This is a genomic window from Nocardioides litoris, from assembly GCF_006346315.1.
Lineage (GTDB): Bacteria > Actinomycetota > Actinomycetes > Propionibacteriales > Nocardioidaceae > Nocardioides > Nocardioides litoris.
Map to the genome: position 1 here is coordinate 396,816 of NZ_VDMR01000001.1, position 55,844 is coordinate 452,659.

The window sequence follows — 55,844 nt, forward strand, 5'->3', positions numbered from 1 at the left end:
GCGACGGTGCCACCCTGCACCGCCGCGACTGCTCCCTCATCGCCCACCGCGACGACCTGCACCCCGCCGGCGCCCGGACGGGGTTGCAGGCGTGCCGGGTCTGCAGGCCTGCTGTCTGACCGGTCCGGGCGGGGTGGGCTGCGCGCGGTGGCTGGCGGTGTCGCCCGGATCCGCCCGAGCGCCGGGGAGCGTGCTGGTGCTGCAACTCCGTGTTCGGTGCACTACCCCTGCGGTAGACCGCAGGGGTAGTGCACTGGACACGGAGTTACAGCCCGGGGTCGGGCCCCACGCGTCACAGCAGCCCCACGCGCCGAGTCAGCGGCCGTCGAGGTCCGCGTCGGCCAGGTCGTCGTCGAGGGCCGTGACGACGGCGGACTCCTCGGGCTTGCGGGGGAGCTGGGTGTCGACGTAGTCGCGGGCGGCGTCGTGGATGGGGACCTCGTGGCCGGCGCGCTCGGAGAGGTACCAGCGGTGCACCAGCACCTCGTGGAACATCTCCGCCGCCTCCAGCTTGCCGCGGGCCTCGGGCGGGACCATCGCGGTGATGGGCTCGTAGATCTCGGTGAGCCAGCGGTGGGCGACGAGGGTGCGGTCCTCCCGACCCAGGTCGTGGTGGGCGGTGAAGGAGGCGAGGTCGTTGAGCAGGCGCCGGGCCTGGCCGTCCTCGACGTTGAGCCCGGTCAGCGCCTGCAGCTCGCGGCAGTGGTGGCCGAGCTCGACCACCTTGGGCTGGATGTGCACGGTGTCGCCGTCGATGTCGGTGACGATCTCGAGCTCCTCGACGTCGAACCCGAGGTCGTTGAGCCGCTCGATGCGCTGCTCGATGCGCCAGATCTCGTCGGCGTCGAACTCCTCGACCCCGGTGAGCTCGCCCCACAGCGCCTCGTAGCGCTCCTCGAGCAGCTCCACGATCTCGTGGGCGGCGACCTGGTGGTCCAGGGACTCGCTGGCCTGGAGGTCGAGCAGCTCGGCGAAGACGTTCTCGGTGGCGATGGTGACGTCGTGGCGGCGCATGCCCTCAGACAGCTCGGGCCGCAGCTCACCGGTCTCGGCGTCGACGAGGTAGGCCGCGAACCCGCCCGCGTTGCGGCGGAACAGCACGTTGGACAGCGACACGTCGCCCCAGAAGAAGCCGGCCAGGTGCAGGCGCACCAGCAGCACCACGATCGCGTCGACCAGCGACGGCAGGTTCTCGGCGCTCATGCCGTGGGCGAAGAGGCTGCGGTAGGGCAGGGAGAACTGCAGGTGCTCGGTCAGCAGGGTGCTGGGCAGCGGCTGTCCCGACCGGTCGGTGCGCCCGGTGACCACCCCCTGCGGCACCACCGCGGGGAGGCCGAGGCGCTGCAGGTCGCGCAGGAGGCGGTACTCGCGGAACGCGATCTCCTCGACCGTCTCCTTGACGGCGTACACCCGGTCGCGCAGGCGCACGATGCGCACCACGTGGCGCGACAGGCCCCGGGGGAGCGGGATGACGTGCTCGGTCCACTCCTCCAGCGGCTGCGCCCACGGCAGGGTGAGCAGCGCGGGGTCGGGCCGGTTGGCGACCACCTTGAGGGCCATGGCGTCAGGGTTCCAGCAGGACGGCGCCGGGTCCACGCCCGGCGAGCTCGTCGCCCGGGTTGGTCAGCGCGCAGGCCGTGAGGCTGAGGCAGCCGCAGCCGATGCAGCCGTCCAGGTCGTCGCGCAGCCGCTCGATGCGGCGGATCTGGTCGTCGAGCCGCGGGCGCCAGGTGCGGCTCAGGCGCTGCCAGTCGGCCCGCGTCGGCGTACGGCGCGCGGGCAGCTCGTCGAGCGCGCTGCGGATCTCCTCCAGCGTGAGCCCCACCCGCTGCGCCGTGCGCACGAAGGCCACCCGCCGCAGCGTGGCCTGGGCGTAGCGGCGCTGGTTGCCGGTGGTGCGCTCGGAGGTGATCAGGCCCCGCTCCTCGTAGAACCGCAACGCGCTGTGGGCCACCCCGGAGCGCTCGGCCAGCTGCCCGATGGTCAGCGTCATGGGGTCAGTCTCACCCCGGTCCGGGCAGCCGTCGAGCGCGCGCGGCGCAGGCCCCCTACGATGGCCGCGCCACCTCGCCGGTGTAGCTCAGTTGGTAGAGCGCCTTACTTGTAATAAGGATGTCGCGGGTTCGACTCCTGTCACCGGCTCCGTACGCCGACCGCCGACCTCACAGCGGCCGCGCCACGAACCGCGGCGGCGGGTCGGCGATCGCGTCCTGCGCGGCGACCAGCGCGATCTCTCGGGTGCCGGCGGCGATCGTGGCCTCGAGGACGGCGTACACCGCGGAGGTGGTGAGCTCGAGCGCGCGCGCCGGGGAGCCGGTCGTGCGCAGGTGGGCGAGGTAGAGCGCGGCGGTGACGTCGCCGCAGCCGTTGGGGTTGATCGGCAGCAGCGGGGTGGTGACGGCCCACGCGCCGGCGTCGGAGACGGCGACGACGTCGAGGGTGCCGGGCTCGGAGCCGTCGTGCAGCACCGAGGTGACCAGCACGTCGCGGGGGCCGGTGGCGCGCACGACCTCGACCGCCTCCAGCACCTCGGCCAGCGTGGTCGACCGCCGCCCGGACAGGAAGTCGAGCTCGAAGTGGTTGGGCGTGACCACGTCGGCGGCGGGCACGACCTGGTCGCGCATGAACTCCGGGATGCCGGGCTTGACGAACATCCCGCGGCCGACGTCGCCCATCACCGGGTCGCAGCAGTAGACGGCGCCGGGGTTGAGCTCCTTGACCCGGGCGACGGTGTCGAGCACGACGGCACCGACGGCCGGGTCGCCCTGGTAGCCCGAGAGCACGGCGTCGGCCTCCCCGAGCACGCCCCGGTCGTCGATGCCGGCGATCACCTCGCGCACGTCGGCCGGGTCGAGGAGCGGGCCGCGCCACGCGCCGTACCCGGTGTGGTTGGAGAAGTGCACCGTCAGCACCGGCCAGACCTCGTGCCCGAGGCGCTGCAACGGGAAGACGGCGGCGGAGTTGCCGACGTGCCCGTAGGCGACGGAGGACTGGATCGACAGGATCTTCACGACAGCCATCCTCGCGCCGACGAACCCGTGACGGGAAAACTAGAACGCGTTACAGTTGCCGCCGACCGGGCACCAGCGAGCGAGGGCAGGCGGGCACATGGCGGGCAGGGCTGGCAGCAAGAGGCCGCAGTACGACGACGAGGCCGACTACGTGGTCGTGGGCTCGGGCAGCGCGGGGGCGGCCGTCGCCGGTCGGCTCGCCGAGGCCGGCGCCAGCGTGATCCTCGTCGAGGCGGGCAAGAGCGACGAGCAGTTCCTGACCAGGAAGCCCGGGATGATCGGCCCGATGCACGCCGTCCCCGAGATCAAGCGGCTGGTCGACTGGGGCTACTACTCCGTGCCGCAGAAGCACATGCTCGACCGGAAGATGCCCGTCCCGCGCGGCAAGGTCGTCGGCGGGTCGAGCTCGATCAACGGCATGGTCTACGTCCGCGGCAACCGCGCCAACTTCGACTCCTGGGCCGCCGAGGGCAACACCGGCTGGGACGCCGACAGCGTCAACGCGGCCTACAAGCGCATGGAGGACTACGAGGGCGGGGAGGACGCCTTCCGCGGCGAGGGCGGACCCATCCGGATCACCCGCAACAAGATGCCGCAGGAGGGGTCGCTGCAGTTCCTGCAGGCCACCGCCGACGTCACCGGCTGCGAGGTGCTCGACGACTACAACGGCGCCACGCAGGAGGGCGTCAGCCGGATGCAGCAGAACGCCGCCGACGGCCTGCGCTACAGCGCCTCCCGCGGCTACCTGCACCACCTGCTCGCCGGCCGACCCCACCACCTGCAGCTGCGCAGCCAGGCGCTGGCCACCAGGGTCGTCATCGAGGGTGGTCGGGCCACCGGCGTCGAGATCCGCGACCTGAGCCGACGCGGGCGTGGCGAGCGCACGGTCCTGCGGGCGGGCAAGGAGGTCGTGCTGGCCGCCGGGTTCGTCGGCTCGGCCCAGCTGCTGATGCTCTCGGGCGTCGGCCACGCCCAGCACCTCAAGGACCACGGCATCAAGGTCGTGGCCGACCTGCCGGTGGGCGACAACCTGCACGACCACCTCTTCCACGCGCTGACCTTCCACGTCACGACGTCGAGGATGCGGGGCAACGCCCGCTTCTTCGCCCAGGGCGTGGCCAAGGAGGTCGCCCGGCCGGGCTCGACGTTCCTGGCCAACTCGGTCTTCGAGGTGCTGGCCTTCCTCAAGACCTCCCAGGCCGCCGACGTCCCCGACCTGCAGCTGCACCTGCTGCCGTGGTCCTACGTCTCGCCCAACCAGGACGCCCCGATCCGCCACGACGTCGACCCGCGGGCCGCGCTGACGGTGCTGACCACGCTGATCTACCCCAAGAGCCGCGGCACCCTGCGCCTGGCCTCGGCCGACCCGACGGCCACGCCGCTCATCGACCCCGGCTACCTCGCCGAGCCGTCCGACCTCGAGGTGCTCGCCGAGGGCAGCGAGCTGGTGCGCGAGATCATGGGCGCCCCGGCCTTCGGCGGGGCGGTCAAGGAGGAGATCCACCCGGGCGCCGGCGTACGCGGCCAGGAGCTGCGCGACGCGATCCTCGACCGGGCCACGTCGGTCTACCATGGCGTCGGCACCTGCCGGATGGGCGTCGACGAGCTCGCCGTGGTCGACCCTCAGCTGCGGGTGCGCGGCGTCGAGGGCCTGCGCGTGTGCGACGCCTCGATCATGCCGTCGATCACCGGCGGCAACACCAACGCGCCCGCGATCATGATCGGCGAGCGCGGCGCCGACCTGTTGCTCGGGAGGGCCTGAGATGACCGCCACCGACCACACCGCCCGTACGACGGCGCCGCGGCGCCCCGCATCGGTGACCGACGCGCTGCTCGACCGCCTCGTGGCCCGGGTGCCCTCGACGGCCGGCGGCACGTGGAAGCTGACCGAGGTCTACACCGGCGAGGTGCTCGTCGAGCTGCCGCAGTCGACGCCGGCCGACATCGAGCGGGCCTTCGTGGAGGCCCGCCGTGCCCAGGCCGAGTGGTCGCAGTGGCCGCTGGCCAAGCGGCTGAAGGTGATGAAGAAGGCGCACGCGCTCTTCGTCCGCAACGCCCAGCTCACCGCCGACCTGATCCAGGTCGAGAGCGGCAAGAACCGGCGGATGGCCATCGAGGAGACCTGCGACCCGCCGATGGTGCTCAGCCACTACATCAAGCACGCCCCGCGGCTGCTGGCGCCGGTGAAGAAGGGCGGACCGGTCCCGTTCCTGACCACCTCCACCGCGATCCGGCAGCCGAAGGGCGTCGTCGGCGTCATCGCGCCGTGGAACTTCCCCTTCGCCACCGGCATCTCCGACGCCGTCACCGCCCTCATCGCCGGCAACGCGGTGGTCCTCAAGCCCGACAACAAGACGGCGCTCTCGCCGCTGTGGGGCATCGAGATGCTGGAGGAGGCGGGGCTGCCCAAGGGCCTGTTCCAGGTCGTCTGCGGCGAGGGCCCCGACGTCGGGCCGACGCTGATCGACAACGCCAACTACGTCATGTTCACCGGCTCGACCGCCACCGGCCGGGTCATCGGGGAGCGCGCCGGGCGCAACCTCATCGGCTGCTGCCTCGAGCTCGGCGGCAAGAACCCCATGGTCGTGCTCGAGGACGCCGACCTCGACGAGGTCGTCGAGGGGGCCGTGTTCGGGGTCTTCGGCAACACCGGCCAGATCTGCATGCACATCGAGCGGATCTACCTGCCCGAGTCGCGCTACGACGAGTTCCGCGACAAGTTCGTCGCCCGGGCGCAGGGGCTCGACGTGCGCGCGGCGTACGACTTCGGGCCGGAGATGGGCTCGCTCGTCTCGCCCGACCACATGGAGCGGGTGCGCGCCCACGTCGAGGACGCGGTGGCGCAGGGCGCCATCGTGCTCGCCGGCGGTCGGCCCCGCCCCGACCTCGGGCCGGCGTTCTTCGAGCCGACGATCCTCGAGGGCGTCACCAAGGACATGCTGTGCGGCGCGACCGAGACCTTCGGACCGGTCGTCGCGCTGCACCGCTACCGCAGCGTCGACGAGGCCGTCGACCTGGCCAACGACACCGACTACGGCCTCAACGCCTCGGTCTGGGGCACCGACGTCGCCGCCGCCGAGGCCGTCGCCCGCCGCATCCAGGCCGGCAACGTCAACGTCAACGACATCCTGGCCACGGCCTTCGCCTCCAAGGGCACGCCCTCGGGCGGGGTCAAGCAGTCGGGCGTCGGCGCCCGCCACGGCGACCAGGGCCTGACCAAGTACACCGACGTGCAGAACCTCGCGGTGCTGAAGAAGCAGGTCATGGGACCACGGCCCGGCCAGTCCTACGAGGAGTACGTCAAGGGCATGCTCGCGGGGCTCACCATGATGCGGAGGACGCGCATCCGCTGACCCTGTCGACGGCCCGCGGGCCGACCTAGGGTGGCGACATGTCGCTGCCGCTGCACCGGCCCTACCCGCCCGACCGCTACCGCGGCTCCACCGGTGAGGTCTCGGCGTGGCTGCGCCGCGACGACGTGCCCGCCGAACTCTCCTTCCGCGCGGGCGGCACCTGTGAGTACCTCGCCACCGGCGACCGCACCGACGGCAAGCTCGGGGTCTACCGCTGGACCTTCGGCGAGGACGAGTCGGGTCCCGACGCGCACTTCCACCGGGCGATCTCCGAGCAGTTCTACGTGCTCTCCGGCGAGGTCAGCCTGTACGACGGCCGCGCGTGGGTCACCGCGCGGCCCGGTGACTTCCTCTACGTCCCCGAGGGCGGCCTGCACGGCTTCCGCGGCGGCGGTGGAGCCTCGATGCTGCTGACCTTCGCTCCCGGCGGCCCGCGCGAGGACTACTTCGAGACCCTCGCCCGCGGCGAGGAGATGAGCGAGGAGCAGCGGGCGGAGTTCATGGTGCGGCACGACACCTACTGGGTCTGACCCTGGCCGGTCCCTACGCCTCGAACGCCGTGCGCACGGCGGCCATGTCGGCCGCGCCGTGCCCGGCCTCGGAGGCCCGGTCGAACGCGCCGCGCACGGCCCGCAGCAGCTCGTCGGGGAAGCCCGCGCCGCCGGCCGCCTCGACCATGAGACCAAGGTCCTTGCGGACGCCGTCGAGGGCGAAGGAGACCGGGCCGTCGACGTCGTCGCCGCCGAGCATGGCCGCGCCCTTCAGGTGGGCGTACGGCGTGTCGACGGCGCCGCCCCCGATCGCGTCGAGGAAGAGGCCGGGGTCGACGCCGAGGGCGCGGGCCAGGCCGAGGGCCTGGGCGGTGCCGGCGGTGAGGAGCGCGACCCAGGAGTTGCAGGCGAGCTTGAGGGCGCTGGCCTGGCCCACGTCGGGGCCGGCGTCGACGACCCGGGAACCCATGGCGTCGAGGGCGGGACCGGCGGCGTCGACCAGCGCCGACGGGCCGGAGGCCAGCACGACGAGCGCGCCGTCCTCCGCGGGCTTGCGGGTGCCCAGCACCGGCGCGTCGACGAGCCGGTCGGACCGCTCGCCGATGCGGCGCGCGCCGTCGGGGCCGACGGTGGTGGCCTGCAGCCAGACCGCCCCCGGGTCGAGCGCCCCGACGAGCTCGTCGGCGACCTCGAGCACGCTGTCGGCGTCGTACAGCATGGTGACGACGACCTCGGCACCCTCGACGGCCTCGGCCACCGACGCCGCTGCGCGTACGCCGCCGGGCTGGTCGGCCAGGTCGGCGGCGAGGGCCTCGGCCTTGGTGGCGGTGCGGTTCCACACCGCGACGTCGTGGCCCTCCCGGGCGAGCGAACGCGCCATGCCGGCGCCCATGATCCCGGTCCCGAGCACTGCTGTCCTCATGCGGCCAGCCTGCCAGCGGCCGACGGGCCGGACCCCCGCCCGAGGGGTGGTCAGGCCACCTGGAGCGACCGCTTGGACAGGCCCATCCAGAACCCGTCGATCACCTGCTCGCCCGGAGCGGCGGGGTCGGTGGCCGCCCCGAGGGTGACGAAGAGCGGCGAGTAGTGCTCGACGGTCGGGTGGGCGTAGGGCATGCCGGGCGCCCGGTGCCGGATGTCGGCGAGGGCGTCGACGTCGCCGCGGGCCAGGGCCTCGGCGGCCCAGGCGTCGAAGTCGACCGACCAGCCCGGCGGGGTCGCGTCGATGCGGAACTCGGTGAGGAACGGCAGGCCGTGGGTCAGGAAGCCCGACCCGATGATGAGCACGCCCTCGTCACGCAGGCCGCGCAGCCGGGCGCCGAGGGCGAGCAGCCGCTCGGGGTCGTGGGTGGGCAGCGACATCTGCAGCACCGGGACGTCGCCCGCGGGGTACATGATCCGCAGCGGCACCCAGGCGCCGTGGTCGAGCCCGCGCTCGGTGTGCTGGTGCACCGGCTCGGAGGCCGGCATCATCGCCGTGACCCGGTCGGCCAGCCAGGTGGCGTCGGGGGTCTCGTAGGTCATCTCGTAGTACTTGCGGTCGAAGCCGCCGAAGTCGTAGACGAGCGGGGCGCGGCTCGCCGACAGCGACACCGGGGCGGACTCCCAGTGCGCGCTGACGATGAGGATCGCGCGCGGGCGCGGGAGGTCGCGGGCCCACCCGGCCAGCTGGGCGGACCACACCGGGTCGTCGAGCAGGGGCGGTGCGCCGTGGCCGAGGTAGAGGGCGGGCATGCGGTCGGTCATGTCCACCACAATAGTTGAAACTTGAATTTCATTCCTCGGGTCGGCCGATCGCGGCCCAGTCGATCGGATCGGCGCCCTGCTCGAGCAGCAGCCCGTCGACCGTCGAGAAGGGCCGGGTGCCGAAGAACCCGCCCCGGTTGGCCGACAGCGGCGAGGGGTGCCCCGAGACCACGCACGGCACCGGCGCGAGCCACGGCTCGAGCCGGCGGGCGTCGGCGCCCCAGAGCACCGCGGCCATCGGCTGCCCGGCGGCCGCCCGCGCCGCCAGGACGCGCACCGCGTGCTCGGTCACCGGCTCCCAGCCCCGCCGCCGGTGCGACCCGGCCTCCCCGGCCCGGACCGTCAGGACCCGGTTGAGGAGCATGACGCCCTGCGCGGCCCAGGCCGTGAGGTCCCCGTGCTCGGGTGGCGTCACGCCGAGGTCGGAGGACAGCTCGCGGTAGACGTTGCGCAGGCTCGCCGGCAGCGGACGCACGTGCCGCTCGACGGCGAAGCTGAGGCCGATCGGGTGTCCCGGCGTCGGGTAGGGGTCCTGGCCGACCAGCAGCACGCGGACGCCGGCCAGCGGTGCCCGGAACGCGCGCAGCACGAGGTCGTCGGCCGGCAGGACGGTCCGTCCCGCCGCCGCCTCCTCGCGCACGAGGGCCAGCGCCGCCGCCAGCTGCTCGTCGACCGGCGCCAGGGCCTCGGCCCAGTCGGGGGCGACCAGGCCCCGGTCGACGAGGTCGGCGAGGGCGCTCATGCCGGTGACGGTAGCGGGGCTCGTCGGCCGGCCCGGGGCACTCCCTCACCGCCCGGTGCTCTTCCCCGCCCGCATTCGGGCGGAGAAGAGGTGCGGACGGTGAGTTGCCTGTCGGCCGACACCCCTGGGGGCATGCGACCGGGTCAGCGTCGCAGGACGAAGCGCGCGGAGCGCGGCAGGTGGGGCGGGCGGCCGCGCTCGCCGACCTCGACGGAGAGGATCGCCTGGTGGGCGTCGTTGCCGGCGATGGCCGACTGGTTGGCCACGAGCACGCGGGTGCCGAGGAAGGTGGCGTTGCTCGGGGTGTCGAACGGGACGGGCGAGCCGTTGTCGCCGGTCAGCGGCACGTCGGGGAAGCGGCGCAGCTCCTGGCCGGTGGGGGAGAGCACGACCAGCTGCGCGGTGAGGCCGGCGTTGGCGACGTACAGGCGGCCCGAGCGTCCGACGCCGAAGCCGTCGGGCAGGTCCGTCGGCCGGGAGGTCCACAGCGGCGTGAGCCGGCCGGGGCGACCGCGGCGCACGGGGAGGGAGTAGAGCAGCCCCTGGGTCGTGGTGCGGGCGGTCGTCTGCTGGGTGAGGAGGAAGGCGCCGCGGCGCCGGTCGTAGACGATGCCGGTCGTGCCGAACCCGGCGATCCCCTCCAGCCCGGCCGAGCGGAACCACGGCTCCACCCGACCGTTGCGGCGGACCCGGTAGACGACGCCGGCGGCGTAGTCGGTGACGAACAGGTGCCTCGGGCCCCAGGTGGCGTAGTTGGGGGACGCGCCGGCGGGGAACCTGGCCACCCGCTCGAACCGGCCGGTGCGCACGTCGAGCGTCAGCACCGCGGGGATGGAGGTCTCGAGCAGCACGAGCCTGCCGTCGCGGGTCTCGTTGGCGACCTGCACGCCGTGCTCGACGCCGAGCCGCTGCCCGGGCACGGTCCAGGACCGCAGCAGCGTGCCGTCGGCGGTCCACTCGTGGACCCTCGAGCGCCGGCTGCCCTCGTCGGCGTAGGTGCCGGCGTAGACGCGGCCGTTGCGGGCCACGTGCACGTACGCCGCCCGCCCCGGCCCGGGGACGAGCGAGAAGACCCGCGTCGTGAAGGTGGGGTCGGCCTGGGCGGCCTGGGCGGCCCGGGCGGCCTGGGCTGGGGCCGCGGTCGGCACGGCGGTCAGCGCGGCGACGAGGACCAGCAGCACCGGCAGCAGCAGCCGCCTCACCGCAGCTTCTCCAGGACCTCGAGCGCGGCCCGCTCGCCGGAGCGGACGGCGCCGTCCATGTAGCCGCTCCAGTAGGTCGCGGTCTCGGTGCCGGCCCAGTGCACCCGGCCGAAGGGCCGCCGGATCGCCGGGCCGAGCGTGCTGAACGACCGGTCGGCGGCGTGGATCGCGGTCGGGCCGCCGCCGGTCCAGCGCTCCTTGGTCCAGTCGTGCTCGGTGTACTCGACCGGGCGCAGCGCCTCGGGCCCGAACATGGCCGCGAACCCCTGCAGCACCGCCTGCCGGCGCTCGGCGAGCGGCAGGCGCCCGTAGCGGCGCCAGGTGTCGCCGCCGACGAAGGCGAGCAGCACGCCGGGGCTGCCGGCCGGCGGGCAGTTGTCGAAGACGACGCGGGCGGCGCCGGTGTCGTTGATGCCGAACCCGCTCAGGCCGTCGGCGCGCCAGAACGGCGTGCGGTAGACGGCGTCGCACTTCATCAGCTTGCCCATGTGGGCGTGCTCGAGCAGCCGGCGGCGGCTCGGGGGCAGGCGGGGGAACCAGTCCATGCCGAGCACGGTGGGCGGGGGAGCGGCCACGATGACCCGCCGTGCGGTGACCACGCCGCGGGCGGTGTGCACCCGCACCCGGCCGTCGCGCTGCACGATCTTGCGCACCGGCGCCCGGAGCGCGACGACGTCGCCGAGCCGGCGGGCCAGCCGGATCGGCACCAGCTGGGAGCCGCCGACGAACCGCCGCTCCTGCGCGCCGCCGACGGTGTCGGAGTTGCGGGAGAAGGTGCCGACCGTGCGCTCGTTGCCCGAGCACGCGACGTACCAGAGGACGAAGAGGAACGACAGCTCGCGCGGGTCGGCGCCGAACCCCGGCTGGGTCCAGGACTCGATCAGGTGGGAGACGCCGGCGGGGTTGAGCAGCGAGCTGCGGCGGATGAACTGGTCGAGGGTCATCGAGTCCCACTCGCGGGCCCGCGGGTGCGACCACGGGGCGTCGACGGCGATCTCGGCGGCACAGGAGTCGATCTTCTGCAGCAGCAGCGCGGCGTCGGGGAGGATCGTCGGGTCGGGCGGCACCGTGCCGGAGTACTCCAGGCGCCCCGTGAGCGAGGAGACGTAGACGCTGTTGCCGGCCGCGTGCTCGCGGAACGTGGGTACGCCGAGCTCGCGGGCCAGCCGGGCGATGTGGTCCTGCGTGGGCCCGATGAACGCGCCGCCCGCCTCGACCACGGCGCCCTTGGTCTCCAGCTCGTGGTTGAGCAGGCGACCGCCGACGCGGGGGCGGGCCTCGACCAGCAGCACCGAGCGGCCACCGCGGGCGACACGGCGGGCCGCGACGAGCCCGGCCAGGCCGCCCCCGACGACCACCACGTCGACCGTGCGGGGCAGCGGGCCCCGCAGTGCGGTGCCCCCGGCGGCCTCGGCCTCGACGTCGGCGAGCGCGCCGACGGCCATCGGGACGCCGGCGGTGAGCGCGGCCGCGCCGAGGAGCGTGCGCCGGGAGAGGTCGACGTCGGTCATCGCTGGCTCCAAACCTGAACGTGTGTCATATTTCGGTCTCGTACCCTACGGTCTCCCGGTCAACGAGGGAAGAGGTCCATGGCAACGGCCCAGACGGCCCAGACGGCCCCGCAGTCGGCGCGCCGCGCCCCGGTGCAGGAGCGCAGTCGTCGTCGGGTGGAGGCGATCCTCGAGGCCACCGCCGACCTCGTCCTGGACCGCGGGGTCGAGGCGATCACCACGCGCGAGATCGCCGAGGCCGCCGGGGTGCCGGTGGCCTCGCTCTACCAGTACTTCGCCGACAAGGAGGGCGTGCTGCTCGCCCTGGCCGAGCGCGACATGGCCGAGATGGACGAGCAGGTCGTCGCCGACGTGGCCCGGGTCGCGCCGACCTCGGTGGCGGTGCTGGTGGAGACGGTGATGCGCTCCTTCACCACGGTCTACGCCCGGCGCCCGGCGTTCGTGGAGATCTACCTGCGTGGACGCACCAACACCGCGGTGCACGCCTTCGGCCGCGCCCACAACGGCCGCATCGCCCGCACGCTGCGCGAGGTCGCGGTCGACGGCGGCCTGGCCCGGGCCGACCTCCCGGAGGCCGCCGCGGTGCTCGCGGTCGAGGTGGGCGACAGGGTCTTCCAGCTGGCCTACGAGCACGACCGGACCGGCGACACCGCGCTGGTCGAGGAGGGCATCGTGATGATGACGGCCTACCTCGAGCGGTACGCCGAGGAGCCGGCGTGAGCGCCCGCGACGAGGTCGCCGCCGCGGCCCGGCGGCTGGCCGCCGAGGGGCTGCTGGTCGGCACCGCCGGCAACGTCAGCGTCCGCGTGCGCGACCTGGTGGCCGTCACCGCCACCGGGGTCGTGCTCGCCGAGTGCCGCGCCCGCGACGTGGTGGTCGTCGACCACGACGGCCGGCTCGTCGAGGGCGGCCTGCGCCCGACCTCCGAGCTCGAGCTCCACCTCGGGGTGTACGCCGACCAGCCGACCACCACCGCCGTCGTGCACACCCACGCGCCGTGGTCGACCGCCGTGGCCTGCGTGCTCGACGAGCTGCCGGTGCTGCACTACCAGCAGCTGCTCCTCGGTGGGGCCGTCCGGGTCGCGCCCCACGCCACCTTCGGCTCCCCCGAGCTCGCCGCCGGCGTCCGCGCCGCGCTCGCGGGCCGCCAGGCCGCCCTGATGGGCAACCACGGCTCCGTGGCCGTCGGCACCACCCTCGACCAGGCCGTCGAGCACGCCCTGCTGCTGGAGTGGCTGGCCGCCCTCCACCACCGGGCCAGCACCCTCGGCACGCCCCGCCCGCTCACCCACGCCGAGCAGGAGGCCGTCGTGCTGGCCGCCCTGTCCCGCGGCTACGGATCCACCCAGCCCGCCCCGCCGTCACTCCCCCGGGAGGCCCAGCCATGAAGGTCGCCTGCGTCGGCGTCCACGTCCTCGACACCCACGTCGTCGGCATCGAGTCGATCCCGGCCGGGTCCGACGGCCAGCTCGTCGAGACGATCCGGGCCTCGGCGGCCGGCACCGCCGGCGGCACGGCGGTGGTCCTCGCCCGCCTCGGCGCCGACGTGGCGTCGTACGGCGCGGTGGGCGACGACCCGCTGGGCGACCTGCTCCTCGTCCTGCTGGCCCGCGAGGGCGTCGACACCACCGGACTGGTCCGCAAGGCCGACCACCAGACCTCCGCCTCGGTCATCCCCGTACGTCCGGGCGGCGAGCGGCCGGCGTGGCACTGCATCGGCGCCAACGGCGCGTTCACCCTCGACGACCTCGACCGGGCGGCGCTCGCGGGCACGACCCACCTGCACCTGGGTGGCCCGGAGTTCCTCGGGGGCCCCGCGGCCGGCGAGCTGCTGGCCTGGGCGCAGGCGCAGGGCATGACCACCTCGGTCGACGTGCTCGCCCCGGGCGACCCCGACCTCCTGGCCTGGATCGCCGACGCCCTCCCGCACGCCGACGTCCTGCTGCCCAACGACGAGCAGGTCCGCGGCTTCACCGGCGAGGACGACCTGGCGGCCGGGGCCCGGGCGCTCGTGGCGGCGGGCGCCGGGTGCGTGGCCGTGACCCAGGGCGCCCGGGGCGCGCTCGTGGTGACCGCCGAGGACGTCGTCGAGGTGCCGGCGTACGCGATCCCCGACGGCGAGCTGGTCGACACCACCGGCTGTGGCGACGCGTTCAGCGCGGGCTATCTGCGCGGCCTCGCCCTGGGGCGGGCGCCGGCCGACGCGGCCCGGCTCGGGTGCGCCACGGCGGGCCAGGTCGCCCGCGGCCTCGGCTCCGACGCCGGGGCCTACTCCCTGGCCTCGGTGGAGGCGGTCGTCGCGGGGTCCTGACCGGTCCGCACCGGCCGCACCGGCCGCACCGGCCGTACCGGCCGCACCAGCCGGTCGAGGTGCACCCCGAGGAGCGCCTCGCGCACCCCGGGCCGCGCGGCGGCGAGCAGCAGGTTGGTCTCCGCCCGCGCCCCCGGGTGCTCCGGGACGACCGCGTCGAGCGTGGCCGCGGCGTCGAGCAGCAGGTGGGCGGAGTGGTCGCGCACGTCGTCGGGATCGAGGTGGTCCAGCAGCCGCTCGAGGGTCGCGTCGACCTGGGCCGGGCCGCGCTCGCGCGCCTCCTCGACCGCCTCGGCCAGCGCCTCCAGCAGCCCGTCGACGACCGGGCGGACCGCGGCGGTCACCGGCACCCGCAGCAGCGGCGGGCCCGACTCCGGCAGCACGGGGTGCGTCGTCCAGCCGCGCCGGTGCAGGGCATCGGCCAGCGTCAGCACGTCGCAGGTCGCGTCGGTGCGCAGCGAGACCACCGTGGCCGCGGGGCGGGCCACCAGCCGGACCCCGTCGAGGGCCGCGACGCCGGCCACGAACGCCGCCGTCGCGGCGAGAGCGTCGTCCACCAGCGCCGCGCACCCGTCGTGGCCGATCTCCCGCAGGGTCTCGACCACGTCGCCGAGCAGGCCACCGGGCCGCGACCACGTCGCCGGCAGGTCGAGCGGTCCGCGGCGGCGTACGGCGGTGGGGGCGGCGGCGCGGGCGCCGGCGGAGTCGCGGTGCAGCAGCACGGCCAGGTCGGCCGCCCCACCACCCTCGGGGCCGACGGACAGGGCGACGGAGGTGACGCCGGTGGCCGCGAAGCCCCAGCCCGGCCCGACCCGGCCGGCGCGCTCGGCGTGGGCCACGGCCCAGCCTCCGCCGGTCGCGTCGACGTGCAGCGGCAGCCCGCGCACCGCGGCCGCCGCGGCCAGCCAGGCGACGGGGTCGACCACGCCGTGGGTGTACGACGGCGCGGAGGCGACGACGAGCACGGTGTCCTCGCGCAGCAGCCGGGTGGTCGCGCCCACCGAGGCCCGGCCGTCAGCGTCGAGCGGGGCGACGAGGGGGAGCAGTCCGAGGGTGGCGGCCGCGGCGAAGTAGGCGGGGTGGGCCGAGGCCGGCAGCACGACGGTCGCGACCCGCAGGCCGGGCCGGCTGTCGCGGGCGCCGCGCAGCACGGCCAGCGCGGCCTCCTCCGGGCCGGCGACCACGCGGCCCGAGGCACCGTCGGGGGCGTCGAGCAGGTCGGCGACGAACCCGACGAGCAGGCCCTCCGCCTCGTGCCGCGAGGGCACCGGCGTGTCGCGGCGGTGGGTGGCGCGGTGGGCGAGCCGGCCGTCGTCGGGTCCGGTGGCCACCACGGGCGCGAGGGCAGGCTCGGGCGGCCCGTCGTCGGCCGCGCCGACGGCGGTGCTGGCCTGCTCGATCAGCTGCAGGCGCGCTCGGCCGCGCTCCATGTGGGTCTCCCGGTGGTCCGCCACCACGGCCCCGGCGGCGGGCGGCGTCGTCCGAGCCTAGGGACGACCGGCGCCGCGCGGCACCCCGCGAACGGTCCCCCCTGCTGGTCCCCAGTGACTAGGCGGCGGGGCCGCTCGACCCCGTGCCGCCGCGCACCGGCCGCTGCAGGCGGTCGAGGAACGAGACCAGCACCGCCTCGCGCAGGGCGGGTGCGGCCAGGTCGAGGAGGGCGTTGACCTCGGCCATCCGGGTCGGCAGGTCGAGCCCGCCCCCGTCGGACGGGCCGCCCAGGCCGGCCGCGTCGAGGAGGCCGTCGAAGTCGGCGTCGGTCAGGGCGGCGGGGTCGAGGGCGCCGACGTACGCCGCGACGCCGGGGTCGACCTGCACCGGCCCCGCGGCCTGCGCCGCCGCGACCGACGCGGCCAGGGCCGTGACCAGCTCGGGCACGTGCGGCCGGGTCGCGGCGCTGACCGAGAGGTGCACGGTCGGCGGGTGGCCGGCGAACGACATCTGGGGCTGGACGTACCACCCGCGCGCGGCCATCTCGTCGCACACCGTGAAGGCGTCGCACGTCTCGTCGGTGGCCAGCGCGACCAGGCTCGAGTCGGGCGGCACGACCACGCGCAAGCCCGGGATGTCGGTGGCCGCGGCCACGATGGCGTCGACGGCGGCGAGCACGTCACGGACGAGGAGGTCGTAGCCCGTGTCCCCGATCGAGCGCACCACGGCCCAGGCGCCGGCCAGGGGCCCGCCCGAGCGCGTCGACTGCAGGGTCGGGTTGAGCATCGTGTAGCCCGGCCACGCAGCGCTGGCGAAGAGCTGCGGCCGACGCAGGGCCGCGGTGCGGTGCAGCAGCACCGAGGTGCCCTTGGGCGCGTAGGCGTACTTGTGCAGGTCGACCGAGATCGAGGTGACCCCCTCCACGGCGAAGGTCCACGGCGGCACGGCGCGGCCCTGGCGGGCGGCCCAGGGGAGCACCCACCCGCCGATGCAGGCGTCGACGTGGCAGCGCACGCCGCGGGCGGCGGCGAGCGCGGCCAGCTCGGTCACCGGGTCCACCACCCCGTGGGCGTACGACGGCGCGCTGGCCACCACGAGCGCGGCCCGGTCGCCGAGCAGGTCGAGCGCGGCGGCGGTCGCCTCGACGTCGGCCCGCCAGCCGGTGCGCTCGCCGGTCGGCACGAGCACGGCCTCCACACCGAAGTAGTGCGCGGCCTTGTGGAAGGCCGCGTGCGCGGTGTCGGGCAGCACCATCGCCGGCGCGGGTCGGTCAGGCCCCGGGTGGCGCACGGCGTGGGCGTCGCGCGCGCCCTGCACGGCCAACAGCACCGACTCGGTGCCGCCGGAGGTCACGTTGCCGACGCAGCCCTCGGGGCCGTCGAGCAGGTCGGCGGCCGTGCCGACCAGGTCGTTCTCCATGGCCAGCAGGCTCGGGAAGGCCGTCGGGTCGAGCCCGTTGCTGCCGGCGTACGCCGCCACGGCCTCGCGCCCGACCCGGTCGACCTCGGCCAGCCCGGAGTCGTAGACGTAGGCCAGGGTGCGGCCGCCGTGCACGGGCAGGTCGCGGGCCTGCAGGGCGCGCAGCTGCGCGAGCAGGTCGTCGGCGGGCGGGGCGGGCTCGGTCATGCGGCCATCTTGTCGCGAGCGGCGTCGTCGAGGCGGTAGCGGGCCAGCCACCACAGGCTGGCCACGACGAGCAGCGCCGGCAGCACCGAGAAGCCGAGGGTGATCGCGGTCAGCGCGCTGTCGGGCTGCACGAGGTCGCCGGTGGTGCTCGACCGGTAGGACCCGAGCGCCAGCACGAGTGCGAACAGCCCGGGCCCCAGAGCCAGGCCCAGGGTCTCGCCCGCGGTCCAGACGCCGGTGTAGACGCCCGTGCGGTTCTCGCCGGTGGCCGCGGCGTCGGCGGCCGCGACGTCGGGCAGCATCGCGAGCGGGAAGACCTGGCAGCCGGCGTACCCGATGCCGACGAGGGCCACGGCGGCGACCACGACCCCGGTCGGTGCGACCCGGGCGGTCGCGGCGAGCACGGCGCCCGCGGCCAGCACGACCGAGGCGGCGGCGTACCCCCGGCGCTTGCCGACGCGGTCGCCCAGCCGGGCCCACACGGGCGTGAGCAGCAGCGCCGGCCCCACGAAGCAGGCGAACAGGATCGTCGCGGCGCCGTCGCGGCCGAGCACGTCGCCGGCGAGGTAGTCGACGCCCGCGAGCATGCACCCGGTGGCCAGCGCCTGCAGCACCCAGGTGACGAGCAGGGCCCGGAACGCCGGTGCACCCGCCACGACGCGCAGCTGGTCGCGCAGGCCGCCCGGCCCCGGCTCGACGGTGCCGACGGGCGCGTCCCGGGTGCCGAGGTAGGCCCCGAGCACGCCGACGAGGATGACGAGCGCGACGACGAACCCCATCAGCCGGTAGCCGTCGCGACCGCCCACCGCGTCGCGGATCGCCGGGGCGGTCGCCCCGACGAGCAGGATGGTCAGGGCCAGCACCGCGACCCGCCAGGTCATGAGCCGGGTGCGCTCGGCGTACCCGTCGGTCATCTCGGCCGGCATGGCCACGAACGGCACCTGGAAGAACGCGTACGCCGACGCGCAGGCCAGGAACACCACCAGCACCCACGCCGTACCGGCCGCCGCCGAGCCCAGGTCGGGCGCGGCGAAGAGCAGCGCGAAGGTGATCGCCAGCGCGACGCCGGCCCGCAGCAGCCACGGCCGCCGCGGACCGCGCGGGTCGGTGGTGCGGTCGGAGATGCGCCCGGCGACCGGGTTGAGCACGACGTCCCAGGCCTTGGGCAGCACGACCACGACGCCGGCCACCAGGGCCGCGACCCCGAGGGTGTCGGTGAGGTAGGGCAGCAGCATCAGGCCCGGCACGGTGCCGAAGGCGCCGGTGGCGACCGAGCCGACGCCGTACCCGACCCGGACCCGACGGGGGAGCGGGGTTGGGTCGGGCGAGCGGGCGGCGGTCACCCGCCGAGGTTAGAGCTCCTGGTCGCCGCGCCGAGGGAGACGCTGCAGCTCGGCGCGCTCCAGGTGCGCCCGGCGCGCACGTCGACGTGCACGTGGTCGTCGTGGCCGGGGTAGCCGGGCCCGAAGATGCCGCCGAAGCCGGTGTAGCGGGCGTTCTGGGCCAGGCCGCAGAACGACGCCCCCACGAGGTCGATCGCCGTGCCGTAGGTGTGCTGGCCGGTGCCGCTGCCGCCGACCTGGCGGTCGCAGGACTGGGAGCGGAAGCCGGAGGTCACGGTCAGCGGCACACCGCCCATCCGCTCGCGCAGGGCCTCGGCCCGCCACATCGCGCGCAGCAGGTTCTGCCGCACGGTGGCCTCGCCGACCGACCCGCCGGCGTACCCGCCCTGGCCGCAGCCGCCGTCGACCTCGCCCCAGGAGAAGTGGGCGGGCGTGCAGTCGGCGTCCTGCAGCGCGTAGATCGCGGCGTACGTCGCCGGGCCGGCCACGCCGTCGGCGCTGAGCCCGTGCGCGGCCTGGAACCCCCGGACGGCCTGGGACGTCTGCGCACCGAAGCTGCCGTCGACGGCCATGTTGACGGCGTACCCGGCCCACCCGGCCACCCGGACCTGCAGCTCGGCCACGTCGGCCCCGGTCGCGCCCGCGGACAGGGTGCGCGGCCAGGTGTAGCACTCGTCGGCGTGGGCCGGCGGGCTCGCGGCGGTGCCGACGCCGACGAGGCCGGCGACCAGGACGGCGAGGGTGGCGAGCAGGGCGCGCAGTCGGGGCATGCGCCCAGCGTCGCGGCCGGCGGGCCGGCCCGAAACGGGGACAACCCTTGCGCCGCGCGGGCTCGCCTCCGCCGCCCTAGCGGGAGAGCGCCCGCGAGGCCCCGGAGCCGTGGCGGCGGCGGCCCGTGCCGATGGGCGCCTCGCCGTCGTCGCCCTCGTCGTCACCGTCGCCCTCGTCGTCACCGGTGACGGCGCCGGAGCCGCCGTCGCCGTCGGCCGAGGACCACTGGTCGATCCACTCGTCGAGCACCACCCAGGTGGTGCTGCGCGCGGCGCGTCCGGTGAGCATCCCGAGGTGCCCGCCGGGGACGATCTCGAACTGCACCTCCGGCGAGCCCGCGAGCAGCGGCACGACGGCCTTGACCGCCCCGACCGGCGCGATGCCGTCGGTCGCGCCGGCGAAGACCAGCACGGGCACGTCGATGTCGGCGAAGGACACGGTGCGCCCGGTGGCGCCGCCGTCGCCGGTCACGACGCCGAGGTCGAAGGTGCCCGCGACGAGCGCGTTGCCGCGCACGAAGCGGTGGTAGAGCTGGCCGAACGTGCGGCCGGGGTAGGCGGTCATGTTGGCGGTGAACCGGTCGACGGCCTCCATCTGGGCCAGGAACTCGGTGTCGTCGTAGTGCGCGGCCTTGGCGACCGGCTTGGTCACCAGCTTCTGGAACGACGAGAGCTGGAAGGCCCACCGCACCAGCGGCGTCGGGGCGCCGCCGAGGGTCTGGTAGGCCTTGGTGATCGGCCCGCGGCCCCCGGCGAGGTTGAGCAGCGGGCGCAGCGGCGCGACCAGCGGCACCTGCTTGACGTCGACGGGGGAGCCGACGATCGTCAGCGACGCGATCGGCAGGTCGGTGTCGGCCGCGGCGGCGAGCAGGGCGAAGATGCCGCCGAGGCTCCAGCCGACCACGTGCACCGGCCGGTCGCCGGCGTGTCGGGACGCCTCGCGGATCGCGGTCGGCACCACCTCCTCGACCCAGTGCTCCATGCCGAGGTTGCGGTCGCGGAAGGAGACCTGGCCGTACTCCACCAGGTAGGTCGGCCGGCCCTCGGCCACGAAGTGCTCGACGAGGGAGCAGCCGCGGCGCAGGTCGTAGCAGATCGCGGGCGCGGCCAGCGGGGTCACGAGCAGGACCGGGTCACCGGTCTCCTGCACCTTGGCCGCGGGCCGGTAGTGGTAGACCTCGCGCAGGACGCCCTCGTCGATGAGGGTGCGCGGCATCGGCCGGAGGTCGGCGAGCCCGCCGTAGAACACCTGGTGGGCCAGGTTGCTGGCGGCCGAGACCAGCTGGTCGGGCTTGGGGATCAGGTCCACGGGGGGAACGTACCTCCCGGCGCGCCACGCGTCCCCGCCTCGCTGGAGGGGAGACACGCGTCACGGGACCGTCGGGGGAGCCTCAGAAGCGGAAAGCCAGGGCGCCCCGGATGTCGAGGTTGCCGTTGTCGCGGTAGCTCTGGATGACGCCGTCGGGCACCGAGTCGTCGGCGGTGACGACGGTCAGCACGATGAACTGACCGACCGACGAGGCCGTCCAGTAGCCCCGGTCGCTGATGACGCCGACGGGCCGCACCTTCCAGTCGGCCTGGGTGATCTGCTCGCCCTCGATGACCGCCTTGGCGCTGTTGGGGTCCTTCATCGTCATCACGATGTGCGTCATGGCCAGCCGGCCGCCGCGCGCCCGGTAGGTCCACTCGGCTGCCGCCTGGCACCCCAGCGCGGTCAGCGCGCCCTTGTTCTCGACCGGCCCGCAGGTGTCGTGGTCGACGCCGCTCTCGAACTCCGCCTTGAGCCGCACGTCGCCGAGCTTGAAGTCCCAGTCGCCGTCGTACTCCTTGTAGCTGACCGGGGAGTCGCTGAGGCGGGGCTCGGTGGTCTCCGAGGGGGTCGGCTCGGGCAGCGTCGGCTCGGAGGAGGGGGCCGGGGTCGGCTCGGTCGGCGTCGTCGGCTCGGGCGCCGCCTCGGTGCTCGGGTCCTCGGTCTCGGCCTCCGTCGACGGCGAGCTGCTCGGGGCGGGGTCCTTCGCGGTGGGCTCGTCGTCGCCGCCGGCCCAGACGGCGGCACCGACGCCGCCCCCCAGCAGCAGGAGCACGACCACCACGGCCGCGACGACCAGGCCGGTGCGGCCCTTCCGCGACGGGGGCGGCCCCGACGGCCCGCCCTGGCCGTACGGCGCGCCGTGGGGCGACCCGTACGGCGACCCGCCCGGCGACCCGTACGGCGAGGGACCCCAGCCGGGCGGGCCCTGCGGCGGGACGCCGCCGGGGGCCGTCGGCGGCTGCCCGCCCGGCACCCAGGTCGGCGGACCGGACGGCGGGGGACCGGACGGCGGGCCGCCGTGGGGCTGGCCGGAGGTCCGGGTCGGCTCGGCGGGCGGGGTGCCGCCGCCGAGGGTCGGGCCCCAGGAGTCGCCCCAGCCGCTGGACCCGCCCTGCTGACCGCCGGCCTTGCCGAGGTCGGGGCGGTCGCCCGGGTCGGGACCGGAGGGCGGCGGGGGCGGCGGTGGGGCGTCAGCCATGCGGACCTTCCTACCCTGCGGGCCGCCGGCCACACCCCACCCGGGTCGCGACGGGACTCAGGGCGACTGGACGGGACCCAGCTCCGCGTGCGGCGCGCCGGTGACCCACGCCCAGTAGCGGTCTCCCCACGACCAGTGCCACCACTCGGTCGGGTAGTTGACCAGCCCGGCGGCGCTCATCGCCTTCACGAGCGCGCGGCGCAGCGCGAGCGCCTCGCCCGCGACGTCGGGGTGGTCGGTGTAGCACCGGCCACCGGAGTCCTCGGGGGAGGCGTCGAGGGGGCACCCGACGTCGAGCACCTCGCCCTCGGGGGAGAGCAGCACCACGTCGACGGCCGCGCCCGCGGTGTGCGGCGCGACCTCGGGCGGGGAGATGAAGCGGCTGGCCAGGCGGTGCACCTCGGCTGCGGCGAGGTCGGGCCGCGCGGCGGCGAGCCGGTCGCGGTAGCGGTCGAAGTAGGAGCGCTGGAGGGCCGGCGGCCGGTAGCCCTCGTTGAGCGCGAGCACCAGGTCGGCCGGCAGGGCGGCCGCCGCGTCGAGCAGCCGGTCGAGCACCGGCCGGCGCAGGCGCCGCGCCTCGTCGGTCTCCCCGGTGAAGGGGACGGCGCCGGCGGTGTCGACCAGCGGGCTGCCGTCGTCGACGACCGCGATCGAGGTGACCCGGGGGTCGCTCATGAGCACGACGTCGTCCCAGCCCGGCCGACCGGCCGGGCGGCGTACGTCGGTCACGAGCGCTTGGCGGGGCGCACGGCCTTGGCGTGCGTGCTGTGGGAGACGGTGGCGAGCTCGGCCATGAAGGCGTCGGCCCAGGCCGCGACGTCGTGCAGGCGGATGGTCTTGCGCATGGCCTTCATCCGCCGGGTCAGCTCCTTGGGCTCGGCGCGGTAGGCCTCGAGGAGGGCGGACTTCATGCCGTTGAGGTCGTAGGGGTTGACCAGCCACGCCTGCCGCAGCTCGTCGGCCGCGCCGGCGAACTCCGAGAGCACCAGGGCGCCGTCGTCGTGGGGCCGGCAGGCCACGAACTCCTTGGCCACGAGGTTCATCCCGTCGCGGTAGGGCGTGACGACCATGACGTCGGCCGCGGTGTAGAGCGCGGCCATCTCCTCGCGCGGGTAGGAGTTGTGCAGGTAGCTGATGGCGGGGCGGCCGATGCGGCCGAGGTCGCCGTTGATGCGGCCGACGAGGCGCTCGATGTCGTCGCGCAGGATGCGGTACTGCTCGACCTGCTCGCGCGAGGGCACCGCGACCTGCACGAAGACGGCGTCCTCGACGTCGAGGTGGCCGTCCTCGATGAGCTCGGCGAAGGCGCGGAGCCGGGCGTAGATGCCCTTGGTGTAGTCGAGGCGGTCGATGCCCAGGAAGATCTTGCGCGGGTTGCCCAGGGCCTCGCGGATCGTCGAGGCCCGCTCGACGACGGAGTCGGTGAGCGCGAGCTTCTCGAAGCCGCCGGCGTCGATGGAGATCGGGAAGGCCTTGGCCCGCACCGTGCGGCCGTCGGGCAGGTAGACCAGGTCGCGGTGGGTCTTGTGGCCGACCCGCTGGCGCACCAGGCGCACGAAGTTCTGCGCACCGCCGGGCAGCTGGAAGCCGACCAGGTCGGCCCCGAGGAGGCCCTCGAGGACCTGCCGGCGCCACGGCAGCTGCTGGAACAGCTCGGCCGGGGGGAACGGGATGTGCAGGTAGAACCCGATCCGCAGGTCGGGGCGCAGGTCGCGCAGCATCTGCGGCACCAGCTGCAGCTGGTAGTCGTGGACCCAGACCGTCGCACCCTCCGCGGCCACCTCGGCCGCCTTCTCGGCGTACTTCTGGTTGACCTTGACGAAGGAGTCCCACCACTCGCGGTGGAACTCCGGCTTGGCCACCAGGTCGTGGTAGATCGGCCAGATCGTGCCGTTGGAGAAGCCCTCGTAGAACCGCTCGACCTCCTCGGCGGTCAGGCCGATCGGCACCAGGTGCAGGCCGTCGTCGGTGAACGGCTCGAGGGCCTCGTCGCCGTCGCCCGCGGACCCGCCCGGCCACCCGATCCAGGACCCGTCGTTGGCCCGCATCACCGGCTCGATCGCGGTCACGAGGCCGCCGGGGGAGCGCCGCCACCCCGTCGTGCCGTCGGGGTTGGTGACCCGGTCGACCGGGAGCCGGTTGGCGACGATCACGAGGTCGGCTGGCACGTCCCCAACCCTAGAGGGGCGCCCGTGCGGCGCATCGTCGTCAGGGGTGGCGGCACGGGCGGGCCGGACGGGCCTGGCGGGCCGGGTCAGGCGTAGGTGACGCCGACCGAGGCCAGCACCGCCTCCATCTGGCGCATCAGCACCAGCGTCTGCGCGTGCGGCACCAGCGGGCTCTCGCGCAGTCCCTCGCGCAGGCAGCGCCCGACCTCGGCCACCTCGTTGCCGTAGCCGGTGCCGATGACCGGCTCGTCGCCCTCGATCGGCTCGGGGGCACCCGGGGCCGGCCGGCCGTCGGGCCCCGCGGCGTACGGCGTCCAGGTGGCGCGGGTGGGGTGGTGGAAGTCGTCGACCTCGATGCGGCCGGAGTCGGTGGCGACGAACGCCTGCCGCGAGGAGTGGGAGGTGAGCGAGGCGGTCATCGTGGCCAGCGCCCCGCCGGGGTAGCGGCCGGTGACCGCGATGTCGGCGTCGATGCCGGTCGCGGAGACGCGCGCCGTGGCCGCGAGCTGCTCGGCCTCGCCGAGGAGGAGGTGGGCGAAGGTCAGCGGGTAGATGCCCATGTCGAGCATCGCGCCGGCACCGAGCGCGGGGTCGAGCAGCCGGTCGGTCGGGTCGGCGTCGACGACGAACCCGAGCTCGGCGTGCAGGTGGCTCGGGGTGCCGAACCGGCCGGCCCACAGGTCGCGGGCCAGCGCCCGGACCACGGGGTGGGTCGCGGTCCACATGGCCTCCATGAGGAAGCGGTCGTGCTCGCGGGCCAGCGCGACCATCGCCTCGGCGTCGGCCACCGTCACCGTGACCGGCTTCTCGCACAGCACGTGCTTGCCGGCCTCGAAGGCCAGCCGGGCGTGCTCGAGGTGGAGCGCGTGCGGGCTGGCGACGTAGACGACCTCGACGGCCGGGTCGGCCACCAGCGCCTCGTAGGAGCCGTACGGCGTGCACGCCCCCGGGCCGTCGTACGCCGCCGCGAAGGCCTCGGCCGAGGCCGCCGCGCGCGAGCCGACGGCCGCGACCTCGGCGCCCGGCACGAGCGCGACCTCGGCCGCCACCTTGCGCGCGATCTTGCCGGTCGCCAGGATGCCCCAGCCGATGGTCCGGGCGGGGTCTCGGTCCTCGTCAGCACTCACGCAGGCCAATCTACGGCGTGTCGCCCGGCCCGAATGACAGCCGTGTGATTAGCCGTCTATGGTGGGCACGTCCACCCCCGCGCCCACCCACGGGAGATCTCGATGGAAGCCCAGCGACACGACGGCCCCGACGCCCGGCCCGACGCCGCCGCGCTGAGCGACCGCGACCGCGACATCCTCGAGTTCGAGCGGCAGTGGTGGAAGTACGCCGGCGCCAAGGAGACCGCGGTCCGCGAGAAGTTCGACATGAGCTCCACGCGCTACTACCAGGTGCTCAACGCCCTCATCGACCGTCCCGAGGCCCTCGAGGTCGACCCGCTGCTGGTCCGCCGCCTGCGCCGCCTGCGCTCGGAGCGCCAGCGCCAGCGCTCGGCCCGCCGCCTGGGCTTCGAGGTCTGACCCGATGGCCAGCGACCGGCCCCGCGGCCCCCAGCGCAGCGTGGTCTTCCCTTCCCCGGTCGTCCTGCTCAGCATCGTCGCCGTCGCGATGGCGCTGGTCGCCTTCGTGGTGACCCGGGGTGCCGAGCCCACCGAGCGCGAGGTCGTGGCCCCCGCCGCCGAGACCCCCTCGGCCACGGCCAGCGCCGGCGCGAGCCCCACCCCCAAGCCCAAGCCGAAGCCGAAGCCGGTCCAGCGCGGCCAGGTCTACGTCGAGGTCTACAACAACACCGGCATCAAGGGCCTGGCCGCCGACGTCGGCGGCCGCGCCACCGACGCGGGCTGGCGGGTCGTCGGCACTGACAACTGGGTCGGCTCGATCCCCACCAACACCGTCTACTTCCCGCCGCGGCTCGAGCGCGCGGCCAAGCAGCTGGCCCTCGACCTCGGCATCGACCGCACCGCGCCCGCCGACGGCGCCATGAAGCTCGACCGGCTCACGGTCATCCTCACCGGCGCCCTCTGACCCACCCGGTCACCCCTCCGGGGTCGGCCGCGTTCTGGTTGGCTGTCCTCCGTGGACTTCACCTCGATCGAGGGCGAGCAGCACTGGGCGGCCCTGGTGCGAGCCGCGGCCGAGACCGTCGTCGGCCTCGACTTCGACGGCACCCTCTCGCCGATCGTCGACGACCCGACCGAGGCGCACATCCACCCCGACGCCGGCCCGGTGCTGGTCGACCTCGCGGCCCAGGTGCGCGCGGTCGCGGTCATCACCGGCCGTCCCGCCCGACAGGCCCTCGACCTGGGCGGGCTCGAGGAGGTGGGCCAGGCCGTCGGCGAGGCCGGCAAGGACCTCTACCTCTTCGGCCAGTACGGCAACGAGCGCTGGAGCTCGACCAACCGCCGCGTCGTCTCCCCGCGCCCGCCCGCCGGGCTGGCCAGCTTCGAGCGCGAGCTGCCCCGCACCCTGCGCCGCCTCGACGCCGAGGAGGCGTGGGTGGAGCACAAGGGCCTCGCCGTGGCCGTGCACACCCGCCGCCTCGCCGAGCCCGACGCCGCCTTCGAGCGGCTCCTGCCCGAGCTGCGCGACCTCGCCGGCCGCCACGACCTCGTCGTCGAGCCCGGCAAGGCCGTGGTCGAGGTCCGCTCGCCCGGCGTCCACAAGGGTCGGGCCGTGCACACCCTCGTCGAGGAGCTCGACGCCGGCGGCTTCCTCTTCGCCGGGGACGACCTCGGCGACGTCGAGGCCTTCGAGGCCGTCGGCGAGCTGCGCCGGGGCGGCATGCCGACCCTGCTCGTCTGTTCGACCTCGGAGGAGCAGAACGCCCTCGTCCCCCTCGCCGACGTCGTCGTCCCCGGTCCCGAGGGTGTCCTCGCCCTCCTCGCCCAGCTCACCGCCGACGCCGCCGCCCTCCGCGCCTGACCCGCCCCCTCGCGCCCTTGTGCGTTGGGGGGGGTGGGGGCACCGCACCGGCCCACCGGGGTAGTCCCTGACGAAATGGTCGTCGAGACGCCGATCTGACGACCACTTCGTCAGGGACTACCCCCGGTTGCGGGCAGGCGCCCTGCGGTCAGTGGGCGGAGCAGCAGGCGATCTGGTGGCGGGACTCGAAGGGGACGAGGCCGGCCGCGGCGCGGTGGACCAGCAGGACGGCCCGGCCATCGGTCCAGGTGGGGCGAGCCCACTCGGTGAGGTCGAGGACGGCCTCGGGCGGCAGGACGCCGACGCCGAGCTCGCGCACCTCGTCCACGACGCTGCCGGCCAGCACCTCGGCCACCGTCAGCACCCGCTCGACCCGCATCCGGCCGGCGAAGCGCACCAGCCGGCCCGCGGACCGGTCGGCGTGCTGGGCCGCCGCCTCGCGCGCCCCGGCTCCCTCGAGGTCGACGCCCGGGAGCGCCGCGAGCACCCGGTCGACCTCGTCGGACGGCGCGCCCGCCCACGACACCGCCACCGCCACCCGGCCCCCGGGCACCACGTGCGTCGAGGCGACGTACGACGACAGGCCGGTGGGCAGCACGGCGTCGAGCGTGGCCAGGGCGTGCTCGGCGCCGCCGACGTCGCGGGCGGCGACGTCGGCGGCGAGCAGGACGCGGGTCGGGACGGTCACCGGGTCGGGACGACCCAGATCGGGTTGGTGTAGAACCACAGGTCGCGCCACGGGTCGGCGTCCCCGACGACGTCGAGCGCCGGGCCGGCCGGGTCGATCGCCGCGCCGCGGTAGCCCGGGGCCTGGCGGTTGCCGTCGGTGCCGCGGAGCCGGACGTAGAACGGCTGGTCGAGCTCGCCGAGGTCCTGCTCGATGGTGAAGGTGCCGGTGCGGCCCGAGGTGTCCCACTGCTTCACGACCCGGGTGTCGGGCGCGAGGAACAGGTCGCGGTCGGCGAGGGCCGGGCGCGGGTCGACCGCGCCGCGAACGAGGTCGACCCGGTTGAGCGCGGGCACGAACTGCGACCAGTTGGGCACGTCCTGCGCGGTGATGGTGACGACCAGGCGCACGCGGGTGCCGCGCTTGGCGGTGAGCGTGCCGCCCAGGGTCTCGGCCCGGCCGCGCCCGGGGCCGGCCACCACCTGCACGTCGACCGACTTCACCAGCGCGCCGTGGTCGACCCAGATCCGGCCGTCGCGCATCCCCCGCATGACGGCGCGGTAGTCGCGGGACGCGGCGCCGACGTGGGTGCGGCTGTAGTAGCCGGGCCAGAAGTCGCCGGCGGTGAGGTTGATGGTGCCGGAGTAGACCGGGTCGCCGTACTGGCCGTCGGCGTTGAACTGCGCCGACGTCGACCCGTCGGGCCGCCTCGAGGTGTCGCCCCAGATGACGTGCGAGTCGGAGTTGGCGGTGATCGACCACGGCTTGCCCTCGGCCAGCATCGAGTCCCACAGGCCGCCGACGGTCGAGGTCATCCAGTCGTAGCCGCCCCAGGTGCGGTAGCTCTCCGGCGGGTACGCCGCGAACGAGTTCACGCCCGGCGCGTTGCCGTAGTAGCCGCGGGCCGACCCCGGCCCGACGCCCGTGGGCAGCCCGGCCGCCTGGTGGCCCGGCGCGCCCTCGAACCCGATCGCCACCCGCGGGTCGGCGTCGCGCCAGCCGCGGATCTCGTGCGGGCTGTCGATGCCGTTGCGGGCGGGGTGGTTGGCCAGGAACAGCGCGTCGGTGACCCGCTTGCGGTCGACCTGCTGGCCCAGCCACTGCACGCCGGCCACGGCCAGCGCCTCGTTGGCCGGCGAGCTGCCGCTCGCGCCCTTGACGCTGCCGTCGTACTCGTTCTCGAACTGCTTGAGCACCGCGACCTCGTTCGGGCCCGGCGCGACGAAGACGGTGCCGTGCTCGGCGGCCGGGATGTTCCACTCCAGGCCCTGGAAGACCAGCGTGTCCGGCAGCTCGCGGCGGGCCGCGACGATCTCGGGGTTGACCTTGTCGACGCCGATGCGGGCGTGGGTCGCGCCGCCGTGGTCGGTGATGACCAACCAGTCCAGGCCGTACGCCGCCGCGTGCTGCGCCTGGTCGATGACGCGGTACTGCGCGTCGGAGCTGAACTGGGTGTGGATGTGGTGGTCGCCCGCCAGCCAGAACCGGACGGGGCCGCCAGCCTCACCGCCAGCCCCACCGCCGGGTCCGCCGGGCCCACCGGAACCACCGGGGCCCTTCGGCCCACCCGGGGCGGCCGCCGCGACACCGGTCATGCCGGCCATGCCGGCGGTGACGGCGCCGAAGACGCCCGCGGCCCGCATCAGGCCGCGGCGGCTGAGCTCGCGGGCCGAGAGGTCGCTGTCGGGCACGGTCGGGTCGGCCGCGGCGAGGGCGGCCTCGTCGACCTCGTGGTCGTGGGTGTGGTCGTGGGCGTGGGCGTGGGTGTGGCCGTGGGTGTGGCCGTGCGCGTGGTCGTGGGAGTGGTCGTGCGGCCCGTGGTCGTGCGAGTGCGTCACTGCGTGCTCCTCCGAAGATGGCGGCGGTCCTCCGCGACCGCCTCCTCCCGACTCAACGCCGCAGCGGGCCGTCACGAAACCGACCCCGGGTGCCCAGCAGGTGAACGGCTGTCGCCTCCTGCGCGGGAGTTGCAACAAGGCCGCCGTCGGCGCGACGAACCAGCCTGGGCGCGCCGCGACCAGGCGGTCCACATCCCGGGACCGGGTGACGCATGCTGAGACGGCCCCCCGTACAGTGGTCACTGCTCATCACGAGGGACTGAGGGAACGGCCCGACGACGTCCCGGCAACCGCCGCTCCACCTCCGCCTCCGGACCGATCCGGACGCGGGAGCGGAAACGGTGCCAATTCCGCCCGGACGCGAGATCCGCCCCGGGGAAGATGAGGAGGAGGATCCCCTGTGAGCGCATCCGTCGTCGACCAGACCGCTGCCACCGTCTCGGACCAGACCGAGGCCACCGACCCGGCCGCCGCCGCGAGCCCCGCGCCCGCCGGGTCCGAGGCCGCCCGCACCGGCCCCCGCGAGGGCGCGTTCGGCAATGCGACCGGTCTGTCGTGCCGCGAGTGCGGCCACCGCGTCGACCTCGGCCCCTTCTACGCGTGTCCGGAGTGCTTCGGCCCGCTCGAGGTGGCCTACGAGTTCCCGACCGTGACCCGCGAGGAGATCGAGGCCGGGCCGCGCAACATCTGGCGCTACAAGGCGCTGCTGCCGGTGCCCACCGACATCGAGACCAGCCCCAACACCGAGCCCGGCTTCACCCGGCTCCTCGAGGCCCGCAACCTTGCGAGCGAGCTCGGCCTGGCCAAGCTGTGGGTCAAGGACGACTCGACCAACCCCACCAACTCCTTCAAGGACCGCGTCGTCGCCTGCGCGCTCAGCGCCGCCCGCGAGCTCGACGCCAAGGTCTTCGCCTGCCCCTCGACCGGCAACCTGGCCAACGCCGTGGCCGCCGCCGGGGCGCGCGCGGGCATCAAGACCGTGGTCTTCATCCCCAGCAACCTCGAGCAGCCGAAGAAGGTCAACTCCGCCGTCTTCACCGAGTCGCTGGTCGCCGTCAACGGCAACTACGACGACGTCAACAAGCTGGCCTCGGAGATCGCGGGCGAGGAGGACGGCTGGGCGTTCGTCAACGTCAACGTCCGCCCCTACTACGCCGAGGGCTCCAAGACGCTGGGCTACGAGATCGCCGAGCAGCTCGGCTGGCGCCTGCCCGACCAGGTCGTCATCCCGGTCGCCTCGGGCTCCCAGCTGACCAAGGTGCACAAGGCCTTCCAGGAGCTCGTCACCCTCGGCCTGGTCGAGGACAAGCCCTACAAGATCTACGGCGCCCAGGCCACCGGCTGCTCGCCGGTCTCGGTGGCCTACAAGGGCGGGGGCGACGCGATCCGCCCGGTCAAGCCCGACACCATCGCGAAGAGCCTGGCCATCGGCAACCCCGCCGACGGCATCTACGTGCTCGACATCTGCCGGCAGACCGGCGGGGCCGTCGAGGACGTCACCGACGCCGAGGTCGCCGACGGCATCGTGCTGCTGGCCCGCACCGAGGGCATCTTCACCGAGACCGCGGGCGGCACCACCGTCGCGGTGCTGAAGAAGCTCACCGAGACCGGCCAGCTCGACCCCGAGCTCGAGACCGTGGTCATCAACACCGGCCACGGCCTGAAGACCCTCGACGCCGTCTCCGACCGGGTCGGCCCGGCCGCGACGATCGAGCCGACGTACGCCGCCTTCGAGGCCACCGGCCTCGGCGCCTGACCGCCGCACCCGCACGAGAACGAGCCAGAGAGAGAACCCCGTGAGCGTCTCCGTCCGCGTCCCGACCATCCTGCGCACCTACACCGACGGCGAGTCCGAGGTGGACGCCTCGGGCGCTACCCTGGCCGAGGTGCTCGACGACCTCGAGTCCTCCTACGCCGGCATCAAGGCGCGCATCGTCGACGAGGACGGCAAGCTGCGCCGCTTCGTCAACGTCTACGTCGGCAACGAGGACGTCCGGTTCCTCGACGACCTGGCCACGGCCACCCCCGACGGCAGCCAGGTCTCGGTCATCCCGGCGGTCGCGGGCGGCTGAGCCCGGCCCGCCTGCGGGTCAGCAGGTCGGCCTCGGCCGCGTTGTCGCAGCGGGCCATCGCGTCGTCGTACGCCGCGCGGGCGGCCTCGACGTCGCCGGCCCGGGCCAGCAGCTCGCCCCGCACGGCGGGCAGCCGGTGGCCGCCGAGCGCGAGGCCCTCGAGCAGGGCCAGGCCGGCCTCGGGCCCCTCGGCCTCGGCGACGGCCACGGCCCGGTTGAGCCGGACGACGGGCGATCCGGTGAGGTCGTCGAGCTCGGCGTACCACCGTGCGATCCGCGCCCAGCCGGTCGCCGCCGCCGTCGGCGCGAGGGCGTGCTCGGCGGCGACCAGCGCTTGCAGCAGGTACGGCGTCGACGGGGCCTCCGCGACGAGCGGCCGCAGCAGGGCCACGGCCTCGGCGACCTCGTCGTGGTGCCACCGGCTGCGGTCCTGGTCGGGCAGCAGCACCAGCGCGCCGTCACGCACCCGGGCGTCGCGGCGGGAGTGCTGGAGCAGCACGAGCGCGAGCAGCGCGTCGAGGTCGGGCACGGCGACGGGGGACAGGTCGCGCACGACCCGCACCAGCCGCACCGCTTCGCCGGCCTCGCCGACCCGCACCACGTCGTCGCCGGAGCCAGGGGCGTAGGCGGCGGTGAAGGCCAGGTAGGCCACGTCGGCCACCGTGCCGAGGCGCTCGAGCAGCGCAGGGCCGGTCGGCACCTCGAACCGACAGCCGGCCAGGCGCTTGCGGGCCCGGGTCAGCCGGGCCGCCATCGTCGGCGTCGGCACGAGGAACAGCCGGGCCACGTCGGCGGTGCTGACGCCGAGCACGAGCCGCAGGGTCAGGGCCGCGGCGTCGGCCGGGGCCAGCGAGGGGTGGGCGCACAGGAGCACCAGGCGCAGGAGCTCGTCGCTCGCGCCCACCTGCCCGCCGCCCGCCCCGGACCCGTCGGCCATCACCCGGCGGGCCTGCACCACCAGCGACGCCTCGACGGCGAGCGTCGGCTGGGCCCGGGCGGCCACGGCCTCGGCGCGCAGCCGGTCCAGGGCCCGGCGGCGGGCCGCGGTGAGCAGCCAGGCCGGTGGGTTGGCCGGCACCCCGTCGACCGGCCAGTGCCGGACCGCCGCCTCCACCGCGTCACCCAGCGCGTCCTCGGCCAGGTCGAGGCGCCGGAACCGGGCCACGAGCAGTGCGAGCAGCCGGCCCCAGTCCTCCCGCACCACCACCGCCAGGGCCCCGTCGGTCCCGGTCACCGGATCCGGGTCCCGCTCAGTGGTCCGGGACGTCGACGCACTCGCGCACCTCGACGTCGTACTCCCGGGGGAGCAGGGCGGCCAGCTCGGTCGCGGTGGCGAGGTCGTCGGCCTCGATGAGGTAGAACCCGCCGAGCTGCTCGACGGTCTCGGCGTACGGGCCGTCGGTGACCGGCGGCCGCTCGGCCCCGCCCGTCGCGCCGCGGACCGTCCGGGCGGTCGACGACGGGGCCAGCGCCTCACCGCCCACGATCGTGCCGCGGGCGCGCGCCGCCTCGGCGAAGGCGCCGAAGTCGGCGTACACGCGAGCACGCAGCTCGTCGTCGGCGGCGTCCCACTTGGCGAAGTGGTCGGCCTCGGTCATCAGCAGCAGGTAGCGGGGCATCGGGTCTCCCAGGGTCGGGGGTGAGTGTTCCACCGTGGTGACGCCGACGGGGCGGCCGATTCGACAGCGGCGCGCGACCGGTCTCAGACGGGCTCGGCGACGACGATCTGGTTGCTCTCGTAGAAGCGGCCGTTGAAATCGGTGCAGGTCACCAGGATCAGCCGCGCGCCGTCGGGCGACTCCTCGGTCTGGCCGAAGATGTCGCGGGCGCGCTCGGCGACCTGCTCGTAGCTGGCTACGAGGTTGTCGGTGACCCGGTAGCGGTGGCGCCCCGTCTCGGTGACGAGCACGATCCGGCCCGAGTCGAGCTCGGGGAGCCGGTCGAGCGCCCCGTCGCCGTTGCTGACGGTGTGGCCGGTGATCACGACCCGCCCGGTCGTCGCGCCGGGCTGGGCGCTGCCGTCCCACCACCCGACCACGTCGGGGTCGGGCGGCGGCTCGAGGACCGCGTCGCTGCGCAGCCTCACGCCGATGACCGGTGCCTCGATGCCGAGCGACCGGATGACGAGCCGGGTCGGTGCGGCCGGAGCGGGGGGCGCGGCGTCGGGTTCGGGCTCGGCCGTCACGGTCACGGTCGGCGCGGGGGGCTCGGCAGCCGCGCCCGGCGTCCGGGCGTCCCAGCGCTGCCCGAGGAGGAAGCCGCCGGCGAAGACGAGCAGGACGGCGACGACCGGCGCGAGCGCCGCCAGCGCGCGGCGACGCCGCCGACGAGCGGGCCGGGGCCCGGTCTCGCCGGCGGCGTTGGCCGGGGCCGCGGGGCTCGGGTCAGCCACGCAGCAGGCGGCGGAAGGTGTGCACGCCCCCGGCTGCGGCCAGCAGGCTCAGCAGCACGAGCGCGCCGGTGGCCACCTGGCCGTTGATCGCGCCGTCACCGGTCGTGCCGGAGGCCAGGTCGACCTCGCCCGCGGGCACCGAGGTCGGGAAGTCGGGGCCGGGACCGCCCGGGCCACCGGGGCCACCGGGGCCACCGGGACCGTCGGGGTCGGTGGGAGCCGGGGGCTCGGTCACGCCGACCCGCGCGTTGGCGCCGCAGGCCGAGCGGCCGATCTGCACGTCGAGCAGGTCGACGCCGAACGACGACGCAGCCGGCAGCAGGCTCAGGTCGAGCGCGGTGACCTCGATCGATCCGTCGCCGCGGGTCTGCTTGTTCAGGGTCGCGTCGAGCACGTTGTCCTCGAGCGGGCCGAGCTGGTCGGCGACGGTGGAGACGATGTTGCCGTTGAGCGCGGTGACCAGCTGGTCGACGAGCCCGCCGGCGGGGGCGAGCACGCCCCGCAGGGCGGTGGTGAGCTCGGCCTCCAGGGCGTCGCTGATGGCGGTCAGCACGACGTCGAGGTCGGTGAGGACCTTGGTGTTGGGCGGCGGGTTGGCCGGCAGGGTCACCAGGTTGAGCGGTCCGATCGGCGCCGGCAGCCGGACGTCGAGGGTCGCGTCGGTGAGCTGGCTGTCGCCCGTGGCCGCCGCGGGCGTGGCGGTGCACCGGCTCTGGACGGCACCGAGGTCGAGCACGACGTCGGGGTCGCCGATCGAGGTCAGCAGGGTCTGCACCGTGGTGCTGGTCGTGTCGAGCACGGGCTGCAGCAGCGGCTGGAGCGCGGCCAGGAGCGGGCCGGTGATGCCGTCGGTCAGGTCGGACTGGACGATCGTGACGTCGCCGAGCTCGAAGGTGCCCGCGTTGATCTCGGCGTTGTTGCCCGGGGTGAGGCAGAAGCCCTGGTCGACCGAGACGAGCGTGGCGCCGTCGCCGGCGAGCCCGGCGCACGCCGCCGACAGGCCGCGGCGGTCCTCGATCCTGGTCGTGGCGTCCTGGGAGAGGGTGCCGGCGTTGATGAACGGCTGGTTGCCCAGCGCGGTGATGAGCGGGTCGACGGTGCCGGTCTTCTGCTCCCGGGTGCCGTCGTTGACCGCGCGCACCTCCCCGCTGTCGGTCGGGGTGCTCAGCACGGTCAGCACGAGCCCGGTGGCCTCGGCCTGGGCGACGGGCTCGGCCGCGGCGCCGGGGGCCGCGGCGAGCGCGAGGATCGTGCCAGTGCAGGCGAGGGCCAGCGCGGGTCGGCGTACGGACGGGGACGGGGTGCTCCGCATGGGGGTCCTTCGTCGGGGGGGAGGGGAGGGGGACCCGCATCCTCGCACGCCGGTCTAGTCAGGCCGGCGCTGCACGCCGACCAGGACCCGTTGTGCCCGGTTGGCCGGCAGGTCGGCGTCCGTTCAGGTCGGTGTGGTGGACATGGGGGGTGCCCGTCCCACGAGCCCTCGCCCTCGGCGCCGCCGCCGCGCTCGGTGCCGCCCTCGCCGGGTCGTACGGCGGCCGCGAGCTGCTCCACCGGCAAGCCGCGACCGCCCGCCGGCTGATCGGCAAGCCGCTCGGCGAGCAGGCGCCCGACGCCGACCGCACCTGGAAGGCGTCGTACGGCGACCCGCTCGACCTGGTGCTGCTCGGTGACTCCATCGCCGCGGGCCTCGGCGCCGAGCGGCGCAAGGACACCTTGGGCGGGCGCCTGGCCAAGGGCCTGGCCAAGCAGACGGGCCGGGCCGTGCGGCTGCGCACGGCAGCGGTCGTTGGGGCCGAGAGCTCCACGCTGCCCGACCAGATCGCGACCCTGCCGGGCGGCTACCGGCCGCACGTCGCGGTCGTGGTCGTCGGCGGCAACGACGTCACCCACCGGGTGCCCGTGGCCCAGGCCGCGGGCCACCTCGAGGACACCGTGACCGCGCTGCGCGAGCGCGGTGCCGTCGTCGTGGTGGGCACCTGCCCCGACCTCGGGGCGCTGCGACCGGTGCCGCAGCCGCTGCGGGCGCTCGGTTCGCGTGCCTCGCGCCAGCTCGCCGCCGCCCAGACCGCCGCCACGGTCCGGGCCGGCGGCCACGCCGTCTCCCTCGCCGACGTCGTCGGGCCCTTCTTCATCACCAACCCCGACGAGATGTTCAGCCTCGACCGCTTCCACCCCAGCGCGCTCGGCTACCGGCGTACGGCGGCCGCGCTGCTGCCCTCGGTCCTGACCGCGCTCGGGGTGCGTGCGGAGGTCCCGTTCGGGCACACCGCACCCGGCCCGCACGCGACGGCGACCTGAGCCCTAGGCTCGGGTGGGTGACGACGCCCGCCACGACGCCCGCTGCTGCAGCCTCGCCGGCGGTCGACCTCTACCTCGACGTCATGGCCAAGGTGCTCACCCGCTACGGCTTCGAGGGCCGCAACGCCAGCGTCCGGTTCAAGCCGCGCAGCTACGAGGGCTACCTGTGGCGGATGGTCCGCAACGCCACCCGCGACCGCGACCTGCGGGTCGTCGAGCCCGGCGAGCTCGACCGCGAGGCCCGCGAGAACGGCCGCGACTGGCCGGCCGACGCGGAGTCGATGGTCGGCCTGAAGCGGCTGGCCAACGTGCGCCACTGCCTGGAGTCGGTGCTCGCCGACAGCGTGCCCGGAGACTTCGTCGAGACCGGCGCGTGGCGCGGCGGCACCTGCATCTACGCCCGGGCCGTGCTCGCGGCGCACGGCGTCACCGACCGTGACGTCTGGGTCGCCGACTCCTTCGAGGGACTGCCCGCCCCCGACGGCCGGTTCGCCGCCGACGCCGGCGACCAGCACCACGTCGAGCCCGACCTCGCCGTCTCGGTCGAGCAGGTGCAGGACAACTTCCGCCGCTACGACCTCCTCGACGACCACGTCCGCTTCCTCGTCGGCTGGTTCGCCGACACCCTGCCCACCGCGCCGATCGAGCAGGTCGCGGTCCTGCGCCTCGACGGCGACATGTACTCCTCCACCATCGACGGCCTCGAGCCGCTCTACGACAAGGTCTCCACCGGCGGGTACGTCGTCGTCGACGACTACGGCGCGGTCAAGGGCTGCGCGCAGGCCATCCACGACTTCCGCGCCCGGCGCGGCATCACCGACGAGCTCGTGCCCATCGACTGGGCCGGCGTCTACTGGCGCAAGTCGTGACCGACCCCAACACCCAGACCGCGGCCGACTTCGAGGAGTCGCCCGAGGTCAAGATCGCCCGCCTCGAGCGCACCCTGGCCGCCGAGCGCCGGCACGCCGCCCGCGCCTCCCGCGCCCTGCACCGCCAGATGGCCCGCGACCTCGACCGCGCCGACGAGGAGGCAGCGCAGCAGCGCCGCGCGGCCGCCCGCGCCGAGCGCCGGGCCGCCGCCGCCGAGGCCGAGCTGGCCGCCGTCCGCGCCAGCGCCACCTGGCGGGCCGGGCGGGCCCTGGTCGCGGTCCCCGCCGCCGTGCGCCGACGGGTGGGTCGCGGGTGAGCGGGGCGCCCGACGTGCTCCTCGCGACCAGCAGCGGCTACCCGCACGGCGAGGCCGGCCACGCCGTCCTCACCGAGGCCCTGGCCCGTCGCGGCCTGACCAGCCGATGGGTGGTCTGGGACGACCCGTCGGTCGACTGGACCGCCGCCGGGCTGGTCGCGGCCCGGTCCACCTGGGACTACGAGACCCGGCTGCCGGAGTTCCTGGCCTGGGCCCGCTCGGTCGGCCCCACCCTGCTCAACGGCGCCGAGGTCTTCACCTGGAACACCGACAAGGCCTACCTGGCCCGGCTCGCCGAGGCGACGACGCTGCCGGTGGTGCCGACGATCGCGGTGGGGGGACCCGCGGAGGTGCCGGCGGCGCTCGAGCGCGTCGGCCTGCCCGCCGTCGTCAAGCCCCGCGTCGGCGCCGGCGGGCGCGGCGTGACCGTGGTCGCGCCGGGGGAGACCTGGCAGCCCGACGACCACGGACCCTGGGTCGTCCAGCCGCTGGTGGAGTCGGTGCGGACCGAGGGCGAGACGTCGGTCTTCGTCATCGACGGTCGCGCGGTGAGCCAGGTCGTCAAGGCGCCGGCGGCGGGCGAGGTCCGCGTCCACGAGGAGCACGGCGGCCGGTCCCGCGCCACCGACCTCGACCCGGAGGCGGCGGCCCGGGCGACCGAGACGGCCGCCCTCGTCGGCGAGCTGCTCGGACGTCCGCTCGACTACGCCCGCGTCGACCTGCTGCGCCACGACGGCCGGCTCCACGTCAGCGAGGTCGAGGCCACCGAGCCCGGGCTCTACCTGCCTGCGCTGCCCGGCAACGGCGAGGCGTTCGCCGCCCTCGTGGAGCGCCGGCTGGCCGCCGTACGGGCCTGAGCGGCACCGCCACCTGGGTTGTCACTCTCAGGCGGCGAGTGCTAAAAATGGGGTTGGCACTCTCGGACCGAGAGTGACAGACAGGAGCGGCGCCAGCTGAGGCTCCCTCCCGGCGGAGCAGGGTTCCGCCGGTGGGCGGGGTCGTCCGTCGCGGGCAGCCCGCCACTCCGTTCCCCCGACTCCCCATCAGAAGGTTGCAGGAGTTATGCCCAAGCTGATTGCTTTCAACGAGGAGGCCCGGCGCGGCCTCGAGCGTGGCATGAACACGCTCGCCGACGCCGTCAAGGTCACCCTCGGCCCCAAGGGCCGCAACGTCGTGCTCGAGAAGAAGTGGGGCGCCCCCACGATCACCAACGACGGCGTCTCCATCGCCAAGGAGATCGAGCTCGAGGACCCCTACGAGAAGATCGGTGCCGAGCTCGTCAAGGAGGTCGCCAAGAAGACCGACGACGTCGCGGGTGACGGCACCACCACCGCGACCGTGCTCGCCCAGGCGATGGTCCGCGAGGGCCTGCGCAACGTCGCCGCCGGCGCCAACCCGATGGGCCTCAAGCGAGGCATCGAGGCCGCCGTCGCCGCCGTGAGCGAGCAGCTGCTCAGCATGGCCAAGGAGGTCGAGACCCGCGAGCAGATCGCGGCCACCGCCACCATCTCCGCCGGTGGCGACACCACCGTCGGCGACGCCATCGCCGAGGCGATGGACAAGGTCGGCAAGGAGGGCGTGATCACGGTCGAGGAGTCCAACACCTTCGGCATCGACCTCGAGCTCACCGAGGGCATGCGGTTCGACAAGGGCTACATCTCGGCCTACTTCGTCACCGACCCCGAGCGCATGGAGACCGTGCTCGAGGACCCCTACATCCTCATCGCCAACAGCAAGGTCAGCAACGTCAAGGACCTGCTGCCCGTGCTCGAGAAGGTCATGCAGAGCGGCAAGCCGCTCGTCATCATCGCCGAGGACGTCGACGGCGAGGCCCTCTCCACGCTGGTCGTCAACAAGATCCGCGGCACCTTCAAGTCCGTCGCCGTCAAGGCCCCGGGCTTCGGTGACCGCCGCAAGGCCATGCTGCAGGACATCGCGATCCTCACCGGCGGCCAGGTCATCTCCGAGGAGGTCGGCCTCAAGCTCGAGTCCGCCTCCATCGACCTGCTCGGCCAGGCCCGCAAGGTCGTCATCACCAAGGACGAGACCACCATCGTCGAGGGTGCCGGCGACACCGGCCAGATCGAGGGCCGGGTCAACCAGATCCGCGCCGAGATCGAGAAGTCCGACTCCGACTACGACCGGGAGAAGCTCCAGGAGCGCCTGGCCAAGCTCGCCGGCGGCGTCGCCGTCATCAAGGTCGGCGCGGCCACCGAGGTCGAGCTCAAGGAGCGCAAGCACCGCATCGAGGACGCCGTCCGCAACGCCAAGGCTGCCGTCGAGGAGGGCATCGTCGCCGGCGGTGGCGTCGCCCTCGTCCAGGCCTCGGCCACCGCGTTCGAGAAGCTCGACCTCTCGGGCGACGAGGCCACCGGCGCCAACATCGTCAAGGTCGCCACCTCGGCCCCGCTCAAGCAGATCGCCATCAACGCCGGCCTCGAGGGCGGCGTCGTGGCGGAGAAGGTCGCCGGGCTCGAGTCCGGTCGCGGCCTCAACGCCGCCACCGGCGAGTACGTCGACATGATCGGCGAGGGCATCATCGACCCCGCCAAGGTGACCCGCAGCGCGCTGCAGAACGCCGCCTCCATCGCGGCGCTCTTCCTCACCACCGAGGCCGTCGTGGCCGACAAGCCGGAGAAGGCCCCCGCCGGCGGCGGCGACCCGACTGGTGGCATGGGCGGCATGGACTTCTGAGTCCGTTGGTCGCGGCTCTGGAGGGCCGTGCGGCGGCCCCGCGCCACCCTTGTGGGGCTGCCGCAGCCTGGCACGGCGGGTCCGACCCGCACCTGGCCCCCCAGACCGCGACATGCGCCGTGTGCGTACGTCGGTCCGTGGCCCGGGCGCCTGTGCCCCCGTGCCTCGGGTGCCTCTCGGACGGCCCGTCCCACTTCGGTGGGGCGGGTCGTTCCGCTTTTCTGGACCCATGGTGGTCGAGGAGGGCCCTGGCGCCTGTCTTGAGGAGGCGCGGCGCGCTGGCGCCGCCGGTGGCTAGGACCAGCGGAACGAGACGACCATCGGGTCGATCTGGCCGCGCCGCTCGGCCTGGGTGTCGACGAGGCTGTGCTGGAAGGTGAGTCGGTAGAGGAACGGCCCGCGCTGGGCGAACCAGGTCTCCTCCACGAACGACAGGTCGTCGGCGGGGGAGTAGTACGACGCCTGCACCCGCGCGGCGCGTGACCCGTCGAGCCAGCCGTCCTTGAGCATCTTGCTGTCCTTCAGCTCGATGCCGTCGTCGTTCTCGTCGAGCGACTCCGCCGAGCTGCGGGCCGCGATGCGCAGCAGCTCGATCGTGCTCAGCGGGATCGGCGGCCGGCTGCGGCGCAGGAACACCGAGGAGTAGTAGCCCTCGAAGTCGGAGTAGTCGCGCGCCCCGACGCCCTGCTCGACGACGCCCTGGTCGATCGGGCCCCACCCGGCGGGCGCGCGCAGCGATGCCGGGCCGAGCGAGACGCGGGGCCCGCTCGCTGCCGCGACGTCGGGGTAGGTCGGTGTCGGCGACGGCGGCGCCGGGGTGGGCGAGGGCGCCGGCTCGGTCGTGGTCGTGGTCGGGTCGGTCGGGGTCGGCTCCGCCGTCGTGGTCGTCGGGTCGGACGTGGTCGAGGTGGCCGAGGTCGTGGGGTCGCCGCCGGCCTCGCGATCGCCCCCACCGACCACGACGGCGGCCGCGACGCCGCCGAGCACGGCCACGACCGCGACGACCGCGGCCACCACGACCGCGACCGCGCGCCGTCGCCGGGGCCGGCTCGGCTCGCTGCCGGCGTACGACGGGGGAGGGGCCCACCCGGGCGGCGGCCCCGACGGGGGCGGCGACGGCGGGGCCAGCGGCGCCAGCGCGGCCGGCCGGTGGACGGTGGTCGGCGACCCGGCGGCGGGGACGGCCGGGCGCACGGGCGGGTGGCTCGGCCCGGCCAGCCGGACGAGCTCGCGCAGGTCGGCGCGCATCGTGCGTGCGTCGGGGTAGCGCTCGGCGGGGTCCTTGGCCATCGACCGGCGCAGCACGGCGTTGACGCCCGCGGCCAGCGGCGAGTCCTCGGCCAGCTGCGGCACCGGCGCGTTGAGGTGGCTCATGCCGATCTCCACGTCGCTCCCGGCGTACGGCGCCTGGCCGACGAGCGCGGCGAACAGGACGCACCCGAGGGCGTAGACGTCGGTGGCCGGCGTGGCCTGCTCGCCCCGCAGGCGCTCGGGCGCCAGGTAGGCGAAGGTGCCGGCGACCGCGCCGGTGGCGGTGAAGCCGGGGTCGCGGTCCTGGGCGATGCCGAAGTCGCACAGGTAGACGAAGACCTCGTCGCTGACGTCGCGCAGCAGCACGTTGCTCGGCTTGACGTCGCGGTGCACGACGCCCGCCGCGTGCGAGTCGCCGAGGGCCCAGGCGACCTGCTGGCACAGCTCGAGGGCCTGCGGCACCGGCACCGGTCCGTGCCGGCGCAGGGCCTGCGCGAGGTCGCCGCCGGCGACGTACTGGGTGGCGATGTAGAGGCAGCCGTCGGACTCGCCGTGGTCGAGGACCTGCACGACGTGGGGCGAGTCGAGCCGGGCGAGCACGGAGGCCTCGCGGGAGAAGCGGCGCCGGTAGTCGTCCTGGGTGGCCAGCTCGGGCGCGAGCACCTTGAGGGCGACGGTGCGGCCCAGCACGAGGTGCTCGGCGGCGAAGACGACGCCCATGCCGCCGCGGCCGAGCTGCCGCACGACGCGGTAGCCGGCGAACTCCTCGCCCACCGACGGGAACCTGGCCACGGTCACCTCCTGCGCAGTGGGCCCAGGGCGGAGCCTCTCACGCGGGGGAGGGGGCGAAACGCCTCGCGGCACGTGTGGGACGGTGGACAGGTGTCCTCCCCGGCCCGGCGCGAGCGTCTCGAGGAGGTGGCGCGCGAGGTCGTCGAACCGGTCCGGCGCTACCTCGCCCGCCGCACCGACCCCGCCACGGCCGACGACGTCCTCGCCGACACCCTCCTGGTCTGCTGGCGCCGCATCGACGAGGTGCCCGACGACCCGCTGCCCTGGGCCTACGGCGTCGCCCGGCGCTGCCTGGCCAACGCCGAGCGCGCGTCCCGACGCCAGCGCCGGGTCGCCCGCAAGGTGGCCGCGGTCGACCCGCCGGCGGCGGCCGTCCCCGGGCCCGACGACGAACCCGCCGGCGCCGCCGGTGAGGGCGTGCGCCGCGCGCTGGCCGCGCTGCCGCCCGCCGACGCCGAGCTGCTGCGGCTGTGGGCGTGGGAGGGCCTCGCGGCCAGCGAGATCGCGGTCGTCCTCGACACCACGCCCAACGCGGTCGGCTCGCGCCTGACACGGGCGCGCCAGAAGCTGCGCGACCGCCTGCGCAAGGACGGCGTGCCTGGAGGACATGGAGGAGTGACGGAGAGGAGGACCCGGTGACCGACCCGGTGGACGACCCGGTGGACCAGCAGCACCCCGACAGCGCCGACCGGCTGCAGGAGCAGCTGCGCGCCGCCGACCCGGCGTCCTCCCTGGCCCCGGCCCCGCCCGAGGCGGTGGCCCGACTCCTGGAGGACACCATGACCGACGACCGCACCGAGGAGTCGCGGCGCGACGGCACCACCGGTCGCAGCCGCCTGACCTGGGTGGTCGCGGCGGCCGCCGTCGTGCTCATCGCGCTCGGCGGGGTGCTCGCCCTGACCTGGGGCGACGACGACGCCACCGACCCGGCGCCCCCGATGGCCGGCGAGCAGGCCCCCGGCCAGGCCGAGCCCTCCTCGGCCCCACCCGGCGGCGGCGCGCCCAGCATCACCGAGCTCACCTTCGACGAGGCCGCGGTCACCGGCCGCTGTCGTCCGCCCCAGGACGCGATCGACGTCGTGGCCCAGCAGACCGTCGCGGTCGACGCCACCGTCACCTCGATCAGCGGGAGCCTGGTCACCCTCGAGCCGTCGCGCTGGTACGCCGGCGACCCGACCGACGAGGTCGTCGTCCGCGCGCCCGGGCCGGGCGTCGAGGCCCTGCTGGCTGCCGTCGCGTTCGAGGAGGGCGAGCGCTACCTCGTCTCGGCCACCGACGGCGTGGTCACGGTGTGCGGGTTCAGCGCGCCGTGGACGCCCGAGCTGGCCGGCGTCTACGACGAGGCGTTCTCGTGAGCGCCGAGGGCAGCACCGGCACGGTCGGGCTGCTGCTCGCCGCGGGCGGCGGGTCGCGGATGGGCCGGCCCAAGGCCCTGGTCAGCGACGACGACGGCACCTCGTGGCTCGTGCGCTCGGTCGCGACACTGCGCGCGGCGGGCTGCACGAAGGTCGTCGTCGTGCTCGGTGCGTCGGCCGACGAGGCCCAGGCCCTGGTCGACGACGACCCCGCGGTCCGGGTCGTCGTGGCCGACGACTGGGCCGAGGGCATGGCCGCCTCCCTGTCCACCGGCCTGTGCGCGCTGCAGGAACCCGACGGCGACGTCGCCCTGGTGACCCTCGTCGACCTGCCCGACGTCGGCCCCGAGGTCGGCCGCCGGGTCCTGGCCGCCGCCGACGGCCCCACCAGTCTCGCCCGCGCCGTGTACGACGGCCGGCCCGGCCACCCGGTGCTGATGGGCCGCGACCACTGGTTCCCCGCCGCCGCGGTCGTCGAGGGCGACGAGGGTGCGCGCGACTACCTGCGCGAGCACGGCTGCGTCGCGGTCGAGTGCGGCGACCTCGCCACCGGCCGCGACGTCGACACCCCGCCCGCCGACTGAACCGGGGCGGCGGCCGCGCCGCCGGGCTCTCGGCGGTCGTGGGCGGGGTGGACGTCATCCGTGGTGGCCGCCGGGGCGACCTCTGGAGTTCCAAGACATCGCTGACACTTTGGGTCTCAAGACATCGCTGACACCTATGGGTCGTGCCCTGATGGGCGTGTGGCCAAGGACGGGGCAGCGGTGGACTGGAAGATCGCGAGTGCGGTGGTGTTGTTCGTCGAGGGTGATGAGTTCAACGTCGCGGCGAGATGTCGGGAGCTGGGGATCAGCAGGCAGACGTTCTACGAGTACGTCGCCCGGTTCCGCCTCGAGGGTGTGGACGGGTTGCGAGTCCGTTCGCGGCGTCCGGCCTCGAGCCCGGTCCGGCTGGATCTGGGGTGGGAGGAGGTGCTGGTCCGGGTCCGCAAGCAGGAGGCTGATGCGGGCTGGGACTACGGCGCCGCAGCGGTGTGGATGCGGCTGGTCGAGCGGCCGGACCTGTGGCCACCGGGCGCGGTGTCGGTGCCGAGCCGGGCGAGCATCAACCGGGTCTTCGAGGCCCGCGGGCAACTGGTGCGGACCCCGCAACGCGCGCCCCGGGCCGCGGTGCGTCGCTTCCAGCGTGAGCGGCCCAACGAGCTGTGGCAGTACGACGGGTTCCGGTTGCCGTACCGGCTCGGGGACGGGACCCGGCCGATGGTGTTGCAGCTGATCGATGACTGCTCCCGCCTGGAGCTTGCGTTGCAGGTCGCAGCCTCGGAGAACCATGACGAGGTCTGGGCGGCATTCGTGGTGGCCGTAGGCCGCTACGGGTCACCGCGGGAGGTCTTGACCGACAACGGCAGCGCGTTCTCGGGCCGGCGGCGTGGCTGGACCACCCAGTTCGAGATCAACCTCGCGGCGTTGTCGATCAGCTCGATCACCTGCACCGTGGGTCACCCGCAGACCTGCGGCAAGGGTGAGCGGGCCCACCAACGCGTCATCAAGTGGCTCGGTGGCTTGGCCAGCAACCGGTCGCCGCCGACGCCGGAGCCCTCCAGGCCCAGCTCGACCGCTACCGCGAGGCCTACAACCACCGCGGGCACCAGGTCCACGCCGGCAAGACCCCGCAGCAGCGTTTCGAGGCCGGCCCCCTCGCTGGACCCGACCCCACCAGGGGTCAACCCCACACCGTCACCACCCACACCGTCACCACCCACACCGTCACCGCCCGCGGCGTCATCGGCGTCAACGGCGCCCTGATCGGCCTGGGCCGCTCCCACGCCGGAGCCACCGCGACCGTGTTCCGCACCGGCAACGACCTAGCCGTGTTCATCAACAACACCCTGCTCGGCCAGCTCACCATCGACCGCACCCGCCGCTACCAACGCCTACCCCAGCTACCGTGAAGTGTCAGCGATGTCCTGAGACTCAACAGGCCGCCGGGGTGACCGATCCGCATGACCCCCCGGACAGGGCGCCCGACGAGCCCCCGGGACGTCATGTGCGTCGCGGTCGCCGGCAGCACCACCCCGGATGACGACGCACCACCGGCCACCCCACGGCCGACCACCCCCACCCACGCCACCAACCCCGCACCAACACCGCCCTCCGTAACGTGGGTCAGGTGCAGACACCGTCGTCGCCCGCCGACCTCGCCGACCGCCTGGGTGCCACCGGCTACCTCTGCGACGACGCCCTGTCGACGGTGGCCTACCTCGGCCTGGCCATGCAGCGCCCGCTGCTGCTCGAGGGCGAGCCCGGCACCGGCAAGACCGCCCTGGCCGAGGCCCTGGCCGCCACGCTCGACGTCCCGCTGGTGCGGCTGCAGTGCTACGAGGGCATCGATGCCACCCAGGCCCTCTACGACTGGGACTTCCCCCGCCAGGTCCTCCACCTGCGCGCCCTCGAGGCCACCGCGGGCGCGGGCGCGGTCGACGTCGAGGAGGCCGAGAAGAGCCTGTACGACGAGCACTTCCTGCTCGCCCGCCCGGTGCTGACCGCCCTGCAGCGCAGTCCCGCGGTCCTGCTGGTCGACGAGGTCGACCGGGCCGACGACGAGTTCGAGGCGTTCCTGCTCGAGGTCCTCTCGACCTACCAGGTCAGCATCCCCGAGCTCGGCACCATCTCGGCGGCCACCCCGCCCGTCGTCGTGCTGACCTCCAACCGCACCCGCGAGCTGCACGACGCGCTCAAGCGACGCTGCCTCTACCACTGGATCGACCACCCGGGTCTCGAGCGCGAGGTCGCCATCGTCCGCTCCCGCGCCCCCGAGGTGCCGGCTGCGCTGGCCGAGCAGGTCGCCGGCCTCGTGCAGCGGCTGCGCACCGACACGGCGCTGGAGAAGCCGCCGGGCGTCGCCGAGACCCTCGACTGGGCCCGCGCCCTGCACCACCTCGGCACCACCACCGTCGACCTGGAGTCCTCGGCCCGCACGCTCGGCGCGCTGGTGAAGTACCGCGAGGACGCCGACCGCGTCCAGCAGGCCCTCGACATCATGCTGCGCCCGTGAACCAGCCCGTGGACCACCCGCCCGAGGCCGTGCTCCTCGCCTTCGCCCGCGCGCTGCGGGCGGCGGGCGTGCCGGTGACCCACGACCGCTCGGCCTCCTTCCTGCAGGCCGGCTCCGTCGTCGGCCTCGACGACCGCCGCGCGACCTACCTCGCCGGCCGGGCCACCCTGTGCTCCTCGCCCGACGACCTGGTCCGCTACGACCAGGTCTTCGAGTCCTTCTTCGACGCCCGCAGCGGCCTGCCCCGGGAGCGCCCGGCAGCGCCCTCGCGCCCGGTGACGGCCACGGTCAGCCTGGCCGAGGGCGACGGCGGCGAGGCCGAGGGCGACCAGGACGACCAGGTGCGCGCGCTGGCCAGCGAGGTCGAGGTGCTGCGCCACCGCGACGTCGCCTCGATGAGCGCGGCCGAGAAGCACCGCCTCGCCGCCCTCTTCGCCACCCTGCGCCCGCGCCCACCGCTGCGCCGCACCGTCCGGCACGAACCGTGGCGCCGCGGCCGGGTCGACGCCGCCCGCACCCTGCGCGCCACCATGCGCCGCCACGGCGAGCCCGCCGAGATCGCCTGGCGGCACCGCCGGTCTCGCCCACGCCGGGTGGTGCTGCTGCTCGACGTCTCCGGCTCCATGAGCGCGTACGCCGACGCGCTGCTCCGCCTCGCGCACACGCTCACCCAGGGCCTCGGCGCCCGGGGCGGCCGGGTCGAGACGTTCACCGTCGGCACCCGGCTGACCCACCTGACCCGGGCGTTGCGCACCCGCGACGCCGAGCGCGCGCTGGTGGCTGCCGGGTCCGCCGTGCCCGACTGGTCGGGCGGGACCCGCCTCGGCGAGACGATCAAGGTGTTCAGTGACCGCTGGGGCCGCCGCGGGATGGCTCGGGGCGCGGTCGTCGTGGTGTTCAGCGACGGCTGGGAGCGCGGTGACCCCGCGCTGCTGGGCGAGCAGGTGCGGCGGCTGCGGGCGGTCGCGCACCGCGTGGTGTGGGTCAACCCCCACCGCGGCAAGGCCGGCTACGAACCCGTGCAGCAGGGCATCGTCGCGGTGCTCCCGCACGTCGACGACCTGGTCGCCGGGCACACGCTGGCGACCTACGAAGAGCTGGTGGAGGTGGTGGCACGTGCGTGACGTGCTCGCGGAGCTGATGGCCTGGTGGGAGGCCGGCGAGACGGTCGGGGTCGGCACGGTGGTGGCGACGTTCCGCTCCGCCCCGCGCCCACCGGGCGCCTCGATGCTGGTCGGACCCGACGCCACCGCGGTCGGCTCGGTCTCGGGCGGCTGCGTCGAGGGCGCGGTCTACGAGCTGGCGCAGTCGGTCGTCGAGTCCGGCGACCCCATCCTCGAGCGGTACGGCGTCAGCGACGACGACGCCTTCGCCGTCGGCCTGACCTGCGGCGGCATCCTCGACGTGTGGGTCGAGAAGGTCTCGCGCGAGACCTTCCCCGAGCTGGGCGAGGTCGTGGCCGACGTCGAGGCGGGCCGCCCGGTCGCCCTGGCCACCGTCATCGACCACCCCGACCCGGCCCGGGTCGGCACCCGCCTCGTCGTACGACCCGACGGCGAGGGCACCCGCCTGTGGTCCGACCGGGCCACCGACGCCGTGCACGACGACGTGCTGGGCCTGCTCGCGAGCGGCACCAACGCGACCCTGTCCTACGGTCCCGACGGCGAGCGCCGGGGCGAGGGCATGCGGGTCTTCGTGTGGGCCTTCGCGCCCAAGCCGCGGCTGCTCGTCTTCGGTGCCATCGACTTCGCCGCCGCCGTGGCCCGCGTCGGCTCCTTCCTCGGCTACGACGTCACCGTCTGCGACGCCCGTCCGGTCTTCGCCACGGCCAGCCGCTTCCCCGACGCCGACCGCGTCGTCGTCGACTGGCCCCACCGCTACCTCCAGGGCGAGGTCGAGGCCGGCGCGATCGACCAGCGCACCGTGGTCACCGTGCTGACGCACGACCCCAAGTTCGACGTGCCGCTCCTCGAGGTCGCGCTGCGCCTGCCCGACGTCGCCTACGTCGGCGCCATGGGCTCGCGCCGCACCCACGACGACCGGATGGCCCGGCTGCGGGAGGTGGGCCTGACCGACGACGAGCTGGCCCGGCTGTCCAGCCCCATCGGCCTCGACCTCGGCGCCCGGACGCCGGAGGAGACCGCCATCAGCATCGCCGCCGAGATCATCGCCGGCCGGTGGGGCGGGTCCGGCGAGCGGCTGAGCGGGCTCGACGGCCGGATCCACGCGTGACCGGAGGGGTCGACGAGGAGGTCCGCGTCGTCGAGCGGGCCGGCCGCGAGGCGCACCTGGTCGTGCTCGGGCTCACGGTGCTCCTCGGGCTCCTCGTCGCGCTGCTCGTCGCCACAGTCGGGATGCCCCTCGTCGCCCTCGCCGACGGCTCGGCGACCGCCGGCGCCGTCGTCCTGGTGCTCGCCGGGCTGGTGGGGGTCGCGGTGGCCGCCGTCGGCGTCGTCCAGCAGCGGCGGGCCGCCCGTCGGCCCGCCGTCACCGTGCTCGGCCCCGCCGGCGTGGTCCGCACCGACCACGACCACACGGCCCGGGTGGGCTGGCACCAGGTCGTCGACGTGCGCTGGTCGGCCGTCGGCCGTGGTCACACCCTCGCGCTGGTCACCGACCCGCTCGACGCGCTGGTGGCCCCCGGGCGGCGGTCCCAGCAACGCGCGCGACTGCTCACCCGGATGCACGGGGCGACGGTCGCCCTGCCCCTCGAGGCCGTACCGGTGAGCCCTGACGACCTCGCGGACCGCCTCGGCGCGTGGAGCGCCGGCCGCCTCCGCCCTCACCCGGCCAACCAGTGACGGCGCTCACACCTGCGAGGTAGGTTCGCCGCATGCAGCAGCCGGGGCTCGACGACCGCAAGCGGGAGTGCCTGCGGGCCTGGACCACGTTCGTCGAGCAGGGCGACGCGGCCGCGCCGATGGTGCGGCCCGAGATCCTCTCCTCCTGGGCGCGCTCGGAGGCGGCGATCACGCCCGACGTCACCGAGGCGCCGCTGGCCGACGAGTCCGAGACGGCCTCGGTCTGGCGGGACTCGCCGCTGCAGGTCGCGGTCGAGCGGGTCGAGGCCGAGCTGCGTCGTACGGCGGAGGACGGCGACCTCGTGCTCGCCGTCACCGACGCCGACACCCGCATCCTGTGGACCTACGGCGGCCGCGTCATGCGCCGCAAGGCCGAGAGGGTCAACTTCGTGGCCGGCGGCCGCTGGGACGACCGGTCGGCCGGCACCAACGCCCTCGACCTGGCCAACCGGCACGGCGAGCCGTCGATGGTCTTCAGCGCCGAGCACTACGCCTCGATGGTGCACAACTGGGTCTGCTGGGCCGCGCCCGTGCTCGACCCCGCCAGCGGCCGCCACCTCGGCGTCATCGACCTCTCGACCAGCTGGGACCGCACCCACCCGATCGGCCTGGCCACCGCCCGCGTCATGGCGCGCCTCATCGAGACCGCGCTGCCGCACTCCCACCACCACCCCACGGCCCACCCGGTCGACGACGCCGACGAGCCCGGGCTGGTGCTGCGGCTGCTCGGCACGGCCGAGATCCGCCACGACGGCCAGCGCCTGCTGCTCAACCGCCGCCAGACCGAGATCCTCTCCCTGCTCGCCCTGCACCCCGAGGGGCTCTCGCTCGAGCAGCTCCACGCCCTGGTGTACGGCGACCAGGCGGTCACGTTCTCCACGCTCAAGGCCGAGGTCTCCCACCTGCGCGCCGCGCTGGGGGGTCAGCTGTCCTCGCGCCCCTACCGGCTGACCATGCCGATCGCCACCGACGTCGAGCACGTGCTCGCACTGGTGCGCCGCGGCCACGTCACCGCGGCCGTGGAGGCCTACGGTGGCGACCTGCTGCCCGGCACCAACTCACCCGCCCTCACCGAGCTCGGCGAGTACGTCGCCGTCGCGGTGCGCGAGGCCCTGCTGGCCGACCCCCAGCCCGACGCGGTGCTGCGCTACGCCGAGCGCGCGCCGTACGACACCGCGGTGGTGGAGCGCTGCCTGGCCGTGCTCGGTGAGACCGCCCACCCGGCCAAACCGCTGCTCAAGGGCCGGCTGGCTGCCGCGTCCGCCTGAGCGGGCCTAGGAGCAGGGGGAGACCGAGACCGACCACGTGGTCTCGAGCAGGCGCCCGACGTCGTCCCGACTGGCCTCCTCGGTCACGGTGACGCACACCGCGGGCTGGTCCTCGTGGTCCTCCCGGCTGCCCTCCCGCGACGCGAGGCGCACCTCGTACTCGCTCGTCACGGCCACGTCGGCCACGTCGGCCTCGTCGGCCTCGTCGGAGTCCTCGAGGTAGTCGGCCCGCACGTCGTCGCGACCGGTCGCCAGGGCCACCCGGGCCCTGATCGCGTTGCCGTCGAGACCGTCGGCGGGGCTCGCCAGCACCGCGTCGGAGACCATCTGCAGGAGCTCCTCGTCGCTGGTGTGCAGCCGGTCCCAGGTGGTGGGCACGGCGAGTGCGAGCGCGACGACCGCCACGACGAGGTCACGCTGCGCGAGGCGCTGGTAGCCCGTCTCGGTCGGCTCCGCCGCGTCGGGCCGCACCTGCGAGGTCACGTGGGCGTGCCACCGCCTGGTGCCGTGGACGAGCTCGGCGACCGCGGCCGTGGCGACCACGCACAGGATCCAGGTCGTGAGCGTCACCGCCAAACCCTTCCCGTCCAACCCTCGTCCAACCGGTCGGTGCCTAGCGTGAGTCGGGTCACACCCACCCCTGGCTCGAGGGAGAGTCCATGACCCGGATCAACCTGACCGTCGACGGCGCCAAGGTGGCCGACGACGTCGAACCCCGGATGCTGCTCGTGCAGTACCTGCGCGAGCGCCTGGGCAAGACCGGCACCGTCGTCGGCTGCGACACCAGCAACTGCGGCGCCTGCACCGTCCACCTCGACGGCACCAGCGTGAAGTCGTGCAACGTCCTCGCCGTCCAGGCCGACGGGGCAGAGGTGACGACCATCGAGGGCCTCGCCGCGACGTACGACGGCGGCGAGCTGCACCCGGTGCAGGAGGCGTTCCGCCAGTGCCACGGCCTGCAGTGCGGCTACTGCACGCCCGGGATGATCATGCAGAGCGTCGCCCTGCTGGAGGAGAACCCCAGCCCCACCGAGGACGAGATCCGCCTCGGGCTCGAGGGCAACCTGTGCCGCTGCACGGGCTACCACAACATCGTCAAGGCCGTGCAGCACGCGGCCGAGCAGTCCTCGGGTGCCACCGTCGGCGCCCCCGCCGAGGAGGTGCAGGGATGACCGCCGTCGCCGACGCCCCGCAGGAGATGGCCAAGGAGATCGGGCAGGAGCGCCGCCGGAAGGAGGACCAGCGCCTGATCACCGGCCGCACCCGCTGGACCGACAACCTCACGCCCCCGGGCACGCTGCACCTGGCCATGGTGCGCAGCCCGTTCGCCCACGCGAAGATCACCTCGATCGACGTCACCGAGGCCAAGAACGCCACCAACGTCGTCGACGTCCTCACCTCCGCCGACCTCGGCGAGAGCCAGGGCGTGTGCATCAACGCCTGGCCGATCACGCCCGACCAGGTCGCCCCCGCCCACCTGCCGATCGCCGCCGACCGGGTCGCCTTCGCCGGCGAGGTCGTCGCCGTGGTCGTCGCCCGCAGCGCGGCCGAGGCCCGTGACGCCGCCGAGCTCGTCGACGTCGAGTACGAGGAGCTGCCGGCCGTCATCGGCATCAAGGAGGCCATGAAGGACGAGGTCCTCGCCCACCCCGACCTCGGCACCAACAAGTCGGCGCTGTGGGTCTTCGACTCCGCCGAGGCCGGCACCGGCGGCAACGCCGACGACGCGATCGCCAAGGCCCGCACCGACGGCATCGTCATCGAGCGCGAGTACCGCCAGCAGCGCCTCATCCCGGCGTTCATGGAGCCCCGCTCGGTCGTCGTCGACCCCACCGGTGAGCAGATCACCGTGTGGTCGGCCACCCAGATCCCGCACATCCTGCGCTTCGCGCTGGCCGCGACCACCGGCGTGCCGGAGTCGAAGATCCGGGTCATCGCCCCCGACGTGGGCGGCGGGTTCGGTGGCAAGCTGCAGCAGACGCCGGAGGAGATGATCGCCTTCGCCGTCGCGCGCCGCATCGGCAAGCCGATCAAGTACACCGAGACCCGCAGCGAGAGCCTGGTCAGCGCCCACCACGGCCGCGACCAGTGGCAGAAGCTGACGCTCGCCGCGGAGAAGGACGGCACCGTCACCGGCCTCAAGGTCGAGCTCGAGGCCGACCTCGGCGCCTACGTCGCCATCGTCGGCGGCGGCGTCCCGGTGCTGGGCGCGTTCATGTTCAACGCGATCTACAAGTTCCCGGCCTACCACTTCGCCTGCCAGACGGTGCTGACCAACACCACCTTCACCGACGCCTACCGCGGCGCCGGACGCCCCGAGGCGACGTACGCCATCGAGCGGCTGATGGACGAGCTGGCCGCCGAGGTCGGGGTCGACCCGCTCGAGGTGCGCGCCAAGAACTGGATCACCCACGAGGAGTTCCCGTTCACCACGGTCGCCGGCCTGGAGTACGACTCGGGCAACTACGAGCTGGCCACCGAGAAGGCCAAGGAGCTCTTCGGGTACGACGCCCTGCGGGCCGAGCAGCGCGAGCGCCGCGAGCGGGGCGACAAGGTCCAGCTCGGCCTGGGCGTCTCGACGTTCACCGAGATGTGCGGCCTCGCCCCCAGCCGGGTGCTCGGCCAGCTCGACTACGGCGCCGGCGGCTGGGAGCACGCGAGCGTGCGGATGCTGGCCACCGGCAAGGTCGAGGTCGTCACCGGCGCCAGCGCCCACGGGCAGGGCCACGAGACGGCGTTCAGCCAGATCGTCGCCGACCGCCTCGGGGTGTCCTTCGACGACGTCGAGGTGCTGCACGGCGACACCCAGATCGCGCCCAAGGGCCTCGACACCTACGGCTCGCGCTCGCTCGTCGTGGGCGGCGAGGCGCTGGTGCGCGCGGCCGACAAGGTCATCGAGAAGGCGCTGCCCATCGCGGCCCACCTCCTCGAGGCCAGCGTCGACGACGTGAAGTTCCACGAGGGGTCCTTCCAGGTCATCGGCACCGACGCCAAGCTGGCCATCGGCGAGGTGGCCACGGCGACCTTCGCGGCCCACAACCTGCCCGACGGCGTGGAGCCCTCGATCGACGCCGACGCGACGTTCGACCCGGTGAACTTCAACTACCCCCACGGCACCCACCTGTGCGCCATGGAGGTCGACACCGAGACCGGCGCGGTCAAGATGCGCAAGTACGCCTGCGTCGACGACATCGGCAACATCATCAACCCGCTCATCGTCTCCGGGCAGGTCCACGGCGGCCTCGTCCAGGGCATCGCCCAGGCACTCTGGGAGGAGGCGGTGTACGACGAGCAGGGGACCCTCGTGTCCGGCTCGTTCGTCGACTACCTGCTGCCCACCGCGGCCGACACGATCAGCTTCGACGTCGACCACACCACGACCCCGGCCACGACCAACTCGCTCGGCACCAAGGGTGTCGGCGAGGCGGGCACGATCGCCTCGACGCCGGCCGTGGTCAACGCGGTCGTCGACGCGGTGCGCCACCTCGGGGTCAACGACATCCAGATGCCGTGCACGCCCGAGCGGGTCTGGAAGGCCATCAACCACGGGACCGACGGCGGGGCCACCGAGGGCGCGGCGATGCCGCACTTCGACCCCGACGCCGAGCCCGGCACCGCCAGCACGGAAGGAGCAGGGGCATGATCCCCGCCGCGTTCGACTACGTCGCCCCGACCTCGGTCGAGGACGCCCTCTCGGCGCTCGCCACCCACGGTGACGACGCCAAGATCCTGGCCGGCGGGCAGAGCCTGCTGCCGGTGCTGCGGATGCGGCTCAACGCGCCCGAGGTCGTCATCGACCTCGGCCGCATCGAGACGCTGCGCGGCGTCCGCGACGACGGCGACGCCATCGTCATCGGCGCGATGACCCCGCACTCGGTCGTGGGCACCGACCCGCTGGTCCGGGAGCACGCGCTGCTGGTGCACAAGGCCGTCGAGCACCTCGCCGACGCCCAGATCCGTCACCGCGGCACCTTCGGCGGCGCGCTCGCGCACGCCGACCCGGCCGGCGACCTCGGCGCCCCGGCGCTCGCGCTCGGCGCGTCGTTCGTCATCGCCGGTTCCGGGGGCACCCGCACCGTGCCGGCCGAGGAGTTCTTCGTCGACCTCTTCGAGACCGCGATCGGTGACGACGAGATCCTCACCGAGGTCCGCATCCCCAAGCACACCGGCTGGGGCGCGCACTACGAGAAGTTCGTCCGCGTCGCCCACCAGTGGCCCATCGTAGCGGTCGCCGCGACGACCAAGGGCTCGCTCGGGTCGCTCGAGGACGTGCGCATCGGCCTGACCAACATGGGCTCCACGCCCATGCGGGCCCAGGCCACCGAGGACGCGCTGCGCTCCGGGCAGGACCTCGAGGCCGCCGCCGAGCTCGCCGACGAGGGCACCAACCCGCCCTCGGACCTCAACGGCGAGGCGTCCTACCGGCGCCACCTGTCGAAGGTCCTGACCCGACGCGCGGTCACCGCGGCCGCAGGGGGCTGACGCCGGTGGACCTCACCCACCGCTTCACGGTGCCCACGCCCGTGGACGAGACCTGGGCCCACTTCCAGGACATCGCCGCTCTCGCGGAGTGCTTCCCGGGGGCCCAGGTCACCTCCGCCGACGGCGACTCGTTCGCCGGCTCGGTCAAGGTCAAGCTCGGCCCGATCGCCTTGGTCTACTCCGGGTCCGGCACCTTCGTCGAGAAGGACGACGCGGCGCACGCCTTCAAGGTCGACGCCAAGGGCAAGGACAAGCGCGGCAACGGCACGGCTGGCGCGCAGGTGCGCCTGTCGATGTCCGACGCGGCCGACGGCGGCACCGACGTCGAGGTCCTCACCGACCTCAACATCACCGGCAAGCCGGCCCAGTTCGGGCGCGGGGTGATGCAGGACGTCTCTGACAAGCTGCTCGGGCAGTTCGTCAGCTGCTTGGAGAAGCGGCTGGGCGAGCAGCCCGGGCCGCCGGCCGAGGCGCCGGTCGACGACCCGGGTCCGGACCCCGTGGTCGAGCCGACGCCGTTGGCCGACGCCGCCGCGGCGGCGACGACCGGG

The 55,844-nt window shown here is 74.6% G+C and carries 55 protein-coding genes, 1 tRNA gene and 1 riboswitch (2 of these 57 cut by a window edge); of the genes, 31 read left to right on the forward strand and 25 right to left on the reverse strand.

The genetic code is table 11. From position 1 onward, the window contains the following. Positions 1-119, forward strand: partial view of a hypothetical protein gene (locus FJQ57_RS01930; RefSeq protein WP_139977559.1) — the end only. It extends 478 nt beyond the left edge of the window; only the last 119 of its 597 coding nucleotides appear in the window; its start codon lies off the left edge, out of view; it ends in the stop codon at positions 117-119. 196 nt (positions 120-315) lie between these two features. Here FJQ57_RS01930 and FJQ57_RS01935 read toward each other — a convergent pair whose 3' ends face one another. Both FJQ57_RS01935 and soxR read right to left on the reverse strand, forming a co-directional pair. After that, positions 316-1,560: a DUF4032 domain-containing protein gene (locus FJQ57_RS01935; RefSeq protein ID WP_139977560.1), complete on the reverse strand. Its 1,245-nt coding sequence runs from the start codon at positions 1,558-1,560 to the stop codon at positions 316-318. A 4-nt stretch (positions 1,561-1,564) separates the two neighbouring features. Beyond that, positions 1,565-1,993 (reverse strand): redox-sensitive transcriptional activator SoxR, encoded by a 429-nt coding sequence (gene soxR, locus FJQ57_RS01940; protein ID WP_139977561.1) that lies wholly within the window; start codon positions 1,991-1,993, stop codon positions 1,565-1,567. Positions 1,994-2,069: 76 nt separating this feature from the next. On the opposite strand from soxR, the gene FJQ57_RS01945 reads away from it, so the two are divergent. Beyond that, positions 2,070-2,142: transfer RNA gene (locus FJQ57_RS01945), tRNA-Thr, on the forward strand. 20 nt (positions 2,143-2,162) lie between these two features. On the opposite strand, the gene pdxY is transcribed toward FJQ57_RS01945, so the two are convergent. Then, a complete protein-coding gene (gene pdxY, locus FJQ57_RS01950) occupies positions 2,163-3,011 on the reverse strand; it encodes a pyridoxal kinase PdxY (protein ID WP_139977562.1) in 849 nt (282 codons plus the stop codon). Positions 3,012-3,108: 97 nt separating this feature from the next. On the opposite strand from pdxY, the gene FJQ57_RS01955 reads away from it, so the two are divergent. Genes FJQ57_RS01955 through FJQ57_RS01965 form a run of 3 tightly spaced genes read left to right on the forward strand, consistent with a single transcriptional unit; the run spans position 3,109 to position 6,894 of the window. Further along, entirely contained in the window at positions 3,109-4,773 is a 1,665-nt protein-coding gene (locus FJQ57_RS01955; RefSeq protein WP_139977563.1) for a GMC family oxidoreductase, read from the forward strand. A gap of 1 nt (position 4,774) precedes the next feature. Further along, positions 4,775-6,364: a succinic semialdehyde dehydrogenase gene (locus FJQ57_RS01960; protein WP_139977564.1), complete on the forward strand. Its 1,590-nt coding sequence runs from the start codon at positions 4,775-4,777 to the stop codon at positions 6,362-6,364. A 38-nt stretch (positions 6,365-6,402) separates the two neighbouring features. Next, a complete protein-coding gene (locus FJQ57_RS01965) occupies positions 6,403-6,894 on the forward strand; it encodes a cupin domain-containing protein (protein WP_139977565.1) in 492 nt (163 codons plus the stop codon). 13 nt (positions 6,895-6,907) lie between these two features. Here the strand turns inward: FJQ57_RS01965 and FJQ57_RS01970 are convergent, their stop codons facing one another. The 5 genes from FJQ57_RS01970 to FJQ57_RS01990 form a co-directional block, all read right to left on the reverse strand. Continuing rightward, complete coding sequence (locus FJQ57_RS01970) at positions 6,908-7,777, reverse strand: NAD(P)-dependent oxidoreductase (protein WP_139977566.1); 870 nt, start codon at positions 7,775-7,777, stop codon at positions 6,908-6,910. 50 nt (positions 7,778-7,827) lie between these two features. Next, positions 7,828-8,601, reverse strand: a complete 774-nt coding sequence (locus FJQ57_RS01975) for a dioxygenase family protein (protein WP_211348719.1) — start codon at positions 8,599-8,601, stop codon at positions 7,828-7,830. Positions 8,602-8,629: 28 nt separating this feature from the next. Next, a complete protein-coding gene (locus tag FJQ57_RS01980; RefSeq protein WP_139977567.1) occupies positions 8,630-9,343 on the reverse strand; it encodes a uracil-DNA glycosylase in 714 nt (237 codons plus the stop codon). 143 nt (positions 9,344-9,486) lie between these two features. Beyond that, a complete protein-coding gene (locus FJQ57_RS01985) occupies positions 9,487-10,545 on the reverse strand; it encodes an SMP-30/gluconolactonase/LRE family protein (protein ID WP_139977568.1) in 1,059 nt (352 codons plus the stop codon). Then, positions 10,542-12,056: a flavin monoamine oxidase family protein gene (locus tag FJQ57_RS01990; protein WP_139977569.1), complete on the reverse strand. Its 1,515-nt coding sequence runs from the start codon at positions 12,054-12,056 to the stop codon at positions 10,542-10,544. Before FJQ57_RS01990 ends, FJQ57_RS01985 begins: the two co-directional genes overlap by 4 nt. A gap of 78 nt (positions 12,057-12,134) precedes the next feature. Between FJQ57_RS01990 and FJQ57_RS01995 the strand changes: the two genes are divergently transcribed. Genes FJQ57_RS01995 through FJQ57_RS02005 form a run of 3 tightly spaced genes read left to right on the forward strand, consistent with a single transcriptional unit; the run spans position 12,135 to position 14,367 of the window. Then, positions 12,135-12,776: a TetR/AcrR family transcriptional regulator gene (locus tag FJQ57_RS01995; protein WP_139977570.1), complete on the forward strand. Its 642-nt coding sequence runs from the start codon at positions 12,135-12,137 to the stop codon at positions 12,774-12,776. Further along, positions 12,773-13,444 (forward strand): class II aldolase/adducin family protein, encoded by a 672-nt coding sequence (locus FJQ57_RS02000; protein WP_139977571.1) that lies wholly within the window; start codon positions 12,773-12,775, stop codon positions 13,442-13,444. Before FJQ57_RS01995 ends, FJQ57_RS02000 begins: the two co-directional genes overlap by 4 nt. Further along, positions 13,441-14,367 (forward strand): carbohydrate kinase family protein, encoded by a 927-nt coding sequence (locus tag FJQ57_RS02005; protein WP_139977572.1) that lies wholly within the window; start codon positions 13,441-13,443, stop codon positions 14,365-14,367. Before FJQ57_RS02000 ends, FJQ57_RS02005 begins: the two co-directional genes overlap by 4 nt. On the opposite strand, the gene FJQ57_RS02010 is transcribed toward FJQ57_RS02005, so the two are convergent. The 9 genes from FJQ57_RS02010 to FJQ57_RS02050 form a co-directional block, all read right to left on the reverse strand. After that, positions 14,325-15,797 carry an aspartate aminotransferase family protein gene (locus FJQ57_RS02010; RefSeq protein ID WP_139977573.1) on the reverse strand — a complete coding sequence of 491 codons (1,473 nt, stop codon included), beginning with the start codon at positions 15,795-15,797 and terminating at the stop codon, positions 14,325-14,327. The two genes, FJQ57_RS02005 and FJQ57_RS02010, sit on opposite strands and share 43 nt — an antisense overlap. A gap of 118 nt (positions 15,798-15,915) precedes the next feature. Then, a complete protein-coding gene (locus tag FJQ57_RS23510; protein ID WP_139977574.1) occupies positions 15,916-17,424 on the reverse strand; it encodes a pyridoxal phosphate-dependent decarboxylase family protein in 1,509 nt (502 codons plus the stop codon). Further along, positions 17,421-18,767 carry an MFS transporter gene (locus FJQ57_RS02020; RefSeq protein ID WP_139977575.1) on the reverse strand — a complete coding sequence of 449 codons (1,347 nt, stop codon included), beginning with the start codon at positions 18,765-18,767 and terminating at the stop codon, positions 17,421-17,423. Before FJQ57_RS02020 ends, FJQ57_RS23510 begins: the two co-directional genes overlap by 4 nt. Further along, positions 18,764-19,537, reverse strand: coding sequence for a M15 family metallopeptidase (locus FJQ57_RS02025; protein WP_139977576.1), 774 nt, complete (start codon positions 19,535-19,537; stop codon positions 18,764-18,766). Before FJQ57_RS02025 ends, FJQ57_RS02020 begins: the two co-directional genes overlap by 4 nt. A 76-nt stretch (positions 19,538-19,613) precedes the next feature. Further along, positions 19,614-20,846 (reverse strand): alpha/beta fold hydrolase, encoded by a 1,233-nt coding sequence (locus FJQ57_RS02030; RefSeq protein WP_246081542.1) that lies wholly within the window; start codon positions 20,844-20,846, stop codon positions 19,614-19,616. Between the two features lie 82 nt (positions 20,847-20,928). Further along, positions 20,929-22,047, reverse strand: coding sequence for a hypothetical protein (locus tag FJQ57_RS02035; protein WP_139977577.1), 1,119 nt, complete (start codon positions 22,045-22,047; stop codon positions 20,929-20,931). 57 nt (positions 22,048-22,104) lie between these two features. Further along, positions 22,105-22,776 carry a M15 family metallopeptidase gene (locus FJQ57_RS02040; protein WP_246081543.1) on the reverse strand — a complete coding sequence of 224 codons (672 nt, stop codon included), beginning with the start codon at positions 22,774-22,776 and terminating at the stop codon, positions 22,105-22,107. Beyond that, on the reverse strand, positions 22,773-24,215 hold the full coding sequence (locus tag FJQ57_RS02045; RefSeq protein ID WP_139977578.1) for an alpha,alpha-trehalose-phosphate synthase (UDP-forming): 1,443 nt from the start codon (positions 24,213-24,215) through the stop codon (positions 22,773-22,775). Before FJQ57_RS02045 ends, FJQ57_RS02040 begins: the two co-directional genes overlap by 4 nt. 86 nt (positions 24,216-24,301) lie before the next feature. Then, positions 24,302-25,342, reverse strand: coding sequence for a Gfo/Idh/MocA family protein (locus FJQ57_RS02050; RefSeq protein ID WP_139977579.1), 1,041 nt, complete (start codon positions 25,340-25,342; stop codon positions 24,302-24,304). A gap of 102 nt (positions 25,343-25,444) precedes the next feature. Between FJQ57_RS02050 and FJQ57_RS02055 the strand changes: the two genes are divergently transcribed. The 3 genes from FJQ57_RS02055 to otsB are packed head-to-tail and all read left to right on the forward strand — an operon-like array spanning position 25,445 to position 27,143. Beyond that, the gene (locus FJQ57_RS02055; protein ID WP_139977580.1) at positions 25,445-25,741 is read left to right on the forward strand and encodes a DUF3263 domain-containing protein; all 297 of its coding nucleotides are present in this window, start codon (positions 25,445-25,447) and stop codon (positions 25,739-25,741) included. Between the two features lie 4 nt (positions 25,742-25,745). Continuing rightward, positions 25,746-26,246: a LytR C-terminal domain-containing protein gene (locus FJQ57_RS02060; protein WP_139977581.1), complete on the forward strand. Its 501-nt coding sequence runs from the start codon at positions 25,746-25,748 to the stop codon at positions 26,244-26,246. A gap of 51 nt (positions 26,247-26,297) precedes the next feature. Next, positions 26,298-27,143 carry a trehalose-phosphatase gene (gene otsB / locus FJQ57_RS02065; RefSeq protein ID WP_139977582.1) on the forward strand — a complete coding sequence of 282 codons (846 nt, stop codon included), beginning with the start codon at positions 26,298-26,300 and terminating at the stop codon, positions 27,141-27,143. Positions 27,144-27,291: 148 nt separating this feature from the next. On the opposite strand, the gene FJQ57_RS02070 is transcribed toward otsB, so the two are convergent. Together FJQ57_RS02070 and FJQ57_RS02075 are read right to left on the reverse strand one after the other, a co-directional pair. Beyond that, positions 27,292-27,831: a hypothetical protein gene (locus FJQ57_RS02070; protein ID WP_139977583.1), complete on the reverse strand. Its 540-nt coding sequence runs from the start codon at positions 27,829-27,831 to the stop codon at positions 27,292-27,294. Beyond that, entirely contained in the window at positions 27,828-29,648 is a 1,821-nt protein-coding gene (locus tag FJQ57_RS02075) for a PHP domain-containing protein (protein ID WP_139977584.1), read from the reverse strand. The genes FJQ57_RS02070 and FJQ57_RS02075 overlap by 4 nt, the downstream gene beginning before the upstream one ends. Positions 29,649-29,891: 243 nt before the next feature. Continuing rightward, a riboswitch (SAM riboswitch) is annotated at positions 29,892-30,036 on the forward strand. A gap of 12 nt (positions 30,037-30,048) precedes the next feature. On the opposite strand from FJQ57_RS02075, the gene thrC reads away from it, so the two are divergent. Together thrC and FJQ57_RS02085 are read left to right on the forward strand one after the other, a co-directional pair. Next, complete coding sequence (thrC, locus tag FJQ57_RS02080; RefSeq protein ID WP_139977585.1) at positions 30,049-31,404, forward strand: threonine synthase; 1,356 nt, start codon at positions 30,049-30,051, stop codon at positions 31,402-31,404. Positions 31,405-31,444: 40 nt separating this feature from the next. Next, complete coding sequence (locus FJQ57_RS02085) at positions 31,445-31,720, forward strand: MoaD/ThiS family protein (protein WP_139977586.1); 276 nt, start codon at positions 31,445-31,447, stop codon at positions 31,718-31,720. Here the strand turns inward: FJQ57_RS02085 and FJQ57_RS02090 are convergent. From FJQ57_RS02090 to FJQ57_RS22845, 4 genes are all read right to left on the reverse strand, one after another. Then, positions 31,695-32,954, reverse strand: a complete 1,260-nt coding sequence (locus FJQ57_RS02090) for an RNA polymerase sigma factor (RefSeq protein ID WP_139977587.1) — start codon at positions 32,952-32,954, stop codon at positions 31,695-31,697. The two genes, FJQ57_RS02085 and FJQ57_RS02090, sit on opposite strands and share 26 nt — an antisense overlap. A gap of 16 nt (positions 32,955-32,970) precedes the next feature. Next, entirely contained in the window at positions 32,971-33,339 is a 369-nt protein-coding gene (locus FJQ57_RS02095) for a YciI family protein (protein ID WP_139977588.1), read from the reverse strand. A gap of 83 nt (positions 33,340-33,422) precedes the next feature. After that, a complete protein-coding gene (locus FJQ57_RS02100; protein WP_139977589.1) occupies positions 33,423-34,112 on the reverse strand; it encodes a class F sortase in 690 nt (229 codons plus the stop codon). Continuing rightward, positions 34,105-35,424 carry a hypothetical protein gene (locus tag FJQ57_RS22845; RefSeq protein WP_211348720.1) on the reverse strand — a complete coding sequence of 440 codons (1,320 nt, stop codon included), beginning with the start codon at positions 35,422-35,424 and terminating at the stop codon, positions 34,105-34,107. Before FJQ57_RS22845 ends, FJQ57_RS02100 begins: the two co-directional genes overlap by 8 nt. A gap of 149 nt (positions 35,425-35,573) precedes the next feature. On the opposite strand from FJQ57_RS22845, the gene FJQ57_RS02110 reads away from it, so the two are divergent. The 5 genes from FJQ57_RS02110 to groL all read left to right on the forward strand — a co-directional run bounded on the left by FJQ57_RS02110 (position 35,574) and on the right by groL (position 40,290). Next, the gene (locus FJQ57_RS02110) at positions 35,574-36,410 is read left to right on the forward strand and encodes an SGNH/GDSL hydrolase family protein (RefSeq protein WP_139977590.1); all 837 of its coding nucleotides are present in this window, start codon (positions 35,574-35,576) and stop codon (positions 36,408-36,410) included. A gap of 17 nt (positions 36,411-36,427) precedes the next feature. Beyond that, positions 36,428-37,279, forward strand: a complete 852-nt coding sequence (locus tag FJQ57_RS02115) for a TylF/MycF family methyltransferase (RefSeq protein WP_211348721.1) — start codon at positions 36,428-36,430, stop codon at positions 37,277-37,279. Continuing rightward, entirely contained in the window at positions 37,276-37,596 is a 321-nt protein-coding gene (locus FJQ57_RS02120) for a hypothetical protein (RefSeq protein WP_139977591.1), read from the forward strand. The genes FJQ57_RS02115 and FJQ57_RS02120 overlap by 4 nt, the downstream gene beginning before the upstream one ends. After that, on the forward strand, positions 37,593-38,453 hold the full coding sequence (locus FJQ57_RS02125; protein WP_139977592.1) for an ATP-grasp domain-containing protein: 861 nt from the start codon (positions 37,593-37,595) through the stop codon (positions 38,451-38,453). Before FJQ57_RS02120 ends, FJQ57_RS02125 begins: the two co-directional genes overlap by 4 nt. 205 nt (positions 38,454-38,658) lie before the next feature. Beyond that, positions 38,659-40,290 carry a chaperonin GroEL gene (gene groL, locus FJQ57_RS02130; RefSeq protein WP_139977593.1) on the forward strand — a complete coding sequence of 544 codons (1,632 nt, stop codon included), beginning with the start codon at positions 38,659-38,661 and terminating at the stop codon, positions 40,288-40,290. Positions 40,291-40,584: 294 nt separating this feature from the next. On the opposite strand, the gene FJQ57_RS02135 is transcribed toward groL, so the two are convergent. After that, positions 40,585-42,333, reverse strand: a complete 1,749-nt coding sequence (locus FJQ57_RS02135; protein WP_139977594.1) for a serine/threonine-protein kinase — start codon at positions 42,331-42,333, stop codon at positions 40,585-40,587. 90 nt (positions 42,334-42,423) lie between these two features. Between FJQ57_RS02135 and FJQ57_RS02140 the strand changes: the two genes are divergently transcribed. The 9 genes from FJQ57_RS02140 to FJQ57_RS02180 all read left to right on the forward strand — a co-directional run bounded on the left by FJQ57_RS02140 (position 42,424) and on the right by FJQ57_RS02180 (position 50,811). Further along, a complete protein-coding gene (locus tag FJQ57_RS02140; protein ID WP_139977595.1) occupies positions 42,424-42,972 on the forward strand; it encodes an RNA polymerase sigma factor in 549 nt (182 codons plus the stop codon). Next, entirely contained in the window at positions 42,969-43,688 is a 720-nt protein-coding gene (locus FJQ57_RS02145) for a hypothetical protein (RefSeq protein ID WP_139977596.1), read from the forward strand. Before FJQ57_RS02140 ends, FJQ57_RS02145 begins: the two co-directional genes overlap by 4 nt. After that, on the forward strand, positions 43,685-44,272 hold the full coding sequence (locus tag FJQ57_RS02150; protein ID WP_246081544.1) for a nucleotidyltransferase family protein: 588 nt from the start codon (positions 43,685-43,687) through the stop codon (positions 44,270-44,272). Before FJQ57_RS02145 ends, FJQ57_RS02150 begins: the two co-directional genes overlap by 4 nt. Before the next feature lie 180 nt (positions 44,273-44,452). Next, the gene (locus FJQ57_RS02155; RefSeq protein WP_139977597.1) at positions 44,453-45,493 is read left to right on the forward strand and encodes a DDE-type integrase/transposase/recombinase; all 1,041 of its coding nucleotides are present in this window, start codon (positions 44,453-44,455) and stop codon (positions 45,491-45,493) included. Between the two features lie 364 nt (positions 45,494-45,857). Next, complete coding sequence (locus FJQ57_RS02160; RefSeq protein WP_139977598.1) at positions 45,858-46,742, forward strand: AAA family ATPase; 885 nt, start codon at positions 45,858-45,860, stop codon at positions 46,740-46,742. Then, entirely contained in the window at positions 46,739-47,866 is a 1,128-nt protein-coding gene (locus FJQ57_RS02165; protein WP_246081545.1) for a vWA domain-containing protein, read from the forward strand. Before FJQ57_RS02160 ends, FJQ57_RS02165 begins: the two co-directional genes overlap by 4 nt. Further along, positions 47,859-48,974: an XdhC family protein gene (locus tag FJQ57_RS02170; protein ID WP_139977599.1), complete on the forward strand. Its 1,116-nt coding sequence runs from the start codon at positions 47,859-47,861 to the stop codon at positions 48,972-48,974. Before FJQ57_RS02165 ends, FJQ57_RS02170 begins: the two co-directional genes overlap by 8 nt. Beyond that, complete coding sequence (locus tag FJQ57_RS02175; RefSeq protein WP_139977600.1) at positions 48,971-49,543, forward strand: hypothetical protein; 573 nt, start codon at positions 48,971-48,973, stop codon at positions 49,541-49,543. Before FJQ57_RS02170 ends, FJQ57_RS02175 begins: the two co-directional genes overlap by 4 nt. 32 nt (positions 49,544-49,575) lie before the next feature. Continuing rightward, positions 49,576-50,811: a sigma-54-dependent transcriptional regulator family protein gene (locus FJQ57_RS02180; protein WP_139977601.1), complete on the forward strand. Its 1,236-nt coding sequence runs from the start codon at positions 49,576-49,578 to the stop codon at positions 50,809-50,811. Between the two features lie 6 nt (positions 50,812-50,817). Here the strand turns inward: FJQ57_RS02180 and FJQ57_RS02185 are convergent, their stop codons facing one another. Next, a complete protein-coding gene (locus FJQ57_RS02185; RefSeq protein WP_139977602.1) occupies positions 50,818-51,381 on the reverse strand; it encodes a hypothetical protein in 564 nt (187 codons plus the stop codon). A gap of 89 nt (positions 51,382-51,470) precedes the next feature. Between FJQ57_RS02185 and FJQ57_RS02190 the strand changes: the two genes are divergently transcribed. The 4 genes in view from FJQ57_RS02190 to FJQ57_RS02205 are tightly spaced (at most 5 nt apart) and all read left to right on the forward strand, a layout consistent with a single transcriptional unit that may run on beyond the window. Continuing rightward, positions 51,471-51,983, forward strand: a complete 513-nt coding sequence (locus FJQ57_RS02190; RefSeq protein WP_139977603.1) for a (2Fe-2S)-binding protein — start codon at positions 51,471-51,473, stop codon at positions 51,981-51,983. Beyond that, positions 51,980-54,454 carry a xanthine dehydrogenase family protein molybdopterin-binding subunit gene (locus FJQ57_RS02195; RefSeq protein ID WP_139977604.1) on the forward strand — a complete coding sequence of 825 codons (2,475 nt, stop codon included), beginning with the start codon at positions 51,980-51,982 and terminating at the stop codon, positions 54,452-54,454. The genes FJQ57_RS02190 and FJQ57_RS02195 overlap by 4 nt, the downstream gene beginning before the upstream one ends. Then, a complete protein-coding gene (locus FJQ57_RS02200; protein ID WP_139977605.1) occupies positions 54,451-55,293 on the forward strand; it encodes an FAD binding domain-containing protein in 843 nt (280 codons plus the stop codon). The genes FJQ57_RS02195 and FJQ57_RS02200 overlap by 4 nt, the downstream gene beginning before the upstream one ends. Positions 55,294-55,298: 5 nt before the next feature. Then, a protein-coding gene (locus FJQ57_RS02205; RefSeq protein ID WP_139977606.1) for an SRPBCC family protein crosses the window boundary here: on the forward strand, positions 55,299-55,844 show its 5' portion. Its footprint extends 183 nt past the window's final position; 546 of the gene's 729 nt are visible here — the first part of the coding sequence; the start codon lies at positions 55,299-55,301; the stop codon falls past the right edge of the window.

Bases quoted from the DNA above. Each gene is read 5' to 3' on its own strand.
- FJQ57_RS02035 (WP_139977577.1), bottom strand. From the start codon at position 22,047: ATGGCTGACGCCCCACCGCCGCCCCCGCCGCCCTCCGGTCCCGACCCG.
- FJQ57_RS01935 (WP_139977560.1), bottom strand. From the start codon at position 1,560: ATGGCCCTCAAGGTGGTCGCCAACCGGCCCGACCCCGCGCTGCTCACC.
- FJQ57_RS01965 (WP_139977565.1), top strand. From the start codon at position 6,403: ATGTCGCTGCCGCTGCACCGGCCCTACCCGCCCGACCGCTACCGCGGC.
- FJQ57_RS01970 (WP_139977566.1), bottom strand. From the start codon at position 7,777: ATGAGGACAGCAGTGCTCGGGACCGGGATCATGGGCGCCGGCATGGCG.
- FJQ57_RS02025 (WP_139977576.1), bottom strand. From the start codon at position 19,537: ATGCCCCGACTGCGCGCCCTGCTCGCCACCCTCGCCGTCCTGGTCGCC.
- FJQ57_RS02195 (WP_139977604.1), top strand. From the start codon at position 51,980: ATGACCGCCGTCGCCGACGCCCCGCAGGAGATGGCCAAGGAGATCGGG.
- FJQ57_RS02200 (WP_139977605.1), top strand. From the start codon at position 54,451: ATGATCCCCGCCGCGTTCGACTACGTCGCCCCGACCTCGGTCGAGGAC.
- soxR (WP_139977561.1), bottom strand. From the start codon at position 1,993: ATGACGCTGACCATCGGGCAGCTGGCCGAGCGCTCCGGGGTGGCCCAC.
- groL (WP_139977593.1), top strand. From the start codon at position 38,659: ATGCCCAAGCTGATTGCTTTCAACGAGGAGGCCCGGCGCGGCCTCGAG.
- FJQ57_RS01975 (WP_211348719.1), bottom strand. From the start codon at position 8,601: ATGACCGACCGCATGCCCGCCCTCTACCTCGGCCACGGCGCACCGCCC.
- FJQ57_RS01955 (WP_139977563.1), top strand. From the start codon at position 3,109: ATGGCGGGCAGGGCTGGCAGCAAGAGGCCGCAGTACGACGACGAGGCC.
- FJQ57_RS02005 (WP_139977572.1), top strand. From the start codon at position 13,441: ATGAAGGTCGCCTGCGTCGGCGTCCACGTCCTCGACACCCACGTCGTC.
- FJQ57_RS02180 (WP_139977601.1), top strand. From the start codon at position 49,576: ATGCAGCAGCCGGGGCTCGACGACCGCAAGCGGGAGTGCCTGCGGGCC.
- FJQ57_RS22845 (WP_211348720.1), bottom strand. From the start codon at position 35,424: ATGCGGAGCACCCCGTCCCCGTCCGTACGCCGACCCGCGCTGGCCCTC.
- FJQ57_RS23510 (WP_139977574.1), bottom strand. From the start codon at position 17,424: ATGACCGAGCCCGCCCCGCCCGCCGACGACCTGCTCGCGCAGCTGCGC.
- FJQ57_RS02060 (WP_139977581.1), top strand. From the start codon at position 25,746: ATGGCCAGCGACCGGCCCCGCGGCCCCCAGCGCAGCGTGGTCTTCCCT.
- FJQ57_RS02055 (WP_139977580.1), top strand. From the start codon at position 25,445: ATGGAAGCCCAGCGACACGACGGCCCCGACGCCCGGCCCGACGCCGCC.
- FJQ57_RS02010 (WP_139977573.1), bottom strand. From the start codon at position 15,797: ATGGAGCGCGGCCGAGCGCGCCTGCAGCTGATCGAGCAGGCCAGCACC.
- FJQ57_RS01990 (WP_139977569.1), bottom strand. From the start codon at position 12,056: ATGACCGACGTCGACCTCTCCCGGCGCACGCTCCTCGGCGCGGCCGCG.
- FJQ57_RS01960 (WP_139977564.1), top strand. From the start codon at position 4,775: ATGACCGCCACCGACCACACCGCCCGTACGACGGCGCCGCGGCGCCCC.
- FJQ57_RS01995 (WP_139977570.1), top strand. From the start codon at position 12,135: ATGGCAACGGCCCAGACGGCCCAGACGGCCCCGCAGTCGGCGCGCCGC.
- FJQ57_RS02190 (WP_139977603.1), top strand. From the start codon at position 51,471: ATGACCCGGATCAACCTGACCGTCGACGGCGCCAAGGTGGCCGACGAC.
- FJQ57_RS02095 (WP_139977588.1), bottom strand. From the start codon at position 33,339: ATGCCCCGCTACCTGCTGCTGATGACCGAGGCCGACCACTTCGCCAAG.
- FJQ57_RS01980 (WP_139977567.1), bottom strand. From the start codon at position 9,343: ATGAGCGCCCTCGCCGACCTCGTCGACCGGGGCCTGGTCGCCCCCGAC.